We start from the raw sequence: 57,671 nt of genomic DNA on the forward strand, positions 1-57,671 counted from the left end.
ACGATGCGGAGATTCCTGCACGTCGCGGCTGCTGTGGAATGGCAGAGCGTTTTCACAACCCTGATCACAGGTTTCCTCAGTCGGCTTCGGCTCGCGAATGCCGCCCAAAAGTTCCTGAAGGCCTACACCGAACGCAAGGATGCGCACTACGTCCTGCGCGTCGCGCCCGTTCTGCCGCGCGCTACCGTGGGGCGAATGCGATCGCAGTAGATCGTAGACAGGCGTAGGATATCGTGCCGCCGCGACCGGGAGAGCGCCACCAACCTAGATTGGCCGGGTCGCCACCCCCGTCAATCGGGAGCGGTCTCCATTCCGTTCTTCACGTCCGAGATTGGCCCGAGCCCCTGAAAATCGCGCAGCTCTTTCACGTAGGTGGTTTGAAATCAAATGACAGGCTTGGTGCAGTAACTAGGCGGCCAGGCGGCGCTCCACTTCGGCCTCGTCTGGGTCAGTGCCTGAAGCTCTCTTCAGAAAGCGGGCCAGAGCAGCTTTTCGTGAATCTCGGTTCCAATGCGCAGGCAGTTTGCTTGAACTCAATGCCCCTTCACACTATCGCCTTGTGATCGAGCTGTCGATCTTCTACGGGATCCTCACCTCTAGCGACCCGACCGAGTTGCACCTTTGCCTCTCGGCGTGGACTCTCTGGCACCCAAGCTCCGTGAAGTCCAATTGTGTAGCGTCGTGAGCGACCTCTCGCTGGCGCAGGCTAAGGCTATCTCACGCAGCGCGAAGAAGGCCGTCAAATGGAAGGGCTGATCGAATGTGGACGCTGTGGGGACTGGCGGTCCACACCATCGCGGGTTTCTTTGACGCTCACGCCGCCGCGAGTACAGCGCATGAGCATCGGTTCGGCTTCATCGGCCAGACCATTACCGGTCTCGTCGAGGGCGTCCTGAGTGGGGCGCTGGGATCGCAGAGATCTAGTTGTTTGCCGATCCTCGCGATCACCTCCTTTGGAGGAAGCGCCGAAAAGACATCTGCCGAGTTCAACAGTTAGCGCTTAGTGGAATATCGGACGAAGTGCGAGCGATTCGGAATCCGTGCTACAACGTGATCGTGGGGTCTCGTAACGGCCGATTGGATGACACTGCGGGCCCATCACGATCTGTAACGAGGAACTATCCCCAAACGCATACCCGATGGATTCACCGTTGAAGTGCAACTGTTGATTTGAGTTGGGAGAATGCCTCCGCGGGTGTCTTGAAGTCCAGGCATTTGCGTGGGGTGTTATTGAGGCGCTGGGCATATCGTCTGAGATCGGCCGCTGTGAGGAGATTGAGGTCCGTCTTACGAGGCAGCCAGCGTCGCAAGCGGCCGATCGAGTTTTCCACGCCGCCTTTTTGCCAGGGGCTGTGAGGATCACAGAAGAAGGTCTGGACGCCGAGGAGATTATGAAGCCGATGGTGCTCGGCGAACTCGTTCCCATTGTCGAAGCTGATGGTTTGGCGCATCGCCGGTGGCAGTTTGCAAAGCTGGCGGGCGATGGCTCGAGCCGTGGGAATAGCTTTTCAATCCACGTGGCGGTGAACCAGGCTGAAGCGGCTTTGTCGTTCGTGGAGAACCATTAGCCCCTGGCCGGATCGGGAGAACATCATGAAGTCGGCCTCCCAATGGCCCGCCGTCTGGCGGCTGTCGACCTCAATGGGCCGTTCGGTAATCGAGCGCCGCTGTTCGATGAGGCTTGCGGAGCTGCCTCCCCGTCGCCGGCGACCTCGCATTTTTTTGTGACGTGGCAGCAGACGGTACCAGTAATCCTTCTGGGCCGTCCGATGATAGATGAAACGATAGATTGACTCATGGCTGATGATGACGCGACCATGCTTCAGCGCCAGTCGGCCCGCGATCTGCTCCGGCGAATGTTCCATCGCAAGGCTTTTGCCCACGCGTCTTCGCAGGTCTGGCTGGCGCGCCAGCTTGAAGCGACAATCCCACCGTCTCCGTCGCTCGGCTAATTGCTGGGCCCGGACCGGCTCGTACCCGCCGGCCCAAGCCTTCGTTGGCCTGGAATTGCGCTCAAGTTCCCGACTAATGGTGGAAGGCGACCTGCCCAGGGCCGCCGCAATTCGATTTTGAGATATACCGCCTGCATGCAGGCGGTATATCTCAACGCGCTCTTCAAGGCTGAGCTGGCCATAACATCGTCCCATCGCAACAACACCTTAACAGGTGTTGCACTTGCATCGTGAACCGAAGCCCCTTCCAAAATTGTGAGATTGCTAAGAGCCTGCTTCTAAACGAGATTCTTTCTTCAAGCGTGTTGATGCACAAAATGCCGACTCGCGATCCCACTCGGATATCCTCATGTCCGCTGTTGAGGGCTTTGCGGACGACATTTGCTCAACGTGAGTTCTTCGCCTTTTGTGAAGGGTTTCGGATGCCGGCCGCTTGATAGACGGCGCCGCGTATTCGGCGGCCGGCGTCCGAAAGCCTCCAAAGGAGGAAACCGCGCTGGGGGGACGTAGGACGATGCCGCGTGATCGAGCTAAGTCGTGTCAAACAACCTTCAGACGATCGATAGGGTCGTCTATGGGGATTTAATGTTTGGCGGCACTCGTACTTTCAAGGACTTGGCCGTAGTAAAAATACCACACCACACAATCTAAACGTGAGTTCTTCGATATTCGAATCTCATGAGCCAAACTGATCTCTATCGATCTGGAAAGCCTCCGGAGCTACTGAGCCGAAACTGTTTTGAGTTGCTCGTCAAGAGCATCACGGCATTTGTAACTCTGCTTGCGTCGAGATTCCTGGACTGGGTCCAACGAGCGCGATGGTGCACACAATCACGGTCGAGAATGCCGGGTTCGAGTTGGCTCTTGTGCAATGGGGGTGCTACGCCACGAACTTCCAGATCAGCAGATCCTCGATCATCCGATCATTGCCAACGGGCTAATTGCACCGCTCGTCACGATGACCTGTCGCCTATTGCTTCGCCGTGTCGCCCGCCGCGGCGTTCTACCGCGCGAGCGGTTTAGTCCATTGACCCTGGCTGTGTGAAAACGCTGACCGCTGGTATGATTCTCTCGTGATTCTGCGGGGGAATTGATGAGGCGCTTCGTTGAGGAGGCGGATCGAGGGCAATGGACGCTGTTGCCCGAATGCCTCGATGATTTCATTGATGAGAGCAACCCTGTTCGCGGGATCGACGTGTTTGTCGATGCGCTCGATTTGGCTGAGATGAGCTTCGAAGGGGTTGAGCCGGCGGCGACTGGTCGGCCGTCATACCACCCCGCGGTTCTCCTCAAGCTTTACATTTACGGCTATCTGAACCGGGTTCAGTCGAGCCGGCGGCTCGAACGAGAAGCCGGACGCAATGTCGAGGTCATGTGGCTGCTGGGTCGGCTCGCTCCTGATCACAAGACGATCGCGGACTTCCGCAAGGACAATGGCCTGGCGCTACGCAAGGTATGTGCGCGTTTCGTCGAACTCTGTCGTGAGATGGGGCCTTCTGGCGACGGCGAGCGTCGCCATCGATGGCAGCAAGTTCAAGGCCGTGAACAACCGGGACAAGAACTTCACACGGGCGAAGGTGGAACGGCGGCGCGCCCAGCTGGAGGAGAGCGTCGCGCGCTATCTGAGCCAACTTGATACCGCCGATCGACAGGAACCGACGGAGGCGCTGGCGGCGAAGGTAACAAGGCTTACCGAGAAGCTGACGAAGCTGAAGGAGGAGATGGGCAAGCTTGCCGTTTACGAGAAGCAGATGCTCGCTTCGCCCGACCAGCAGATCTCTCTGACCGATCCCGACAGCCGTTCGATGGCGACGAGCGGCCGTGGTTCCGGCGTCGTCGGCTACAATGTGCAGGTCGCCGTGGATACCAAGCACCATCTGATTGTGACGCATGAGGTCACGAACAGCGGCTCAGATCGGGCTCAACTGGCCAATATGGCCAAGCAGGCGAAGGCTGTTCTAAAGACCGAGACGCTCGAGGCCGTTGCCGATCGCGGCTACTTCAGCAGCCTGGAGATCCTCGCGTGCCACGAGGCCGGCATCACGGTAACTCTGCCCAAGCCGCAGACGTCGGGCGCCAAGTCAGATGGCCGCTTCGGCAAACAGGACTTTGTCTATTTGCCAGAGGAGGACGCCTATCGCTGTCCAGCTGGGGAGCAACTGCCATATCGCTTTACGAGCGAGGAAGACGGCAAGCGGCTACGGCGCTACTGGACCACAGCCTGTCAAGATTGTTCGCTTAAATCGCAGTGCACGACAGGGCCAGAGCGGCGGATTCCCCGATGGGAGCATGAGCATCTGCTCGAAGCTGTGCAGCAGCGCCTTGATGCAAATCCACAAGCCATGCGCCAGCGTCGAGAGACAGTCGAGCATCCGTTCGGCACGATGAAGGCCCGCATGGGGGCGACGCACTTCGTGACTAAAACGCTTCCAAAAGTAGCCGCTGAAATGGCACTCTCGGTCCTGGCCTATAATCTGACACGGGTCATGAACATCGTTGGGACCAAGCCGCTGATCGCTGCAATCGCAGCCTGAGACCCACTCGGGTTTTTGCTCCCAATACCGACGTCCCTCTCAAGCCGTTTTTACACGACCAAGACCCTTTGCGGACATATCGAAATCAAGACAGACCGAAACGGCCGAGACGAGAAGCACTGCGGCTCAGCTAGGGAAGTCCTTTTGTCATCGTGAAGGGATTGAACCCACGTTCCGCGAGGGCAGCCCACGAAGCTGCGCCAAGATGTGACAATCGGAAATAGTTTCGCGGCTTGGTCGGGTCGGTGTCCAACACGAACCCCGTCGGTAACGCGCGGACAATCGTGGCATAGAACCCACCATCGGGCGACCTCTGGGATTCGATGACAGCGATCAACGATTCTGCCCTCTCAGTCTTGCCGAGCAATTTCATCAAGAGAGCCATTTGGCCCGTACCTTCGGTCCACACACCGTCCCGGTCTTCACCGTAAGAAAAGCCTCCGCCGACACTCATTCGCTGTTCGGCGGTCGTCATTGCCGATGCAAATTTCCCGGCCGCTCCGTGAAGCGCTGTTAAAGGCCAGATCTGGGCATCCAGAGCCAAAATCGGATTATGCGTGACACCGTCTTCGGCGGTCCCTGCGGCGAAACAGGCGCGCCCCGGATCCCACATCGTATTTACAAAGTACTCGGCAACCGTTGCCTTATCGCGCCAGCGCGAATCGCCTGTACGGATCGCAAGAAGGCCAAACGCGGCGGCGAGGTCAGTATTATGTTCAGTCGATTTCCACGTCCGCACTTCCGGCGTTGGCTCGTGCCCAAACGTACCGCCCGTGAAACCGCCAGTGCCTCGCGCGTCGGCCCATTGCGCGACCCAGGTGCCAAGCCGTGCCGCACCATCACGGAACGGAGAGCCGGTGTTCACATCATCAATCGACAGCAACGCCAACATTGCCCATGCCATGTTACCGACATCGCTGCCCACCTGATATCGATCTTCTAACCACTTGTTCTGCGTATCGTCCCACCAACCCGGAAGTTTGGCGGAGCCACTGGCCACCACACCCGCGGCGTATGCGTTCCGGAGCCGCCCATCATGCCAGGTGCGGTCGTTATCGATGGCCCAAAGAATCGCCGAGCCAATTCGAGACGCTTTGTCTCGCTCGCCGCAACCGACCAATGCGATGGCGGCTACCGCGTTGTCATAGAGGTAGGCGGCGCCATGGAGAGGCCCCGATTCGACGGTCGGATAGCTGGGCAGGAACAACGGGCCTGATGGCGATGCCTTATCGATCAGACCAGCGAGGTATCCGCACGCCGAAGCTTCCGGTGTTGCTTGAGCTCGGAGTGGAGTGGCGACCACAATGATTGTGAAGGTCGTTACGATCCATACGAAGGTTTCTATTCGGGCCACTTGGCTGTTCTCCAGGGTGGACGATGATTCTATATACCCATCGGCGATGTCTGGAAGTGGCCCATCTCGGACTTCACTGTACGAGCTCCAAATGTCTGCTGTTGGGGGTGAAGCCGACTTGCGTTTGTGACGGCTAGTGATCAACAATCATTTTGCGAGGTCATCCGTGATGCAGCGTAATGATCACAAACCATCACGGCTTACAGTCCCCTGTCCACGTCCCCTGCTATTGAAGTGCATGCAGAAAACAACGTGTATTCAATGTGATGGTCGAAGTCGTAGCTTCATGCACAACAATCCCACTCGCAGCCCAACTGCACGCTAAATCACGGTTCATCATTCTTGTGCAGTGATCGAACATGATTCCTAAATGAGTCCGCCGGATTCTCCGAAGGCACCCTTCGAGAAGGATCGCGAGCCAATTCGCGCCCGAACTCGCGATTGATTGGAAGATTATTCCGCGACCGACGGCCGTAGAGTGACCGTTGCCCTCCGAAGGCAAGGTCACACGTTCAATCGTGTCGCACGCCATTACCATTGTTCCGCCTTCACCTCTTCGAGCCGGAGAAGTTTGCTCGAGCCTTGGCAAGGTTCGGGCTGACCATCGGCTACGGTGCCTCGATAGCATCGAGCTTCTCTCGGCGACTTGGCCATACCGTTGATGGCGAAGCTCCGGGCCAAGCCTGTCCGCACTGACAAGTGCCGTTTAATGTTATTCTGAAATGGCGTGGATACCCAGCTTGCGAAGTCCCGCTCGTAAATCAGCGTCTGAGTATGGCTTCGTTACGAAGGCGATGGCTTTCTCGTTTTTGAACTGTTCGCGCACACCCGCGGCCCCTTGGCCGGTAGCGAGCAGAACAGGCAAAGACCCATGAAGCGATCTTATCTCGCGCAGCAGCTCATCTCCCTTTTTATCGGGCAGGCCAAGGTCCAGGATAACGGCGTCGACGCCGCCTGGTACCAGCCGTAATTTGTTCATGGCCTCGGTGGCGGAGCCCGCCGTGTCGACCTGAAAGCCCGCGTCCTCCAGATATTCGCGCGCGAGCATTTGGATCAGCGGTTCGTCCTCCACCAGCAGAATGCGCCCGGGAGAACGTGCGGAGTCGATGATATCGCGTAGCTTCGTGGATAAGGTAGACTGCGAGAATGGCTTGGTAATTAATTCGACGCCTGCATCTAACCGGCCATCGTGAACAATCGCGTTCCGCGCATATCCAGTCGTGAACAACACTTTGAGGTCAGGCCTTCGCTTGCGCGCTTCATCGGCAAGTTGCCGGCCATTCATGCCGCCCGGCAGGCCCACATCCGTGAACAGAACGCATATCCCGGGATGCCTCTCGAGCGCCCGCAGGCCCGCCTGTCCATTCTCAGCTTCGATCACTTGATATTCCAGATCGCGCAGCGTCTCGCAGCTATACGTGCGCACATCTGCATCGTCCTCGACCACCAGAATCATTTCATGTCCCGGGCTGCCCGCAACAGAATCTTCGTCCTGCGCTTCTTCAGCCTCCCCCGTTCCATGCACGCGCGGCAGATAGAGCTTGATCGTTGTGCCCTCGCCAACCTCGCTATAGATTCTCACATGCCCCCGCGACTGCTTAGCAAAGCCATACACTTGCGAGAGTCCGAGCCCGGTCCCATGGCCGATGTCCTTGGTCGTAAAGAAGGGATCAAACGCGCGCGCAACCACGTCGGGCGGCATTCCGTGCCCGCTGTCAGTCACGGCCAGCATGACATATTGCCCGGGGAGCACTTCGACCTGTGACGACGTATATTTTTCGTCGAGATGGACGTTGGCGGTTTCGAGCGTCAGTTTGCCGCCCTCTGGCATGGCGTCACGCGCATTGACCGCGAGATTGACGATTGCGACTTCCAGTTGGTTGGGATCGACAAAGGCCTTCCATGTCCCGCCGCCCAGCACGGTCTCTACGGTGACCTGCTCGCCGAGCGTCCGGCGGAGCATGTCGGACATGCCGGAGACTAGACGGCCTAAATCGACCGGCTTCGGATCTAGGGGCTGCTGGCGTGAAAATGCCAGCAGGCGCTGGGTCAACGATTCAGCGCGTCTCGCCCCGCGCATCGCATGGTCGACAGATCGCCGCAGCCGGACAGGTTCGAGCGTCGAGGCGCTCAGATTCTTTTGCAGGGTTTCGAGGTTGCCAATAATGATCGTAAGCAGGTTGTTGAAGTCATGTGCCACCCCACCCGTCAGCTGGCCAATCCCCTCCATCTTCTGAGCCTGCCGCGATCTCTCCTCTGCCGCGCGCTTTTCCGTGAGATCGCGTGTGATCTTGGCAAAACCGACTAGCTCCCCGTTCGCGTCCCTGATCGCGTTTATGACGACGCCGGCCCAGAACTTGCTACCGTCCTTGCGTACCCGCCAGCCCTCGGCCTCGAATTTGCCGGTCTCAGCGGCAATGCCCAAGGCCCGCGTGGGGAAACCGCTGTTCCGGTCCACCTCGTCGTAGAAAGTTGAAAAATGCCGCCCCAGGATCTCCTCCCGAGTATAACCCTTGATCCGTTGAGCGCCCGGGTTCCAATTAATGACATGTCCGCCGGGATCGAGCATGTAGATGGCGTAGTCGGAGACGCCCTCGACGAGCAGCCGGAAGCGGCGCTCCGTATCCTCAAGCTTGGTGGAAGCCGCAGCGAGCTGCCGCGCCCGTTCCTCCACGCGCTCATGGAGCGCTTCATTCAGACGCTGAAGCTCTGTCTCAGCATTGCGGCGCGCCTCGATCTCACGTTGGCTGGTCTGATAAAGCCCCGCGTTGTCGATGGCAACGGCGGCCTGCGCGGCAAGCGCTTCGATCAACCTTTCCGCCCGCTCGGTAAAGACGTCCGGCTGGGCGTGTCCGAAGAATAAGCCTCCGAGAACCTCACCAGACCGCGAGACCACCGATACGGCAAGATAGCTTCTCACCGGCAGATGTCCCTTTGGCATGCCATGATACGGAGCGCTTTTCCCGTATCTCTGATCCCTCAGAATGTCGTCAGAACGCACGGTGCCGCGGCCACGAAACGTTGGTTCGAAAATAGCCGTGTTCCGGGGCATGGGAAACTTGGCGAAGGATTCGCGCGAGGCGCCGGAGAGCGTGTACAGCGTATACGACTCTCCGCTCTCGTTCAGCACATTGTAAAAAAACGCGCCGAATTCTGCATGGCTTAACTCAACACCCGCATCAGTCACCATCTGGACCAGGCGCTCCGTGTCGTGCTCGGCAGCAACCGCAACGCCCGTCGTATTGAGAACCTCCAGCGTACGCGCCTCCTCACGGACCTGGTTCACGCGCGCTTCAAGCGTCTCATTGAGCGCCAGTAGCCGTGCCTCGAGAGACTTCCGCTCCGTGATCTCATAAAACGCGCCGACGATGAGCGGGTCGCTCGCACTAGATGCGTCGCCCTTCCCGGCAATCCAATGCAGACTCCCATCCGCGTGCCTCAAGCGAAACTCGACATAGAACCGGCCGGTTTTGGCGGCACCCGCAAAGGCCTCCTGGACCTTCGGAATATCATCGATGAAGATCGACCGCTCCCAGGCGGAAAATGAGCCGTCTGCTGACCGGGGATCGATGCCGAAGAGAGCGGCTGTCTGCGCGGAGCAGTCAAATGCTGCGCTCCCAGGATCGTAACTGAAAACGCCAATGCCGCTCGCGGTTTCCGCGATCCGCAGACGCTCTGATGAGTCGAAATCGCGTGGCTGCATCTGGCCTTGCTCGTCCATCTGCGCCTCGATCTACCGTTTGCTCAGAATGGCCTTGGCCTCGACCATGGCTTTCATCTTGCCGAAGGCGATGTGTCTAGGCAGATGATTGAAGCCGCACGAGCTAGTAATAAGGGTCTGCTCGGGCGGGAGCCAGGAATAAGTGGCAATCCGTTCTGCCACCTGCTCGCCTGTTTCAATATTCGGCGACTGAACGTCAACGGCACCGACGGCGAGCTGCTGGTTGCCAAGCACGCTTTGAAAGTGATGCGTCATGTCGTGCTCGATGAGAAAGGCATCGCAATCGATCCGGCAGGCGAGATCAGCCTTGTACCGACCCGTGTCGAAATAGCGATGCCCGATCTGGCCGTCGTAGTCGGGACCGACCGCATAGTTTCCCTGGCAAATATGAACCGAGACGTGAACATCGGGCGGCAGATCTTCGATGACCGCGTTGATCACTTCAACCGCTGCCGCGACCTCTTCATCGCTCGAAGCGGTAAAGTACGGTTCGTCAATCTGGATGTGCTTGCAACCCGCTTCGGCAAGTCGCTTAAAATTCTGATGCAGAAGCTTGCCGAAATCGACCATCATCCTCGGCATGTCTCGGTAATATTCATCATAGGCGACAGCCGCGAGCAAGTGAGGGCCGGTCATCGTGACCTTGACGGGCTTGCGCGCATAGGAAGAGACCAACTCAAATTCATCGACTAGGCCGAGATCCACATTGTCCAGAATCGGCCCCCGGCAAATCGCGGCGGGATGAAAGACATTCGGATCATGAGAGGTGATCGGCTTGGGTTTCGTTTCGCCCTGAAACGAGGGAATCTTTTGCCAGAAGAAATTGAGCATCGCATTTGGGGGAGAGTGGCGATTATGGGTCCGGCGGTGCATCTCGCCGCCCGTCACGAGATCGATGCCCGCGATTTCCTGCTCAAGTATCGCCGCCTGGGTGGCCCTGAGCTGAGCATCTAAAAAATCGCCCGGCGCCAGTTGTCCCATGGACACCAGACGGTCCATCGCCTCGTACCAGCGAGGTACGCTATGCGCCCCCACTACCGTCGTCGTGTATTTATCGTATTGCGGCATTGAATCCATATCGGAAAAAGCGGTGACGCGCCAAAACTAAACGATCTTCCACCTCTGTCCAGTGGACCGCTCGAGGCTGGAAACAAGGGCGGAGTCAACATCAAGAAAGGCCTTTTGTTCCTAAGCTTGGTCGGGCGTTTCGGTACGGCGCATCCACGCGGGGATGGGCGCCTTGTTCGCCAGGCCGCAGCTCATATCGACGATTGGCTGGGTACGCCCGGATCGCAGCCGCCGACGGCAGTAAAAGATCTTGCCGGGGGGACGCGGAAAATAGGCGGACACTATCATACATTATTACAGGCTCTCACTGGAGAGCCTCCGCAAAGATGCGGCTGAAGCTGCGCTGATACGCGACCTCGCAACTGTACGACCGGGCGTACCGGCATTTCAATCAACTTGCCGACGACCCCCACTTGCAATGTAGACCCCGCCCGAGATCAGAAGCATTGCGATCCAGTCACCCTGTTGCCGGCCATTCGCCGAGAATCGCTACAGTCAAGATCGCAGTTATCGCGGGGGCGAGGGCCGCGAACGCTGAGCCGTTCGATGCACCAAGAAGGCTGATCGGGCGGCGGAGCCGTTCAGTGCAGCGACCGGACCGCGGCCTCATCAATGGCCGCCATCACGTCTGAAGTTGCCGATTGCTGGATCATGTGTCCCGCCCCGACAATCCGATGTAGGGAGCTCTGCTTGATCTCATTGTGCAGCCTAGCGGATTGCGCGTCGATATCGATTAGCCGATCACCCTCCCCTGCGATGATCACCGCCGGCATATCCAGTCCGCCGTAGCCTTTCGATGCCATAAGGGCAGCCGGCACCATCATCGAAGCCTCCGCGGCGGCGGCGCGCATTTGCGAGGGCCGAACGGCCATTTCCGTGGGAAAGGCTTCGAATTTCCTATCGACTTGGCTCGGTCCGAACATCTTGCGCAACGTGGCCGGCCACATCAGGCGCGCCGCGATTGGCGATACTGTGTAGCTGAGGATATCGCCGAGCCCCGGTAAAGCCGATGGCAAGGAGGTCGCTGCGTCTGCGCGGGCGGACGGGTAGTAGTATCCGGATGCGAGAACTAGTGCTTCCACGAACAAGGGATGTCTCGTGGCCAGCGCCACCGCGACCGCCGCTCCCCACGAATGGCCGAGAACGATGGCCCGCTCGACACCAAGGCGCTCCAGCGCCTTCCTGAACAAATCCGCCTGCGCCCCCGGGGTCCAGAGGACGTCCCGCGGACGGGAGCTATGTCCGAACCCTGGGCGATCGAACACAATCGTCCTGTAGGTTCGGGCCGCGAGATCGATCAAGCCGCTCGATTCGAAGTCTTGAATCATGCTGCCGTTGCCATGAAAAAGGACGAGCGATCGACCGCTACCGCGTTCCACATAGTGCAGTCGAACCCCGTCGACCTCGATGAACTGTCCCCTCGGCGGGTTATCGCGCTGCGCCTTTTTGGCAAGCTGCCGATTTATGAGGGCCGTTGCTGCCAGAAGCAGAGCTGCTGCAGCGGCAACCGTGAAGACGGGGTGCCGGCGCAACGAAGCCTTGCGCTCGAACTGGGACGGTCGTGACGGAATGCGGTTTCGGGTCGGGGCCATGCGCAACACCTCAGAATGGTCTGCACGATGCCCCAGAACAGTGAGAAATGTTGCAGGCGTCTAGAACGACGGCCGCCTAGCTTCGTTCCAGGTTGAGGACCATTCTTCATGGGTTTCCCCGAGCTCACTTATTGAGTTCCAGAGTCACAATAACGGTTTTGCCAAAGCATATGGCGCCAGCCAACAAGCATCTTGGCCGACGTCGTGAGCCCTGGCGGATGTCATCCGCAACAACCAATCCGCTATCATCGAGGAATGGGTCGCCTTTTGCGCGGACGGTTCACCCGTTGTGGGGATCTCGAAGCTCGTGCTCAAAGTGCACATTGTCGAGATTCTCAAATCCGTCGCCACGGCCTGAAGTGCCCGCCAACGTTCTCAATTCAACTTCCTGGCTCCTAACTGGTCCCGGATTTTCGGGCAAAACGCAAGGCCTTGATCTTTAGGAACAATAACTTGATGGCGCGCTTGCCAGCGTGGAGGATTGCACTCGGATGGCGCGCTCGAGCCCCGTCATATTGATCGTCGAGGACGAATTCCTACTGCGGATGGATTCCGCCGAGGTGCTCGAAGACGCCGGTTTTGAAGTCATTCCAGCGGTCAATGCCGACGAAGCCATCGCCATTCTATCAGCACGCTCCGACATCCATGTTGTCTTCACGGATATTCAGATGCCGGGTTCGATGGACGGGTTGAAGCTTGCCCGGTTCGTCCGCGACCGTTGGCCGCCGATCAAGATCGTGGCGACCTCCGGTCACGTACACATCGGCGACGACGATTTGCCAGCCGGCAGCGTGTTTCTGCCTAAGCCGTACCGTAGCGCCCAAGTCGTCGAGGTTCTGCGGGAACTGACCGGAACTACCTGATCGATCGCTCCGTCGGGTATCCGGCGCTCAATCGGGAAGAGCGTAGTTTCGCCTGCACCCGCGAGGCAAGCCAGCTAAACGGCGCAAGGGAACACAATTCATGTCGAAAGTGCTCGAACGAAACAACGTGCATATCCAAGGTGCCGGCGCAAAAGCGATGATGTTTGCCCATGGCTTCGGCTGCGACCAGAACATGTGGCGCTTCGTGGCTCCGCCGTTCGAAGCGGACTTCCGGACAGTCTTGTTCGACCACGTCGGTGCCGGGGGCTCGGATCTAGGCGCGTATGACAAGGTCAAATATTCGAGCCTTGAAGGCTATGCGGCCGACGTTGTGGAGATTGGTCGCGAGTTGAACTTTTCCGACGCCGTCTTCGTCGGCCATTCCGTGAGCAGCATGATCGGCGTGATGGCTGCCGAAAAGGCGCCCGGAATGTTCGGCAAGCTTGTGCTGATCGGCCCCTCGCCCCGCTATATTGATGACGCAGGATACACCGGTGGTTTCAGCGCAAAGCAGATCGAAGAGCTGCTGGAATTTCTGGAATCCAACCATATGGGCTGGTCCGCGCAGATGGCGCCGATGATCATGGGCAATCCGGATTGCCCCGAGTTGGGTCAGGAGCTGACCAACAGCTTCTGCCGAACCGATCCTAAAATCGCCAAGGCATTCGCTCGCGTGACCTTCACTTCGGACAACCGCGAAGACCTTGCGCGTGTTGCCGTGCCAACCCTCGTTCTTCAGTGCAGCGAGGACATTATCGCCAGCCAGGATGTTGGCGACTTCGTCAACCGCACCATCCCGAACAGCCGGATGATCGTTCTCAAGGCGACCGGGCACTGTCCAAACCTCAGCGCACCGGAAGAAGTGGTGTCCGCCATGCGAACCTTTGTGTGACCGGCATGATCTCGCTCGACTTCACCGACATGGTCGAGAACGCCCCTTGCGGTTACGTTTCGCTGTCGCCTGGCGGCCGGATGGAGTATGTGAATCGAACTCTGTCCGGCTGGAGCGGTTATGCCGCAGACCAGATGATCGGCAAGCCCTTCAACGGCTTTCTGACGATGGCTGGGCGCATCTACTATGAAACTCACATCGCGCCGCTCCTACGAATGCAGGGTTCGTTCGAGGAATTCGCCATCGACGTCGTCAAGGCGGACGGGCAGCCGCTCCAGATGATCGCTAACGCAACTGAGCGTCGGGACGCCGACGGCAAGCCTCTTTCGATCCGCCTAGCGCTCATTAGAGCAACTGATCGTCGCCGCTATGAACAGGAGCTTCTTCGAGCCCGCGAGGCAGCAAGAACGGGCGAAAGATCTGCCGAGGTCAATTTGCAGCGAGAGCACGATACGTCAGAGCTCCGAGAGCAGTTCATCGCGGTTCTCGGCCATGACCTGCGTAATCCGCTCGCTTCGATCAGTGCGGGGGTACGTATCCTCGACAGGACAGTCCAGACCGAGAAAGAGCGGCAGGTTATCGCCATGATGCAGACCACTGTCATGCGAATGGCAGGACTGATCGATGACGTGCTTGATTTGGCTCGTGGGCGGCTTGGCGGGGGTATTGGGCTGAACCTCGATTTCGGAAAGCCGCTGGAGCCGGTGCTCATGGGCGTCGTGGACGAACTAAGACTGGCCTCGCCAGGTCGGATCATACAGGCGGAATTCAATATCGAGCGGCCCGTGAACTGTGATGGCCAACGGCTTGGACAGATGCTGTCCAACCTCGTCGGGAACGCCATCACGCACGGATCTTCGAGCAAGCCCGTGATTGTTCACGCAGAAACAAGGGAGCGCGTATTCGAGCTCTGGGTCTCCAACGCCGGCCAGCCGATCCCACAAGCCGCGATGGACAAGCTGTTCGAGCCCTTTTTCCGCGGGAATGCTCATGCCAGCCGCCAGGGGCTCGGACTGGGGCTCTACATCGCTTCGCAGATTGCAAAAGCTCACGGCGGCGAATTGACCGTCAGCTCGACGAGTGAAGAAACCAAGTTCACGTTCACTATGCCGCTTTCGGCGGAGGCGTGAACTACTTCTCTCAGAGGAAGATATCCGTGTCAGAGGGATAGAGATTCCTGTTTCTGTTCAAGTCTGCAAATAAATCCCTGCCGCTCGCTGGCAATGTGGCTCCGGAGTCATTGCGGGCGGTGAGCCCTTAAGGGTGACAGTTCGTGGTTAACTACCCGCATTGTGGAGGACGAGGTTTCTTTTCCGGGAGCTTTCCTGCATAGTCCGGCATGGCAAAAATCAAAGTGAGCTTCAAACCGGTTCGCAAGTCTGAGGGCGATTGGACTATCGTCGCCGAGTATCCAGGCGCAGAGCATCGAGAAATCACGGGCTTTACGAACAAAGCCCAGATTGACGATTGGATGAATGGAGAGCGTCGGATCGCTTGGCTCCGATCACAGGGATACGCGATTTCACTTGATAACTTTCTTCCTCCTGCTATCGCGCTCGCCTGCCGCTTTGGGCTCACGCCGAAAGTCGGGCGACCACCTCTTCTATCCAGCTCCCCTCGACCAAAGCCGCCATTCTCGCAGATGGCGGAGGTTCTCTCGCGGCAAGTAGGCTGCTGAACGGTTGTGGCCTGTGAAGTACTTTCGCGGCCCGAGACCTCAAGTGTTGCTCTACCAAGAAGAGCTTTCTCAACTCGCTTTCAAGCTGGCAGCCGTTGAAGGTGGACCTTTGCGTTACAAGGCGATGCGGCGATGATAAACGGGTGCATCCTAGGCAAAGGGCGGTACCTCGACCAGCGTTCCGATCAAGCGCAACAATGCTTGCTGTTCGGGCCCCTTCCCGTCACGCAAGAACTCGCCCAACTCTACATGAGATAGCCGGCCGCCAGAGGGCGAATTGGGCTGGTGGATGATGAAAGCGTGACCGTTTGTCGGCTCGCGTGCGATGAACCATGCGTCGCCATTTGGGCTGCGATAGAGCTCCCGGCGGTCTGACATTTTTCCTCCTTGTTGCCTTCGGGCAGTGTAGGAGCCCGAACGGACGCCTGCGATCACTGAAAATACGAAAGCTGATCTTCCGTAACAACGCGCTCGATGTTCTTGGATTTGCACCTGATACGATACCTAACTCGTCCATCAGACTCGATGGGCATGTGCTGTACGATCGTGTACGTCATCTGCGGTTCAGTTGCGGCGCGTCCTTGCGGGCCTTGAGCTTGGTGGCGAACGTCCTCATTCAGCTTATAGGCATATGGCATTATTTTTCCTCATCGCTCACGACTGTATCTGACGCCCCTAGCGTCCAGGGCGGATTCCCTAGTCCTCAAGAATGGATTTTGTAGCCTCGAATATCTGTTCCGCTGTGCCCTTGATCGTGCCCTTCGCCCAGGCTTGAAACACGTTGACGTAGGCGTTCTTGTAAGCCGCTTCGTCTGCAGAAAAGTAGACTTCGTCTGTAGCCGTATCCAAGACGAGCGCTCCTGTATCGATGCAAATTTCCTCGATTAGTACCAGACGTTCTTCTTGCTCGGCCAAATGACGTTTTACGATGCTCATTGAATCTCCTGCTTGGTACCAGCGATGCCACGTTCCTGATGCACCCGCGCCTCGTGAACATGCCGATGTGGTCGGCAGAGCGTTGACCATCTTACCGGGACAGCCTGCAAACATCGCCCGGCTTGAGATTTAACTCCTCAAAAAGCCTTTGCTGCTCTTCCGTCATGGGTTGAACCACGAGTTCCGCGGTCCAGCCTTCGGGAACGGCTGCGAGTACCAGCGTCAGCGCCTGACTTGGCTTGGCAAACGCAACCCAAGTCTGCTTTGTGGCCCCGTCTGCCGACAAATCGTCCGCGGTTACGTCAACGATAGTAAACGAGTTGCCGAATGACTCTGCCATCAACGGCAATTCCTGCCATAGGCTGCGGTTCGATCCGCGAGGTGAAGTCATCCTTCAGATGAGGAATGTCGAACGGGGCCGGCAATCAACCTGTAGATGGGTACCCAGGCGGTGTTCCACGATTCCATGGTAGCGCCGCAAACCGAGCACTCGAAGCTGGCGATCTGCCGACTAGGGGCCATCGCCTCGATTCGGCTATAGACCGCGCTGCACCGACAACATCGGTGATCAGAATCGTGCATACCGATTTATGCACCTGAAAGACGAAACAAGCCACTCCGAAATGAATTTGCGCGATGAGCTTCGAGGCAGACCTCGGTTCAGCTTAATCGTAACTCAGCGACACAAGGGCCGATTGTCGAAGCGAAGCCACAGACGAGCCCGTTGATTTTTTTGCCCCATTCAATCAAAAACCCCGCTCCCGATGGCTCGGGCGCGGGGCAGGACCACAAGCTCTGCCAGTACATCCGTGGCTGGAGCGACAGGTCGGTCGTGCTGTTATTTAAGCAGCACGAAGATTTTCGGCAGCGGACTTACCGGTACGACGGTCTGCCACGACGTCATAAGACAGCGTCTGACCCTCGCTCAGAGTCCCCATACCGGCGCGTTCGACAGCGCTGATGTGAACGAAGACGTCGTTGCTACCATTCGTTGGCTGGATAAAGCCAAAGCCCTTTTGGGTGTTAAACCACTTCACTGTACCCGTGTTCATCAGGTTTTCCTTTCGCATGCGCGCAGGACCCGGCGCGCGGAGCTGCGGCCAGTATCCAATTAGTCGATGTTGGAGAATGTCTGAAACGTGCGCGCCGCAGGATCTGAGGCGAAAGCGGAACAGTTGTTCGGCCAGTATCGATGGCGAGACCATACACCAGCAGTTGAGAAAGTCAAGAATTACGAGAACCGGCCCGTCGCCTAACGCGCGTCGAACGCGCAAACGGAAGCCCTTCGGCCCCTATTCTATGCGCCGGCCGAGGCGGGCGCGCTTTGGCCTTGTTGGCGGCCTTGAGCTTGTCTCCTTTGGGGCCGCAAACGTCGCGTCCTCGCGTGTTAGTTTGACTCCAAGATACCCTGCTCTTTCGCCGCGGCGACAAGGACGCTGGTAAGCTCGGCCTCGTCTTGAGAAGCTCCGGGAGTCCGGAACCGCTCTGCTGGGCAAACACGGTTTTCAACCCAAGTGTCGATGAACTCGCGCGCCTTGCTCACCCTGCACTCTCCATCGCTGTCGGGCGCAAGTTGGGTTCACGTTGATATATTTCTGGAGCCAGGAACGCCGGTCTATGGGGAATGTTGCCTTAATGGCGGCGGAGGCTTCGCGAGGAGCACACAGCCACCGCGGCAGGAGCGGCGTAACGCCCGCCCTGATCGCGATTTTCCCCCCAATTGTGAGAGAATACTATGAACAGGTGCAAGCCGACCTATTTCCGCAATTCGTTGGATTTGAGAGACAAAGTGCAGGTCAAGATTCTGCGGAAGCGGCTCAAGCTATCGGATGAGCAGTTTACCAGCATTGTTCGCAAGTCTGGCACGGCAATCGCGGCCATCACCAAGGAAGCCTCAACTTTGAAGTAGGGAATAGCCCGCCCCCGAGCATAAAAAAATGAGCGTTTGCTTCGTAGTGGTTGTCGGCGCATTTCTGAAGCCGGGTCCTTGAGCCGACGAGCGCGCAAGACTGCTCCTCCCGAGCGCGAGCAGATCCGATAGATATCGCGGACAATCGACAACCTACCCGGCCGCCCGTGATTCTTGCCGATTTCTAAAAGCCGAAATCGCCATATGGACCAGGTGCAGTTTGCCTTTGACTGCGGGCGAAATCTCGAACGGGTACGCGTCGGCAAGACCCAGTGAGCGGTTGAGACGGTTGATCGTCAGTGCGAGCGGACTCCACAACTCCAAAAGTGCACCAAAATCGCTTTCGAGATAGGGATCGTTTAGCGTGTGCTGAGCACGCGCGTCCAAAGACAGCGGAAGTCCTGTCAGGGAATCGAGGGTCGAAACGATGTGTAAGAAGTGGGCGAAGGTTTCTGCCCAGTCTTCCCAGGGATGAGATGTCGCATACATGCTGATGTGACTTGTCGGATCGTCAGACCGATCATGACGGGCGTAATAGGCGGCAAGCGCAGCCTGGTAATTCTCGGTCTCATCGCCGAACACCAGCCGAAAGGGCGATCGGAAGCCTCCTTCGTGTATCAGGGCATTCCAGTAGAAGTGCCCTATTTCGTGTCGAAAATGACCAAGAAGGGTGCGATAGGGTTCGCGAAAGGAAACGCGCCTGATCTCGCGTTGCACATCGTCGGCCTCCGCAAGGTTGACCGTTATCAGGCCGGATTCGTGCCCCGTCAGGACTGGCCCATGCTCATCGGACAGAATCTCGAATGCCAGCTGAAATCCACCCGCGGACGCGATGGGCAGGCGGAGCCGTCGCAGGTCTTAGATCAGTCTGCGCTTTGCTTCCTCCACGCGCGTCCACAGCGACACATTTTGCCTATTCTGCGTGCTGGGAATGACCTGGGTCAGGGAGCAAGACAGGCAGTAGGGAGCCGATGCAACAGCGCGCCAATTGCAACCGATGATATTCCGGTTCGCGCATTCGAGGGCACTTTCCACGCCAACCATTGCCATGTTCTCAGGATCGAACATCAACGGCTGCGTGCAGCCATTGCATTCGGAAACCTCGAAAGCCGATAGCTGCCCACAATGAGGACACTTGAAATCTCTCATGATCGCGCACGGTCATTGAGGGCGCCGATCAATGCGCGCTGCTTCTTTAATGCGCGCTTCCTCAGAATGTCAGCGTCGGCTTCACTCACGGTGCGACGCGCGCCCTGATGAGACGCCCTGTCGGACATGGGCTGGGCCAGCCAGTCTTGCACCGGCTGAACCGACATGGGTTTGACTCTGGATCGCATTTTCATCCTTTAGAAAGCCCTCAGTTAGAAATGGGTTCCGGTCAGGTATTGGACGGTTGATCCGTCGCAAACGGGCATGCTGCTGGCGATCGTAGCTGCGATGTCATACCATTCGCGCCTGAGTGCTCGCGGCATTCGTCGGTCACGATGCGCAGACAGGTCATGCGACGTTCTCAATCGTCTCATTGGAGCCAGATCCCATGAAAATCCGCGTTGGCTTCGAGATGATCTACGACTTTCCGCAACCGACACCTCTGATTGCAGTTGTCGGCACCCACTTCACGCGGGCATCCGACATCGTCGTGCCCGATCATCTTGTCAGCGAGCCGTCAGTACCGATCACGCCCTATCGCGACGGTTTCGGAAATTGGTGTAGCCGTCTTGTTGCGCCCGCCGGCCGCATGCGCCTCACGGCGGACGGCATCGTACGAGACAGCGGTCTGGCCGACCTCATCGTACCATCAGCGCAGCAACATGCGGTGGAAGATCTTCCTCCGGACACCATCGTCTATTTGCTCGGCAGCCGGTATGTCGAGACCGACCGACTTACCGACGTGGCGTGGAAGTTGTTCGAGAAGACCGCTCTGGTTGGGCACGGGTCAAGGGCATCTGCGACTTCGTCCATAACCACATCGCTTTCGGCTACGAACACGCCCGCCCCACCAAGACTGCCTGGGAAGTGTTTAACGAAGGCAAAGGCGTATGCCGGGATTATGCACATCTGGCTATTGCGTTCTGCCGCTGCATGAACATCCCCGCGCGCTATTGTACGGGCTATCTCAGTGACATTGGCATGGCACCTCCATATGCCGCTGGGGATTTTGCCGGCTGGTTCGAAGCCTATATCGGCGGGCGCTGGTACACATTCGATCCCCGTAACAACGTTCCCCGGATCGGCCGCGTGCTAATCGCACAGGGCCGCGATGCCGCCGACGTTCCAATCACCCAGACATTCGGACCCAACACGTTACTCAGCTTCAAGGTTTGGACCGACGAACTCGTCTGTTGATCACCGCAGCGGCGAGTTGGGCAATGCAGCTGCCGCCTCGCCGCGGAACAGAATTCCTCACGGTCCAACGCGCAACAAGGAGAGGTCTGTTACTTGGATTCATTAGCTTCAAAGATCAGTGTGGACCCTGCTTCCCGGTCACGCCGAGAATGCAAGCGGCCGACGCTCTCATCAGCTCTCCCCCGACAGCCCGGCGAAATCGTCTAATAGCGCTGCCACCAGCGCGCGATGACGCGTATCCTCGGCAGGCCGACTTGCAGCATAGAGGTTGAGCAGATGACGTGCCTTCACAGCTGCCTCCGGCCAGGACGCGGCAGGAACGGTCATCATGCGGTTTTCGAGATCAGCCTCGCGAACACGCACCTCGCGGAGATTGGCCTCGACGTTAGCCAAGGCGCGGCGCAGGTCGATGGCCTTCTGCGCGGCCATGCCGCGGTGCTTGTCGAGATCGACCGGCAGGTCAGTCATGGACGATACTCGCGTCCGCAGCTTGTGCGTTCGCAAGATCGATCGAGCCGATCGACAACATCTCCGTCGTTCCGCAGCCGGTTTCGGCGGAAACGGTGATCATCGTCGCAATACGACGATAGGCTGAGAAGGTCAGCCCCTCGATCGTCTCTTCATCTGTGACGACCTGATAGGCGCCGGCCGGCAAGACGCGCTCGATGCCGCGGATGCGGAACGGATGTCTGAATGTGACGGTTTCTCGCCGCGAGCGGATGGTCATGCACGCTGCCTTTCGCAAGTGAAGCCCCAACCGATGCTGGCGGTCGCGACCATGCGCCGCTCGCACGGCAATAGCCAGCACTATTGTGACCTGCCCAAGACGAATGTCACAGCGGAGTCGGCACCCGTATGGCACTCAACGCTCGCTATTGATTCGGAGTGGGCGTAGGCTCGCTTGCATCACCGCATCTCTCAACGGCTTCGACCGGTGACTGAGGGTCACGTGTGCTCCCGCCGAAGATCTGGCAGGAGCGTTTGATGTCGCGTGCTCGCATCTCGGACTGGATCGAGCCGCCGGTGGTTGTTCCGCAGTTTCTACTCCTTCTTGTGTGTGCGGTCGCCATCTTCAATGGCTAGGGCAATACACGTGTTGTATCTGGTCAGTGGGACCAACGAATACGGCGGTTTCAATATCGACCGCGGCACTGCGAAGGTCGCGTTGCGCCTTGCGCGAAAATTGCTGCGCGAAGGCTACATGGACGTCAGAGTCTGCACCCTCCGCGGACGAGTGTTGCAGCCAAACGAACTCGACGAACTCGAACAATCAAAGGAGAACGCCATGGCGAAGGGCCAGCAACGGGGCAATCGCGAAGCCAAGAAGCCGAAGAAAGAAAAGGCGAAAGTGATCGCTGCGGCGCCGAGCCGGAAGGATCCCGCTGGGCAGCCGGATTTCGGGCCCGCAAAGAAGAAATAGCGGGGGACCTGACACCCAGCAGTGGAGTCGGAAGGGCTGTAATGGTCCTGACACACTTCGGAACATGGGGGGCCGGCAAACCCTCTCGAGGATTAAATAGAGAAGGACCTTCGCATGACAATGGCCCGAACAGGTACATGGACGGCTGCGCTTTTGCTTGCATCAATATTCGGCGCAGCATCAGCGGCTTTTGCGGCGGAGCCGAACTGCCGTTCAGTCGAAAGCACCGGAGCGCGCCTCTCCTGTTACGATGCAGCCTTTCCTCCAAAATCGAGGAAGCCATCCGCGAACAGTACCGACTCATCGTCGGTCGATAAGGATCCTTTCCTTGCGGAAGAAGCTCGCACCGCAGAGAAGCTAAAAAATATTTGCCGTGGTTGCTGAGTTTTACGGCTGCCGGTGCATTCCATAGCTCCAACTCAGGGAGTCAGTAGGATGACGCAAGAGGATGCTAAAGGCCGTCGCGTCGGCCGCCAGCGAAAGCGTGCTCTTCACTTGGCTGGCACTGCCATAGATGAAAGGGCTGACGCTTCCGCGAGCTCCAAGGTGCAATCGACGAGAAAGCAGCGTCTGCTCGAAGGCCCCGCGGAATTTCGAGCGGACCGCGTTGATCGTTCTGATAAGAGGTCCAGGCCCGACGAATAATTCAGGCAACTGCGAAACCCTGGACCAGTTTGCAGATCGTGCGAGGAAATAGACAAAGCGCTGGCTATGTCGCAGATAAAGGCGCACGTTCTCACCGCCACCGAACGGCCCGTAGCGTCTATCGGTGGTGTGGACGCAAGTAGCGCTCCCGCTCAACCTTACGGCGGAGCACCAAAGATGTCGGCCCGACGGATCCTGAAAAAATCATCGACATTCGAGTATCGTCTCGCGCAAGAGGCCGTTAATTTGCGCCAACAGGCCAGCGGGATGCCACCTGGCATCCGCCGCATGGAGCTCCTACGAAAGGCTAGGCAGTTCGATGCTTCCGCAGAGGTCAACAAGTGGCTGACCTCACCGGGTCTGCAGCCACCAATCTAAGCTTTTCGGCAAAGCGATGAACCCTAACGCGACGCCCGGACACTAATTCTCGTCGGGATTTACCCTCACCCTCCCGAGGCTGGGAAGCCGCCGCCTGCGCTTTATTTAAGCGGGCGGCGTATTTGCTGGTGCCTTGTCTCATCCTTCCAGTGTTCCAATTCAGACCGAGGGGCGGGGCCATCCGTGAAGCCCCTGTAGGAACGACTCTCTGCCACCGTAATTTGAAAGTTGGTCTGTGGCGATACCGGCCTAAGGTCCCGCCATCCACCCGGGACGGCCCATTGTCTGACGCGCGTTGGGCGATGGGCCGGTTCTCGCCAAGCGGCTGGTAGGGATCAGTGGGTCATGGCAGAGTCATTCGGCAATTCCCTTACGTTGGTTGAAGTGACTTCGGACGACGGAGCCGTGCCAACGAAGCAGACGTGGCCCGCCTTAGCCAAGCCAAGTCAGGCGCTGACGCTAGTTCTCGCGGCCGTTCCCGAAGGCTGGACGGCGGAAGTCGTACCAGTCGTTCTCTCCGAAAAGCAGCAAAGGGTGATCGAGCAACTCAAACTCGAACCTGGCGAGGTTTACAAGCTCGCTCCAAAGTAAAGCGCCCACTACGAGTTACCGTCCCGTTTTGTTCGCGGTCGTTTCACCCAATTCGTTGCAATGTCGTTGCGGCCTTCAGGGACGCGAACTAGAGGTGCCGAAGACCTGAGATCGGCCGGGGCTTGGTCGGAGGACGAAGCGGCGCATTTCCAAATGCCGACTTCCAAATGACAATCTCAGCTGAGCAAGGGTCCTGGATTGGCAGCAATGGGTTTATTTCATTCAGACGGGCCGCTCAGCCTGGCCCGAACCTATTTGCCGTCCTTTGCGAAAGATTTCGCGGCGTCCCTGATGGCCTGTACTGCGACCTTCGGGCCTTTCCAACCGATGATCTTCAGCTTCTTGTCCTCTAGCTCGTCAGTCGCGATGAAGAACTTCTCAAGTTCCTCCCGGATTGGCTTTGTCAGATCGTCAACGTCGCGCAATGCCTGCTCCGAGTGCGAGTTGCGGGGCACCGCAAGCAGGCGGTCGTTGCGCTCGGATTTCTTTTTACTCTTCTGTTCGATCTGAAGGACGCCAATAACGCGGCAGGTGACGACAAGTCCCGGAGAGGTTGCCGCGTCATGGATCACCATGATGTCGAGCGGGTCGCCGTCGTCTGCTTTGGTCGAGGGCACAAAGCCCCAGTCATGAGGATAGGTAAGCCCGTCAGCAGTGACTTGCTGAACGCGAAGCTTTCAAGCTTAGGGTCATAGGCGAACTTGGCACGGCTTCCGCGCGGCGTTTCCACAACAACATGGACCTCCCCATCTTCCGTAAAGGGCGGAAAGTTGAAAAAATTCGGCATGTCGCCTCTTTTAGGAAAAGCGCGAAGGAAGAGATGAGCGAGGAATTCCGTTCATCTTCACGAAAATGATCCCGCCGCACGCTGGTGCGAGAAGGGCACGCCATTCAAGGAACTCGGTCTCGACGATCCGAAATGGAGCGACGACGAGCTACCGACTTCATGATGGCGTATCCGATCCTGATCAATCGGCCTATCGTCGTCACACCGAACGGCGCGCGGCTACGCCGCGCTACGCTATAGCCGCAGGACAGACGCTGAGGCTCGACAATGCTTGCTCGGCGAGCTCCGAGCCAGCGGCAGTACTACATTTGGTACGACATGATCGATCGAGGTGCGGCTTAAGTGCTGCTGCTTCGCTTTTCGAAATGTCCCGGTCCAATCCATCATGGGTACAATGCAAAATCGATGCGCTAACATGCTGATTCTATTAGCACTTCGGACATCAATCGGTCTATTCGTTTTTTTGGGCGATAGCGGTTCAGATATTCATCGTCGATCTATTCCCTCATGTTTCCCAATCGGTTACTGGCTTACGTGATTGCCATGCTAAGCAGGCCCTTGGATCTTTCGGGTCTCCGGTACTGCGTGCGTCGCAGTACTGAGTGAGTTCGTGCAGTACCGCGCCAATCCCGTCCACCTTGTCCATCTATTTGCTTCGGCCCGAAAGTATCGTGCCGGTCTTCACACGCCTAGCACTGCAACGTCCCGGTCGTAGTTTTGGCGGCGATTGAGAAGGACGCTTGCCGATTTCTGTTCGCAGCGGATGCTTGCGTCTACAGAAAGGCGCGCTGAAAGCCTCAACCAACATTGGTGTGGTCGACGAACGAGCGTTGCCCTCCGAAGGCAAGGGTCACACGTTCGAATCGTGTCGGGTACGCCATTTTTTTGTTGTTTTCCAGCGCTGTATGCGTGCTTCGATAAAGACTTTGGGCCGCCGGCTCGTCCGGACGAGTAAGCAATCCGAAGACAAAGTCGCAGTTGAATGCCGATAACTTCGACCCGCCGAAAGCGCTCGTTACCTTAGCGCGGAGGATTTGCTCAGGCGTTAGGTTGTCACGTAGTTCTTTTCGTGAGCACGTCCGCGCGTGCCTGATCCGGGGCGAAGAGATCATCAGCACGTTGCACTTGCTACGCCGGTCTCGCTGACGGGGGTTGTCTCTTCTGTATCATCTGCAGCAAGTGGAGCAGCTGCCCTAGGGTGCACCGAACCATGCTGACACACTTCAAATCGAAGTTATTTGCCGGGTTCTGCTACTTCGCCGCCGTCGGCAGCGGTACCGGATTATCCGAAAGGGTACGCAGATAACTAATCAGATCGGCCCGTTCGCCCTCTCTCGGGATACCGGCAAAACTCATTGCAGTGCCGGGGATGTACCCTCTTGGACTGGCAAGAAACTTATTCAACTCCTCAAAGGTCCACGTGCCGCCCTTCGCCTTCATGGCCGCAGAGAAATTGAATCCGCGCCCCTCGCCCCGGTGATCGTTGACGATTCCGTAAAGATTTGGGCCAACGCGGTTGGGGCTACCCTTCTCGAAGGTGTGACAGGACGCGCATTTTCTGGCCGACTCAGCTCCCCTCTCGACCGAGGCGGTCTGCAGCAGCTTCTCGATTGGCTCAGAGGCTGCCGGCGCGGCTTCCTGGTCGCCACCATGCGCTTCTTCCTTCACCGCGATCTCATAGCCCGGCTTTGTCGGTATCGCGGGCGCGAAAATTGCGCTGGCGGCGAAGTTCGTCACCAACACAAGGATGCAAGTTCCCAGAATTGCACCGAGTATCTTGTTCAACTCGAAGGAATCCATTTTTAACTCCCCCTCTCCGCGCAGTTCGAGCGATACCGTCTTGTGCGAGCCGCCGACCAACATTTTTCCGCCGCCCGCGAGGCCGAGCGACACACGTCACTCACCCTCCCTGTTTGCCCCTGAGAACGCCACGGCTATCCAAAGCCGCCAACATCAAGGGAAAAATTGCGTTAGCTATCAGATCGCCCTCAGAACAAAGACTAGAGCGGTTCACGAATTTACTGAATCTGGAGGGATTCCGGTTCAGCGGCGAATATGATTCAAGATGCTGGCTGGATGGAGGCCAGCATCTATGGTCAGACCCCTTTCCGACGACCTGCGGAAGCGGGTGGTGGCGGCAGTATCGAAGGGCGAGAGTTGCCGCTCGGCGGCCGTGCGTTTTGGCGTCGCCGTCTCCTCGGTGGTGAAGTGGTCGCAGCGTTATCGGGCGACCGGCTCTGTTAAACCGGACAGAATGGGCAGACAACGCAAGTCGGTGCTGGACCCGCACGGCGACTTCATCAAGGAGCGGATCAGGCAGACCCCGCATTTGACGCTGCACGCGCTGAAGGACGAGCTGGCGACGCGCGGGGTCGCTGTGTCGCATAACGCGGTGTGGCTGTTCATGCGCCGCGAAGGGCTGCGGTTCAAAAAAAACCCTGTTCGCTCTTGAACAAGGCCGCCTTGATGTGGCCCGCCGGCGGCGACGCTGGCGATCGTGGCAGGCCGGCCTTGATCCTCGGCGCCTCGTCTTCATCGACGAGACCTGGATCAAGACCAACATGGCTCCGCTGCGCAGATGGGCACCGAAAGGAACCCGCCTTCGCGGCTTTGCACCACATGGCCACTGGCGCACCATGACCTTCCTCGGCGCACTGCGCTATGACCGCCTGGCGGCTCCCTGCCTGTTCGACGGGCCGATCAACGGGGAATGCTTCCGCGCCTATATCGAGCAGATCCTGCTGCCATCGCTGAAGCCTGGCGACGTCGTCATCATGGACAATCTCGGCAGCCTCAAGTCGACGGCGCTCCGCCGCGTCCTCAAGGCCGCCGGAGCCAGGCTTTGGTATCTGGCGCCGTACTCCCCTGACTTAAATCCGATCGAGCAGACCTTCGCCAAGATCAAGCACTGGATGCGCGCCGCCCAAAAACGCACTATCGACGAGATCAGCCGACACCTCGGCGAACTCATCCAAACCATCCAGCCAGACGAATGCAAAAACTACTTTGCCAACGCTGGATACGGTTCAATAAAAACGTGAAACGCTCTAGTGTCGCATCGCCCCCATCTCTGCCAGTATGCGCGGCAGAACGTCCTTCAACGAGCGGAAATCGTCGAACAGGTCCTTCTCCGGCACGACATCCGGGACGAGGTGGAGCGTCTTCAAGACGTCGAGCTGCGCCACTGGTAGCCCGACGATCAGGATGCGCTGGCCGGCGGCCTTCAGATCGATCAACGCATCCACAAGTGCATAGGCACCGGACTGGTCCATGAAGCGGACCCGGTCCATGCGCAGCACCAGGACCTTGCCGCCCTGTGCGCGCAGGGCGATGTCGGCGAAACCGCGGGCGAAGCCGAAGAACAGTGGACCCTCGATGTGCTTGACAAGGAGCCGGTCGTGGTCCGCCGCGGGCAGGCCAAGCTCGTCGGCCCAGGGCTCGTCTGCCATCGGACCGATGGTGGTCTGCTGTTCGGAGAGATCGGCGACGTTCTTCATGAAGACGAAAGAGGCCGCGATCAGGCCGGCAGCGACGGCGACGATCACACCGGAGAAAACCGTCAGCACCAGCACCAGGAGCATCAGCGCCGCATCAGCGCGCGGCACCTTTGTGATGTGGCCCAGGCCACGCCTGTCGATGCAACTCAGGCCGGCGGCGACGAGGATACCGGCCAGCACCGCCGTCGGGATGTATCGCACCACACCGGACAGGCCGAGCAACACCGCCAGCAGGAATAAGCCGTGAACGACCCCCGACAGACGTGTGCTGCCGCCGGCCTCGATATTGACGATGGTTCGGATGCTGGCGCCAGCGCCAGGCAGCCCTCCGACCAGCGCCGCGGCCATGTTGCCGACGCCCTGGCCGATCAGCTCGCGGTTGCTGGCGTGATGGGTCTTCGTGATGTTGTCAGCCAGCAAGGCGCTGAGGAGCGAATCGATGGCGCCGAGCAATGCGAGCTCCAGCGCCGTGGTCACGATGAAGCTGACCCGCGTGAAGTCGAATTCGGGCACGACAAAGGCCGGCAGCCCGGACGGGATGGCGCCAATGCGCGGCGCGTCCACGCCGAACAGGAGCGAGCCCGCGGTCACCAGCACCATGGCGACGACGGATGAAGGCACCGCCCGCGTGACGCGCGGCAGGAGATAGATGATCGCAAGCGTCGCCGCGGCCATCAGCGCGACAGGCCAGGCGAATCCGGCGGGCAGCGTGTGCAGCTTGGCGAGGATCTTTGCGGGATCCGAGGAAGGCGCCGCCATTCCGGCCATCGGGAAAATCTGCTGGATGAAGATCAGGACGCCGATGCCGCTCATGAATCCGGAGATCACCGGATACGGCACGTAGCGGATGTAGCTCCCGAGGCGCAGCAGTCCCATCAGCGCCTGCAGCGCCCCCGTCAGCAGAAAGACGGCGACGACGAAAGCAAGGTTCACCTGGCCGTTGGGAAGCATGCTCGCGGTGACCACGCCGGCCGAGACCAGGGTCATCGGCGCGGTGGGGCCGGACACAAGCACCGGCGTACCACCGAATAACGAGGCGAGTATCCCGAGCACGATCGCACCATAGAGACCGGCTTCCGGGCCAAGACCCGAGAGGGCGCCGAGCGCGAGGCATAACGGCAGGGCCACGACGCCCGCGGAAAGCCCGCCGAACAGGTCCCCTCGGCTCGGAATAAATTTGATAGCCATTATCGCCGATCCACCTGGAAGCTCTGGGCCCGTCTCAGTTGTCCGGCGAGTACGGCAGCGCAGATTTGTGCGCGCAGAGCCGCAACCGGCCGTCGGCGCAGCGGCGAAAAACGAAGGTCTTGTCCACCATGATCTCATCCCCGGATGAGCTCTGCGCATAAACATTGCCCATGGTGATGGCGATGTTGCCGTGAATCTGGATTCCGTTCTCCGCGGCGTTGTTGTCGTACCAGACCTTCACCCAGTGATTCAGCGCAAATCCCTTGTCCTCCGGGAAGTCGGGATCACCTGCGACGAAATAGGACAGCGCACCCTTCTTCGTGCTGCGGAACGCGTTCTTGCCGAAGGCGAGCGTCGGCTTGAAGAAGACAGTACCCTCCGCGTAATCGTACAGGTCATCGATCAGCGCGCTGGCGACGGCACGGAAGTCACCGCCTTCGGCGTGCACCGCGCCAATGCGTATCAGTGCGTCGCACCAGGCTTGCTGAACGGCGTTGACGTCGTCTTCGGTGATGGGGATCATGAGGGTGCTCCAATCCTTGGCTTCTTGGCCGGGAGACAAGTTTGCAAGCGGAGTAACTAAGATTAGCAGTCCGTCCGCCCGGTAGGAACCGATTTCGCGATACTGAGCAGCGAGCGACTCCGGCCCGTGAACTCATGCCCGACACCCTCTCCGCCCGGATCAGCGTCCCGCGTGATCGATGGCGTGGCCGGGCTTTCCGCCGAAACCGAACAGCAACAAGTACCCGGCAGGAACGAACAACAGCGTCAGCATCGACGCCACGGCAAGCCCAGACATCATCAACACTGCCATCGGCGTCCAAAGCGCTCCACCGAAGATCGCCATAGGCATCAACCCGAGAACGGTGGTCGCCGAGGTCAGAAGGATCGGACGCAACCGCTTTTTGGACGCCGCGACCACGGCCTCCTCCAGGTCCAGCGTCTCGCGCTCAATATCAATCTGGTCGATCAGCACGATCGCGTTGTTGATGATGATGCCCGCAAGGCTGATGATCCCGAGCGTTCCGAAGAACGACAGCGGCTGTTCGGTCGCCAGAAGCGCCCAGGGTATCCCGACGAAAATCAACGGGATCGTCACGAACGTCAGCAGCGTGCGACGGAATGAATTGAATTGCAGGATGATCGCAAACACCATGACCACCAGGGCAGCCGGAAGCCATTTGCTGAGTCTTTGATTGGTCTCGGCGCTTTTTTCGATCTCGCCGCCGATAACGACTTGGTAGCCGCCGCCGAGATCGAGCTTGTTCAGGCCGGGCTGGATAGAGGCCAGAAGCTCACCGGCCGTCAGCGTCGCGCTGCGGCCGGTGGCGATGACCGTCCTCTCCTGGTTCTTCCGGCGAATTCTCGAAAAGTCAAAACCCATGCGCAATGTCGCGACCTGGGCGAGCGGAATAAGGCTTCCATTGTGCGCGAAGGTGGCGCTGGTCAGCCCCTCGATGCTTCTGTGTGTCTCCGCGCCCGCCCGGAAGACGATCGGGATGGAGTTATCGCCCTCGCGATAGACCGAAACCGATGTTCCCGTGAAATATGTTCTCAACTGCTGGGTAATTTCTTCAGACGTCAACCCGAGCTGCCGGATGCGGTCCTGATTGACGTCGACAATGACCTTGATGACCTTGTTGCCCCAATCGTCATCATTATCTCGAATCCCTGGAGCGTTGCGGAATAGCGACCGCACCTGCGCGCTCAGCGCGAGAAGGCGATCTGCATCCGGCCCGGATATTTCCACGTCGACGATGCCAGCTTCCACCGCCCCCATCGCCAGCCGCTTGATCTTGAATCGCGCTTCGGGATGACTTTGGAATAGATACTTCCATCCACGATCCGCAGCGCGAACGGCACCTTGATAGTCCTTGGTGTTGACCAGAAAAAAGGCCGTGCCTGGGTCCGCCGGCACCGGCGTCAATGACAGATAGAACCGCGGCCCGCCATCGCCGACATAAAGGATGTGGCTCGCGATCTCCGGGTTTTCTTGCGGGTCCGCAAGCCACCGGGAAATCTTCAAGGCGCTGTTTTCGGCCTCCGATATGTCGGTGCCGTCAGGCATATTCATGTAGATCAGGAACTGGTTACGTTCGCTGAGCGGAAACATCTGCTTGGGGATCCGGCCGAACTGCATGACGGAAAGCACGACCAGCACACCGCAGATTCCCAACACGACCGGAGAGGCGCGAAGCACCACGCGCAGCACCGCGCCATAGGCCTTATGAAGGCCCGACTCGGGATTGCCTTCACTGCTAGTATGGATTCTCGCGCCCATGAACCAGACCGTCAGGGCAGGAAGAATATAAAGCGCGGCAATCCATGAGCCGCCCAGCGTGACCGCGACGACAGCACCGAGTGAAAAGCCGTATTCGCCCACCGCTCCCGGAAGCAGGAAGAGCGGAAGAAATGCGGCGACCGTCGTGACCGACGAGACCAGGAGTGGAAAAGCATATTGCTGCCCCGATGCCAGCGCGGCGTCCGTCGGCGGCATGCCCCGTCCGACACGACTAATGATGTCTTCGACGATGACGACACCATTGTCGACCAGGAGGCCAAGCGCAATGATGATTGCCGCGATCGAAACCTGCTCAAGCGCGATGCCGAGCACGCGCATCCCGATGAGCGAGAACATCACGGCAAAGGGAACGATCATCGCTGCGATCAATCCGACCCGCAGCCCGAGGAAGATGATGACGATGGCGCCGACGACGAGGAACGTCTGGGCCACGCTCGAGAGCGCCGAGTTGACTGCGGCGCTGACCTGTTCGGCCTGATAGGCCGCGAAATCGATTTCGTACCCGATCGGCAGCTTGTCCCGATAGTTGCGCGCAAAGGCGCGAAGTTTTTTCCCGAGTTGGGTGACGTCCTGATCCGGTTGCATCACGATGCTGAGCGCGACGGCGGGCCGACCATTGAAAAAGATCGGTTTTACCTTCGGCGAAACGTAGTCCCGGCGCACCGAGACGACGTCGGATAGCCGCACCAGATTCTCGGTTGTGCCAACCCGGGTCAACATGGTTTCGATGGCGCGCACATTTGGAAAATCGCCGGAAGCCTCCAGCAGGATTCGAGTGCCGTCGGCTACGATATTCCCGGCCGGCAGGATGACGTTCTGTGTCTGCAAATCCTTGACAAGGGTGGTCACCTGGGCGCCCACGGCCGCGAGCTTGCTGGTATCGATCTCAAGCCAGACCCGTTCGTCCTGAACCCCCAGCACTTCAACTTTGGCCACCCCGCGAACCAGATAGAGCTTCTTGCGGAAATCGTCCGCGACATCCTTCATCTCGCGCTGCGTAAAGCCCTCGGCCGTGATTGCAATTGTCGCAATCGCGACGTCGCCGAAGTCGCTGTTGACGAAGGGGCCGATGGTGTTGTCCGGCAGCTCGATCTTGACGTCGGTCATCTTGTCGCGCAGGCGCTGCCATGCCGCGTTGACGTCACCGACTTCGTCCTCGAGGTCGACGTAGACGATCAGCGATCCCTCGATCACCAGCGAGCGGATATCCTTGACCTCGGCAAGCTCCCTGATCTTTCTCTCGATCGGAACGGCGACCAGATTTTCCATGCGTTCGGGGGCCATCCCCGGAAACAGCGCGGACACCACCGCCGTTCGAATCACCACGACCGGATCTTCGCGTTTGGGGAAATCAGGATACAGCGCAAAACCAGCCGCCAGCAGGCCTATCATGATGGTGATAGTGAAGCGCGAGCGCGCCAGGCCGAACCGGGTCAGAAAATTCAAAAGCGCTACTCCTGGAGCGGAAGAAGCTTCACTTTCTCACCATCAGTCAAATAGGACACTCCGGCCGATGCCACGATGTCACCGACACCGAGTCCCTCCGTAACGACAAGGCGATTGTCGCGAATGCCGCCAACGGTGATTTGGCGCTTTTTGACCGTCGAGCCCGCCGCGTCATAGAGGAATACGGTCGCGACACCCCGCAGATCGTTGCCGCCCTCCGGAACAAGCACGGTAAGCGGCAGCAAGAAGCCGCTTGCGCTGCCACCGATCAGCGGCTCTTCTATCGTTACCTCGACCGACATACCGGCATTAAGGCCCGGCGCGCTGTTCTTGAGCCTGACCACGACGGGAAATGCCGACACTTGTTGGGCCTTCGAGCCCAGCTCCTTGATCTCCCCCTTGAGGGAAAGATCGGGCCTGTCGGCGACCTTGACTGCGACCGGCTGTCCAACCGTGAGCGTCTGGAACGTTCCTGACGGCACCAGGAAGTCCATCTCGAAGCTGTCGTCGCTATACAGCGTAACGATCGATTGACCTGCCGCCACCTGGGCAAACGATTTCACCTCGACGCCGGCAATTGTGCCGCTGAAGGGAGCCAGCAGCTTGCTGCGATCAAGATTGTGAGTTGCCAGATCCAGTTGACGTTGTGCCTGGTCGAGCTGCGCTTTGGCAGTCAGGAGTGCTGCGTTGGCGCGATCGAAGTTGGCTTGTGTCGTAACAGCTCTCTTCAGAAGCTGATCCTGGCGCTGAAATTCCGCATCGGCATTGTCCAACTGAGCCTGAGCCTGCCTTGCGCCGGCGCTCGCCTGGTCGACCTGTGTCTGCAGCGATCGCGGGTCGATCTCTGCCAACACGTCTCCCAATTGGACTTTTTGGCCAGCTTCCAGCGTTACGGCCCTGAGCTGTCCGGCGATTTCGAAGGACAGACGGCTGACATCGGCGGGCTGCAGGATGCTTGGGAAGTGGCGCAAACGGCTCTCCGCCGTCGTAGCGACCTTGTAGGCGCGAAGGCCGCGAACCGACTGCTCGGCAGACTCGCTCTGCTTTTCCGAGCAATTGCACAGGCCTAGAAGCAGGATCAGTCCCGTGGCTATCGCAAGCGCTTTCTGACCGGAGTTCACAACCAAGCTCCGCGCAAAGGACTTTTCATATCATAGCCGAATTATTTTGACCGTCCACTCGGCCCGCTTGGAAGACTAGCGGTTGACGCTGCCATCCATCAACGCTCTCCGCCCACCGCCGCCGTTGGCGGATCGCTCTGCCTTTTTGGCCGGGCGTCTTGGAGGACTTCATCCGCGCGAAGATGAAGATGGAGGCCGTTTGCGCGGGTCTCGCCTCCTGCTCGCGATCAGGATGCGAGCGCGAAGCGATCCAGGGCCGTGCCTTTCTCCCTCGTATCAGTCGGGCGGCAACGCTTGTTTGCGTGGTCACCCGGCTCGGGTTCAATGATCCCTGTGCCTGCCGCCGTTATGGGCAATAGTCCCAAAAGCCCTGGGTGCGGGACGGGTCGGTATAGTACCAGCACATGCCGGTCGCGGGCGCGGCGCCGGCCCAGGCAGCTGCGGTCGCAGCCGTCACAAAACCGATTGCTGCTCCGGCCGCAATCGCGCCTCCCCGGGGCCATCGATACCACCCTGGTCGAGTCCATCCGCCGCCTCGCACGACGGTTCTACCGCGAACCGCGGCGTTGCCGCGTGGTCCGACGACGGCCGTACGACCGCGATACACGCCGCCCCGCGGCCCAACCGCGGCGCCGCCGCGATGAACGACGGCCCCGCCACGCGGCCCAACGCCGCGCCGCCGCGCCGTCCTCCTGCGCGCGCTTCGATGATGTCGGAAGATTTTGCGGCGTATTCGCCGATGCCGGCGGGATTAAGCGGCGCCGCCAACACCGTTCCGCCAGACACGGTGGTAATCATCTGATCGCAAGAATGGAAGTTGCCGCCTTGGCTATTCGCAAGTCGTAACGCATCATCGCACCTCCCTAGTGTGGATTTTTAGATTTCTCCCAATGACGAGCCTGGCTCATGGTCCCTCCGACCGCAGGGCCGTCGCCGTGCAAACCTGCAATTTCAAGCATATCGTTGCGTATCCGGTGAGACCCTCTCTCCGATCAGGTCTTCCCGCAAGGGCACGACGGCGAGACGAATAAAGTTTAAGGCGGCCAGATTCGACCAACACTGACGAAGGCAATGACGCCTATTCGATTGCCCAGCCTGAGCCGCGACACAGCTTGGGAAGCTCGGGATTGAGCGCCGTATTGGCCTCCGGGTCAATCGCTCAATCTTACATTTTTCCAGATCGGCCGGTGGAAAGCTTTAAGGTGTGTTGATACGATCAAACTTAAGCGTTCAGACCCTACTAGCGGTGTCGATGCGCCCCGAAGTCTACAGACATTTGCGCGATCACCAGCGACCGAACCAGGCGAGACCGATGGACTGGCACCCTGTATTGATCGATCTCGCCCTTCAAGGCGGCGGCTCGCACGGCGCATTCATCTGGGGGTGCTCGACCGCTTTCTCGAGGAATACTGGTTTCATATCGCAGCAATCTCTGGCACGTGGGCGGGCGCCATGAATGCGGCGGTGCTCGCCGATGGGTGGGTACAGGGGCAGGCGGAAGGCGCGCGCCGAGCACTCGGTGAATACTGGGAGCGCGTCTCTCGCGCGGCGAGGTTCAGCCCCTGCAGCGCTCGCCATTTGACCGCATTGCGGGGCGATGGACGCTCGATTCGTCCCCGGCCTATCTCGCGCTCACGCCCGAACTCGCGATGGATTGAAAGTATTATTCAGCGTTTGACGGCTGTAGAGTCACCGTCGCCCTCCGAAGGCAAAGGTCACACGTTCGAATCGTGTCGGGTCGCCAGTTTTTCTCTATTTTACAGCGCGATATGCGCGCCCGAACCGAAATTGCAGTTCTGTCCAATTCGAGCGAGTAAGCAATCAGGAGAATTCGTCGCTGAGTTTAGCCAGTTGTTCGGGAGTTTGAAGCAAAGGCCTCTGGCCAATCTCAACGCCTGCGGATTGCTGCCCAGCGTCAGGTCCGCTTTTCCGAGTTAGAAACCTGGATGCGCCAGCAGCGAGCGTTACTCTCCACCAAGAACGATACCGCCAAGGCGATCAACTACCTTCTCAACCGCTGGACAGCGTTCACCCGCTTCCTCGACGACGGTCGTGGCTGCTTGTCAAACAACGCAACCGAACGTGCCTTGCGTCGCATCGCGATCGGAGACTTTTGCCGGCTCTGACGCTGGCGGTGATCGCACAGCCGCCATCTATACATCGAGACCTGCAAAATGAATGATGTTGATCCGCAACCTTGGCTAGCCGACGTGCTGTCGCGGCTTCCTGATCATCGCGCCAGCCAAGTCGCCGATCTGCTTCCGTGGACTTGGAAAGCCGCTCAACAATCCAAGACTGCATCTACTGCGCGATCTTGTAGAGGGTAAGAACGATAAGTTAGGCAACGAAGGCGAAGTGATTCTGTGGATTGGCCAAAACCACGCGGTCTACCGGCAAGGTCTTCTCGCCGCGGCAACGACTGGACCCGCCGCTTCAAAAGGATCGCCAACGACGCCTATCCGCCCAACGCGGGATCCGCGATCGACATGAAGAAACGCGATTGGACCTTTGTAACGCTGTGCCTCGCTAGAGCGATTTTTGCGGCCGTCGGGAGTATCAAGGTCGCAATGAGCTATAGGGCCCATCGTGCCGCATCGGACTTCAGCAGTTCGCATCGGCCCCGCTACCCCCTGGACATGGCGCGGCCTACCCGCTCTCGGGGGCGTTTCGGGTCGATTCCCTTCCACGCCTTGGCTTATTTTGTGGCATGTCCCGGATTTAGGGCGCACAATCACCATGTCACCGCCCGGTACCGTGGCAAACATCGGTGATGAGAACGCCGGTCGCGCTCCCGCCAATCCCGAAGGGATGGAGCAGCGCATGCATAGGCATCGTCGTATTCAACAATCTGAAACGCATCAAACTAGACCGGCACAAGCGGCTGTTCGCTTGCGCCAACAAGCGACGGGTACTCTGCCGCGCATCAAACGCGAGCGCCTTATCCGCAGAGCCCAACAAGCCGATACGGCCTCCCAGGTGGACGAGTGGCTTTCCTCGCCCCGGGGCTGAGCACACTAGGTTCAAGCGGGCCGCCGCGATGCTCCTAGAACGAAAAGCCCGGCCACGAGGGCCGGGCTGATCGGAAATATATTCGAAGATGGACAACCCATAGAACTAACGCGTATCGACCCAGCAGTCGATGCACAAAGCGACGATAAACGTCCGTAACACCACGGTGTCCTGAACAGGTGTGACCAGCGAGTGCTCCCGCCGCCGCCGCCACGACATCGACGGTGCCGAGAATGTTGATGATGGTTACAGCCAGCGAGCGCTTCGGTCCTGATCCTTGACTAAGCGAGTCAGGCGGAAAGGAACTGCCATGCATCGCAACCTCGATGTTTTCAAGGACGCCTTGTTTTGGGGTGCAATGGCTTTGGCGTGTCGCCAATCGTCTTGAGTGGCGCGCTTCTAGTGTGGCTACATCGATAGTCTCCGAATTGGAGCAGCCCGGCTCGGCTGCTGGCGATCTTCCGGTCGGTCCAGTCCTTCCGCGCCGCGTGAGCACCATCGCCGCGAGATTGGCGATGTGGTTCTGAACGCGGTAACCGTCGAACTTGTTTTCGTGAATCCATTGTTTGCCGAACGGCGCGCGGTCGATCAAAGAGCGCCAGAGAAACGACCTCAGAGCGGGTGGCATCTGAGGCCGCTTGACACCTACCGCTGGGCATTGAGCAAAATGTCGACCGGTCAATAGGCTAGGCTTTCGGAGATAAGATCACCGATTGCTGAGGACCAAGAACTCCAAAGATCGTTCGTTCCGTCGTAATCTGAAATATTTGAGTGCCCTAACTAAACTTGGCCACACCTCCCCACGCTCAAAAATTAGCGGCGACCAGATCGTAAGAACCTCTGCTTCCGCGAACGTAGACCTTGGCAGCGGCGGCGCATATTCGATCACGGTTGGAATCGAAAGCGTTCAGAAGACCCGACTCGTCAGGATGGGCATCCGGTTGGAGGCGCCTCAATGCGCCTTCGTCTATGAAAAACGATGCCTCTATCGCGCTATCGTGTCCCCAAAATCGCACGGCATGCCGCGTTCGATCATATGAACGACTGTGATTTGGAAACTCAATCATGTGGCTGTGACCGATCAGCTTGTCGGTGTACGAGGCGCCCTGCCCGTTTGCAGACCCGCACCGAGGCATATTCGACGGCCACAAGATCGGGCGTGGCGAAAGCACGCGCAGCGGGAGTGTGACTGAAGCGATCCGGTTGCGGTCAAGTATAAATGGCTACGCCGGAATCGGATTACAACCCTGCTCGATCCAGCCCGACAAATAAGTTTCAACCTCGTTATTCGGCGACGTGTCACTATATCTTCCATATCACCGCGCGCTTCCCCGGCTGTCATCGGTGACTGAGAGCATTGCGCTCCCGCCGCGACCAAAAGGCGGCCGATATGTTCAATCTCTACAAGTTCAGTGTTCGCGAGTGGCTGGTGCCCCCGGTATTGCTGCCGAGCTTTTTTTGGTGCTGATCGCCGCCGCGATGCTCATTCAATGGTAGTCCACTTCGGCGGGTCGAGACAATCGGCTCAGGCAGACAGCTCGTTCGCCTCGACGAAAGAACGCGGCCATCGTTGGTTAAGGAGTTGGACGCCAGAGCGGTGGCCGCCCTGGATGAAGCCCGCCGGGAGATCAGCGGAGGCGATGAATAAGGCAACTTGCAAAATGCCGCTGAAAGGCACGAGCATTTCTTCAGCAAGAGCGGCGCGCGCCGGCACAATGACGGCCGTTTAGCGCGACTTCCTTCCCGATCCACCGTTCACGCATCGTGATTGGCTCGCGTATTCAGGAAAAGAGCGCTCTGGCTTGGATCATATGTGCGCCGAGATGCTTGTCCCTGATCGACCGCCTGTCCGAGTCGATAGCCGTTCTCGTGGACGCCCATCCGATGGTGCTCGATCTTTCATGCGTTCCAGCCGTCGTACTCATCGTCGAGGACGAGATGATGCTCCGCATGCGCGCAGTCGAAATGGTGGAAGACGCCGGCTACACGCCGGTTGAAGCCCTGGATGCCGACGAAGCCATCGCGATCATGGAATCCAGGTCCGACATCGCGCTGATGTGCACCGACATCCAGATGCCCGGCAGCATGGACGGCCTGGGACTTGCACGTGCCGTGCATGAACGTTGGCCGTCGATCAAGATCATTGTGGTGTCGGGAAAATTGAACCCGTCGAACAGCGATCTGCCTGCCTGCAGCAAGTTTTTCGGCAAGCCACTCGACGCCAGGCAAATGATAGCCCAGATGCAGAGCATGATCGGCCAGACCTGACGACGGCAGCCTTCACGTCGATGCCGGCAACATCGTCTGATGGCGTCGTCAGACCCCCCGAAGATCGGTGCGGCAACCAACTCAGAGTGATACAATTGGGGATGACTGAAGACGATCTCCATACAGACCAGCGCGCCGGGAGCGGCGCAGAACCGCACCAGGACTTTCTGGCGGCGGAGAATGTCAGCCTGCGGCTTCTGCTTGCGCAGGCCGAGATCAATACCCGCAGTCTGCTTGCCAACGCCGGCATCAAGGCCCGGGAGCGCGAGGCGTCCGACAAGCTGCAGAGGCTGATCCTTGAAGAGCTGCACCACCGCATCAAGAACACGCTCGCGACCGTGGGAGCCATCGTCTCCCAGAGCCTGCGCACTTTGCAGGGAGCGGAACACGCGCAGCACACGATCGGAGGCCGGCTGCTGGCGCTCGGACGAGCGCACGATCTCCTTCTACAGGCAAGATGGACCAGCGCAGATCTTGGCACCGTCGTCCGCGGAGCCACCGAAGCCTTTGACAGTCCGGATGTGCCGAAATTCTCGATTTCGGGACCAGACATCCGGATGACGCCGGGTGCCGTCATCGCCGTCGCGATGACGCTTAACGAGCTTTGCACGAACACCACGAAGTTTGGCGCCCTGTCGGTCCCGGAGGGACACGTCGACATCGCCTGGGCGCTGGATCCACAGACACAGCGTTTGCACCTTGCATGGACCGAGAAAAACGGTCCGGCAGTGCACCCTCCAGAAAAGCGCAGCTTCGGCACGAGGCTGATAGAGACGCTGGGCAAGCAGCTCAAGGGCGACGTGCGGTTGACCTACGAGCCGACCGGCTTCGTATACGCATTCGATGTGCCGATCGCTTCTCTGACTTCGCCGGCGGCGTAAGTCCGTATTCAGATCGATTGACGGAGCCAGGGGATATTGCTGGTCCGGTAAACAACGGCCCCAGCAGGGGAAGAACTGGGGCCGTCATTCATCGGATACCGAGGGGGACGGCATCCGGTCACCTCTTACCAGGTTTGTCCCGTGAAATTGGTTCCAACGTCCATTCGAGAGCAACGGGGCGAGCGTGAACCTTGGCACACTCAGTGCAGACAGATAGCTACCGGAGGATTGCAATGTCCGGACTGACACAATGCCGCCAGGCATTATTCCGCGACGTTGTGCGTCCTAATTCCGGACTCTTGAGCCACCACAGCCGTCGGTAGCTGTGCCCCGAGCACGCGTGGCCGTCCAAGTCACCGGCTTTTTCGGCGCGCGCGATCGACCTCAGTCGAATGCGGATGGAAGCTCGCCCTTGCGAAAGATGACGGTTGGCTCGTCGTCATAGTCACCCATCTCGGGATCGCCGGTGGATGAGAAGGCAATGACGCCGAGCTTGCTTACCGCCAGTCTCTCTGCCGTCTGCAGTGCGCCCCTTGCCGTCTTGCAGGCGATCGGAGCATCGGCTTTCAGGAATCCTCCCCGGCCGGCGTTGAACGCCTGGACGAAGTAGCTTGTTTCGCGAGCCATGCGCGTCTCCTTGGACCTCTCTTTGGGGCGCTTCTTTGAGCGCGCAGGTCAAACCGTGCGATTTCGGATTCAGGACATCGACTGCAGCAGCGCAGAAATCTTGATGGTCGCGAAATTGGAGAAAGTGTCCGATACGGCGTACGGCAGAATGAGTTGATCGTTGTGGGTCATCGCCCCGCAGGTATAGACCACGTTGGGAACGTATCCTTCGCGTTCGCCTGGTTCGGGCCGCAACAATGGCTCGCTCGAACGCGCCAGCATCCTGGACGGGGCGCGCTTGTCGAGCAGCACGGCGCCAATCGAATATTTCCGGACCGGGCCGACACCGTGCGTCAACAGCAGCCAGCCTTCCTGCAGTTCGATCGGTGATCCGCAGTTGCCGATCTGCACAAACTCCCAGGGAAACTGCGGCTTCAGGATCGCCTGACCGCCTTCCCACCTGTACAAGTCGTCAGAATAGACCAGATAGAGGTTCTCGTTATCCTGTCGCGCGATCATAGCGTACTTGTCGTCGATCCTGCGCGGGAACAGCGCCATGCCCTTGTTGCGAGCGGCGGCACCATGCAGGGGTGACATGCGAAATGATAGGAAGTCACTTGTCTCGATCAATTCCGATCGGATCGCCGTGCCCTTGTAGGCGGTATAGGTTGCATAATAGGACGTCCGTCCGCCATCGCTGAATTCGACGAAGCGGGCGTCTTCGATGCCGTTGGACTGGGATTCCGTAACCGGAAAGATAACGCGTTCGCTGATATCCTGCTCCGGCCTGAAGATTACCTCAACTTCGTCGCCGATCGGTCCGGGTGCCCGATATCCGATCCTGGGACTCGAGGCGAGCCGGGCCGTCGGATCGACCGTAATGCTGCCGTCGGCCGCGATGGTGCCAGCGCGAAACGTCAGAGACGACACATGTCCTTCTCCGACGGCACGGAGGCTGAGAATGAAGCGCAGGCTGCCTGGCGGGGCTCCCGACTGGTCGGGGTGCGGAACGATGCTGGGATTGAACAGCGCCGATGCTTCGAACGAATACTCATGCAAGAAATAGGCGCCGATGAGCTGGCGCTGGACTTCGGAGAAAGTGCCGTGCGCCGTAAGCGCCTCTTCCATTTCGTCGGCCCGGAGTTCAAACGTCTTCAGGAGGTTGGGGTGCCGGCCCTGGAAGTTCTCCAGCACGTCCGCCAGTTGGCTCGCTGCTGTCTTCGCGTCGAGCGCAAGAACGCGCTCGACGATATGGTTGGCGCGCGTCTTGTCGGTCGGATTGAGATCGCGCGGTTCGGTCGCCGGCTTGAACGGGCGCACGATCACGCGCGCGGGATCGGGACGCAGATGAAGTGCCTGCCGATTCAGAAAAGTGGCTTGCAATGGAGTTCCTCTGTTCGCCCAAGTCATACCAGATCAGGTGCCGACGGCCCGAAGCGATACCGGGTTTTTTGGGTTGACATCAGCGCGCCCAAGCTGACGGATATCGGCAACCGCCAGAAGATAGGATACGACTGACTCGCCCCCGCAATTTTCATTGGCACGATCGGGGTGCAGACCGTCGCGGCAACTGCCTGTCTCGGAATCGACGAGCGCAATCGACAGATCGTTGCTGCCGAGAAACCAGCAGAACACCTTCGTCGCGAGCATCTTCCATTCTGCATCGCCGTCCGCGCGCCACGCGGTCAGGCACAGGCCGCAATCGTCGCTGTTGCCTCCAACGGCTGTTGATCGAACGCGCGAGGGGGTTTTCGCCGATCGCCGAACCCGGCGGTGCCGACCGGCCTGAAATGGCCCGTTGCCCCCTGTTGGGTCGTCAGCCAGCGCAGGGATCTTAGCCCGGCCTCGACATAGCTGGGTGTCTGCGTCGCCATACCTGTGGCGACCAAAGCCTGAGGCAAGCGCGCATTGTCGTAAGCGAGGCCCTCCTCGAACCACACCCAGTCCGGCGTCTCGACCGACAACAGACTGGACATCAGCTTGCCGGCAAGAAGATTACGGATTTCCCGGGCGTGAAGATCATCGGGAGCTGTCGCACAATAGGCGTCCAGACCAAGCAACGTGAAGGCCCATGCGCGAGGTGAACGAAACGCTGCCGCGGCAGGTAGTGCTTCGGCAAACAGGGTAGCGGCCCAGCGACGTCGTGACGCGCTGGCGTCCTTGCGCGCGCAACCGCCCAGGGCCCACAACGTTCGCCCGTGACTGTCCTCGGACCCCCTGTCCTCGAGCCAGGTCCGGTTGAAGCCCATGAAGTTACGAAATCGTCTGGTGTCGGGATTCCAGGCATGCTGCACGAAAGCTGCAAAGCAGCCCGTCAGAATTTCCGGAAGGGGCTGCTCGCCCGGTTCATTGAGTGCGCAAGCCAATAGCAACGCGCGGGCGTTGTCGTCCACGCAATAACCGTGCGCGCGATCGGGTACCGAATGCACGGCGTGCTGGAACAGGCCGGTATCGTCGCACATCGATAGAAAGTGCTCCAATCGCATGTCGGGCGCTCCCGCGGGGCTGAGCGGCGCGATCGCCTCAGGCGCGGCGCGCGCGATCACCTTCAGCCGGTGGCCCTGCCGCGCATGCTCGAAGGTGGTTATGTAACGCTCGGCGGTGCGCTCCCATGTCATCGACCGGCTGGTGGCATAGGCCCGCTTGCGCATCGCCTGCCGGCGGGGGGCGTCGGTGAGCAATTCAGCGATTTCGTGGCCGATCCCCGCTGCATCCCCAAAGGAAACGAGGATGCCGCGCCCATCGGCCAATAGCTCGCGCGCATGCCAATAGGGTGTCGAGACGACAGGTTTGCCGAGGCCAAAGCTGTAGGCCAGCGTACCCGACGTCATCTGCGCCTCGTTGAGGTAGGGCGTGACGTAAACATCGCACATTGAGATGAACTCGAGCAGCGTGGCCTGATCAACGAACTGATTGAGAAATACGACGTGATCTTCAACGCCGAGTTCGCGCACGCGGGCCGTCAGGCTTTCGCGATAGGCTTCACCTTGATCGCGAACCAGGTTGGGATGCGTCGCGCCGAGCACGACATAGACCGCATCCGGTCGTCGTTTCAGGATCGAAGGCATGGCGTCGATCATGACCTCGATGCCTTTGCTGGGCGACAACAGCCCGAACGTCAGAATGACGGAGCGGCCGCTGAATCCCAATCTTGCTTTTGCCGGGTCCGGCGCGACAAACGGAAAGTCGGGGATGCCATGGGCAATGACTTCGATCTTCTCGTGCGGCACCCGATAGACGCAATGCAGTAGCTCACGGCCCTTGTCGGCCATCACGACGACCTTCGCGGACGCCTCGACGATTCGCTCCGTTACCGTGCGCTGGATTGCGCTGGGGCTTGCCAGAACAGTGTGCAGTGTGGTGACAACCGGCATGGTTAGGCGCGTCAGCAATTCGAGGATGTGGGCGCCGGCGTCGCCGCCGAAAATCCCGAATTCGTGCTGCAGGCAGACGACGTCAAATCGACCGGCGTTCAGGGAAGCTGCGGCGCGGGCATACTCCTGAAGGTTGTCGTCCCTGATCTGCAGGACGACCGACGCGGGATAGTCATAGGTCTGATCGCGGTCGGTCATCGCCACGACGCAGGCCTGCAGGCTTGGTCCTGAATTCGAGATCGCGCGTAGCAGGTCGGTCGTGAATGTTGCAATGCCGCAGCGGCGAGGCAGCGAATTGCCGATCAGCGCAATCCTGCGGGGCGGCGTCACGTACGCGCCTTTGCGTGGGCGATCAGATCAGCGGGCGCGGCTGATTGAACGAGTGGGGTCGAAAGCTCGCAGAGCCTCTGTAAAAGCGAATCGATTGGCTGGGCCGCCGGATACGCAATCAGGGCGGTCAACCCATTGGGGCCAACCTCGATGCTGCTGCGACCACCGCCAACGAATACCACCTGCCCGATTGATACCGTGGCCAATCCGATCGCCGCATGGCCGTCGAGAACAAGAATCCACGTCTCCGGTTCCGCAACCAGTGCCCAGCTTGAAGCCTCCTGCAGGTCAACGCGCTCGAGCACGAAATGCCGGCTGGCTACGAGAACCGTCCGTTCATCCGTGAGCCGGGTCGGATTGGCTGGGGATGGAAGCGGCCACGCGTTGGCACCGGCGACCGCATTGTTGATGTGCAATTCACGGTGTCTGTCATAGTCAAACAGGCGGAACGTGGTGTCGCTGCGCTGCTGAATTTCGGCCAGCACGATGCCGGCACCGAGCGCGTGGATTGTGCCGGCAGGGATGAAGATGACATCGCCTTTCGCAACTGAACGCCATTGAACCAGTTCAACGATCGAGCGGTTCGAGATCGACGCCCGCAATTCCCGCGGCGTTACCCGGCGGTTCAAACCAATGCCGATCTGCGCGCCCGATTTCGCCGAGATGATGTACCATGCTTCGCTCTTGCCGTTCGGCATCCCCATCGCGCGCGCGAAGGTGTCGTCCGGATGGACCTGGATGGACAATGGCCCGCTTGTGAACAACAGCTTGAGCAGCAGCGCAGGGACAGGAGCGTTCTTGTCGGCTCGCTCGAACCACAGCTCGCCCACGGCGTCACCCGTGCCGTCGATGTCGCTCCATGGCTGGAGATCGCTGACGCCCCAGGGCTTGTGCATGGCCCGCACGGAAGCGCGTTCGATGGGCATGGTTGTCCTGACGCGTGACGCGCACGCCGGAGCGACGTGCCGTTGCTCGATCTCGTCGATTACGATTTGTGTGGCTAAGGCGTCGCGCCTCCGGACGCCTTCTTGCAGGAAGCCGGTGACGCTATTGGTCATATGGATACTCGGCACCCAATAGCAAGCTTTTCGCGATTCGCGGTCGCTATAGTAGAAACAGTGCTTACAGCCATTGCCTTGGCGATTTCTCTCGACATCGTGCAAGAAAGGGCGTCTGCTACAAAGATCACCGTCCACCCCTGGCTGCTATCGGTGACTGAGAGACCTGTACTCCCGCCACAGAGAGGGAGGTCAGTGTGTCCACCATCCCAAAATTCAAACTGCATGAGTGGATCGTCCCTCCAATAATGGTGCCGGTTTTCCTCGGTCTGATGATTGCCGGAGCGGTCATTATCCAGTGGTGATGCCGCGGCAGCGGATGTCCGGCGCGATGCGCCATTGAGGCGCCGCCGCGCCGTCGTGGTGGGCGAAGGCCGCGTTCCGCGAGGAGTCGTGGTGTGAACGTACGCCAACAAGAGGAGGACTCCATGTCGCTCACACAATTCCGCATCGATGACGGACCGCATGCCATGGACGGGTTGCGGCTTTTTGCCCGAGATGGAACTGAACCGGTCGAAGCGTTCATAGGCCGCAAGGTGATGGACGTCTGGGCCGAGTCGATTGAGCACCTTGGTGGAAGACAAAGTCTGTTCCGCAGTCAATACAACGCGCTTGGCAAGCTGAACCTTGCGGCGCTTGAGCGGATCGTGAGCGCGAAATACCAGCGCGGCGCCGCGGCCAACCGCCAACATCCCTTTGTCGAGGTTCTGGTCTCGGACATCACGGAAAGCGGCGAGGTTCTAAATCTAAGTGAACTCGTGCGCGAGCCTTTGCCGCCGGCATTTCATAGGCTGGCTTGAGATCTGCCCCGCGAACAGATGGCGGATGTTTCGTAAGAAGAAGGTCTTGTGACATGCCGCTCACACGAGTCGGATTTCGGCACTACGACTATGACCAGATGGTGGTTCGGAAGTGGCATGCGCAATTCAGCTCCGCTGCCATGGACGACCTGGATGGATCGACTGGAAGGCATCCATCACCACATCGCCGGTGCGTACCTTTTGCGGTACGCTCAAGAGCGGTCTTGGAGAGGGACAACGGCCGTCTGTCGAACGGTGAGCAAGTCAACCGCCTCGCAGCTTTGTCTTTGAAGCGTGGCGAGTCAGTTGATTTTGGTAGCTGTTGGCCGCGGCACTCGAAAGATGTTCATGCCTAAGCAAAAGCTTCGCGCGCACGAAGAAGTCTTTAAAGATCATGTCTCCGGTCAGTATGACGAAACCATGTTTCGTTTCAGAGTGCCGGGTGGCTGGATTTATACGCACACTATTATCCGGTTTGGTTCGGTCGATAAAAACTATGTAGCCGATACTTTCGTTCCTGACTCTACAGTGGACGTGGATCTTGCAATTCATCCCACGGATGATCCGCGACGCGATCTATGACTTGGTCGCGCGCAACCACTATCGCTGGTTCGGCCGTTGTGACGCTTGCATCCTGCCGAATTCGGATCGTTCGTGGCCATCGTGAGCCGCCCCGAGACTGCGGGACGGTGGCGCCTGGCGTCGGCCGGCATGGCGAAGGAAGCAGCGTTACTGCAATTCAACTCAGTCCCAGACGCAGGCGAGCAGTTAAAGGCACTTGGCCACGACGATCACCCCGAACGTGGGCAATCTGATCGGCTATTCCTATCGCAAGCCCGGCGACTACAAATTCTCGCAGGCCTGGTACGAGCGCGCGCTGAAAGCCGATCCGGACCATTTACTGACGTCAGTATTACGACCTGTGTGGCAAATTGAGCAGGGCAACCGCGATCAAACGCACGAAAATGCAGAAAGGCCGGGCATAGCTGCCGGGCCTTTCTTTTTCTTTTGAGCGCTGCACGGTTGGACTTAGAAATCCATACCACCCATGGCGCCCATGCCGCCACCCGCAGGTATGCCGGCGCCTGCGTTCTTCTTCGGCACCTCGGCCACCATGGCTTCGGTGGTGATCAGCAGCGCCGCAACGGAGGCCGCGTTCTGGATCGCTACGCGAACCACCTTGGTCGGATCGATGATGCCCTTGCCGACCAGGTTGCCGTACTCGCCGGTCTGCGAGTCGAAGCCGTAGGCGTACTGGTCCTTCTCGAGGATCTTGCCGACAATGACGGAGCCGTCTTCACCCGCATTCATTGCGATCTGGCGGGCCGGATAGGAAAGCGCCTTGCGCACGATCTCGACGCCGGTCTTCTGGTCGTCGTTCTTGGTGCGAAGCCCCTTGAGGTGCTGGGAGGCACGGAGCAGGGCGACGCCGCCGCCCGGCACGATGCCTTCCTCGACAGCCGCGCGGGTCGCATGCATCGCGTCATCCACGCGATCCTTGCGCTCCCTCACCTCGACTTCGGTCGCGCCGCCGACGCGGATCACTGCGACGCCACCCGCGAGCTTGGCCAGACGCTCCTGCAGCTTCTCGCGGTCGTAGTCCGAGGTGGTTTCCTCGATCTGCGCCTTGATCTGCTGCACGCGCGCCTCAATGTCGGCCTTCTTGCCGGCGCCGTTGACGATCGTGGTGTTTTCCTTGTCGATCATCACCTTCTTGGCGCGGCCAAGCATCTGCAGCGTGACGTTCTCGAGCTTGATGCCGAGATCTTCCGAGATCGCCTGGCCGCCGGTCAGAACCGCGATGTCCTGCAGCATGGCCTTGCGGCGATCACCGAACCCCGGTGCCTTGACGGCCGCGACCTTCAACCCGCCACGCAGGCGGTTGACGACGAGGGTGGCGAGCGCCTCGCCTTCGACGTCTTCAGCGACGATGACCAGCGGCTTGCCGGTCTGCACCACGGCCTCGAGCAGCGGCAGCAACTCGTTCAGCGAGGACAGCTTCTTCTCGTAGACGAGAATGTAGACATCATCCATTTCAACGCGCATCTTGTCGGCGTTGGTGACGAAGTAGGGCGAGATGTAGCCGCGATCGAACTGCATGCCTTCGACCACCTCGAGTTCGGTCTCCAGCGACTTGGCTTCCTCGACCGTGATGACCCCCTCGTTGCCGACCTTCTTCATGGCGTCGGAAAGGAACTTGCCGATTTCGGCGTCGCCGTTGGCGGAGATGGTGCCGACCTGGGCGATTTCCTCGTTCGAGGTGACCTTCTTGGAGTTCTTGACGAGGTCGGCGACCACGGCTTCCACCGCTAGGTCGATACCGCGCTTCAGGTCCATCGGGTTCATGCCGGCGGCAACCGACTTGGCGCCTTCACGGACGATCGCAGCCGCGAGCACGGTCGCGGTGGTGGTGCCGTCGCCGGCCGCGTCAGCGGACTTGGAGGCGACTTCGCGCACCATCTGCGCGCCCATGTTCTCGAACTTGTCCTCGAGCTCGATCTCCTTGGCGACGGTGACGCCGTCCTTGGTGATGCGGGGAGCGCCGAACGACTTCTCGAGTACGACGTTGCGGCCCTTGGGGCCGAGCGTCACCTTGACGGCGTTGTTGAGGATGTCGACGCCGCGCAGCATGCGGTCGCGGGCATCGACGCCGAATTTGACTTCTTTCGCTGACATAATGATCTCCGTTTTCAACTGGTCAGATCCCAAAGGCCGCGCAACTGTGCGGGTTCTTGAGGGATGAGATTTGAATGCGGGCCTCATCCTTCGAGACGCCGGCTACGCCGACTCCTCAGGATAGGGAAGTCTAGCTGGCGCTTACGCGGCCTTCTTCTTGGCGGCCGGGACGTCGGTGAGAACGCCCATGATATCGCTTTCCTTCATGATCAGCAGTTCCTGACCATCGAGCTTGACCTCGGTGCCGGACCACTTGCCGAACAGCACGCGGTCGCCAACCTTGAGATCGATCGGAATCAGCTTGCCGGCTTCGTCGCGGCCGCCTGGGCCGACCGCCGTGATTTCGCCCTGTGAGGGCTTTTCCTTGGCAGTGTCCGGAATGATGATGCCGCCAGTGGTCTTCTCTTCGGCTTCGATACGCTTGACCACAACGCCGTCGTGAAGCGGACGGAATTTCATGGCGGTCCTCCTGGGTTTGGTTTTTGTTTGAAATTGGCACTCAAGGTTGCCGAGTGCTAGTCACCTTGCACATATGCCTGCGTTGCGCAGGCACAAGGCCTCATGACCGGTCTCTACGTGACTTGCTTTGAATTTGGGAATGTTGCGAGGGTCCGCCCACCTCGCGCTCGCGCAAGATGCTGGCAACCACTTTTCGCTAGCTTTCCTACGCGGTACGCAGTCAGTGACTACTCAACACGTTGGCCCGCACGCCAGCCCATTTCCCAGAAGTCGGCCTCGAGACGGGTGGCTTCCTTAAAAATCGCGATCAGCTCTGCCTCGCGGGTCGGCGTGGCGTAGAGATCGGCAAGACCATCAAGGTGCGCCCGCGCTTTCGCCGCGACCTCTTGGTATGCTGCACCGGCATACTCGGCGATCCACACGCGATATGGGTTCGTTGCTGCGTGCGCATCGGGTCGCGAGGCGAGCCGCGTCGCGATCCTCGGCGCAGTCGGCTTCGAGGATGGCCTGATTGACGGCTTTCCGGTCTCGCACCACTTGCTCTCGTCAAATGGTTCTGGTCCCATCGCCCAACTCCGACTTAAGGTGGCCCGATGTATCGACCTGATCACTTTCGCGTCGACGATCTAACGCAAATGCACGCGTTGAGCCGCGAACGGCCGTTCGCGGCTCTTGTATCTATAGGGCCGGTCTAAGATAGAGAATCAATTTGCCGCCGACTTGGTTCGTCGATTAGGAGCGGCCGAGTGTTCGCCGTCTACAACCGACGCGGCGGAAGCGAACATCATGCCGTACAAAATCACTGATCCGTTCTGCAATTTAAGCACTGACAAGCGGCCGTCCGGGAAGTATCAGGTCGGCACGTTGTGAAGGGCGGCCGTAAACGTGAAAATCGCGATCTTGTCATCGATCGGACGATCGCGACTTTTCGAAGGAAGTGCCTTTGCGCTTTAGCGCTAAACAGACTTTCTGTTAGGGTCGCGACGCCGACCCTGGAAAATGAAACAGGAGAGTTCTGTCCATGATCGAGGGGATTAGCGCGGTCACACTGGGCACCCACGAAATGCCACGAGCAGTCCGATTCTACTGCGCGCTCGGGTTTGAGGTCCTGCATGGCGGGGAAGATTCGTCATTCACCAGCTTTCGAGCAGGAACGAGCTATCTCAACCTCATCACCCAACCTACCGAGCGGCGCTGGTCCTGGTGGGGGCGGGTAATCTTCTACGTTGCCGATGTTGACGCACTTTACGACCGTGCACTCGCAGCGGGATACCAGCCAGCTACCGTGCCCCTCGATGCCGAATGGGGTGAGCGTTTCTTCCACCTAATTGACCCCGATGGCCACGAACTCAGTTTCGCTCGGCTATTGCTCGCGGGTTCAGTCCAATAGCATCTCGAAGCAGCCTGCCATTCCAAGAGGCGCTCGGAGAGCGTATGGTGTTCCGACTATCCGCTGAACCTGGGAGGCAATCATGCAGTTCAGGACAATCGGACTACTGTTGCTCGGCGCGATGGCGTTTCCCGCCTCCGGGACCGCGCAAACCGCCCCCGCTCCACCGGCAATTACACGAACAGTGGTCGCCGCAACCAAACTGCCGACCGTCACGGACGTGCCGCTCCACTTTAAAGCGGTGAGCGTCACTCTTCAGCCGGACGAGAAGAGCGCCGTCTCGGCGGCCAACGGCATCCTCTACCAGATGTCAGGATCGACCGAGGTCGTGCTCGATGGCAAGACCAAAACGCTCAACGCCGGCGAGGGGCTGTTCGTCGCCGGCGGAAAGACCGCGACTCTGGCGGCGGGTAGCGCGGGGCCATCTACGTTCCTCCACTTTTTCCTTACTCCCGCTGTGGACCTGGGTCGGCCTGCCGAGACGGCACCTGCCGCGGTGAGAGAATTATATCGCACAGCAAATCCGATCGCCGACCTGAAGCCAGGCGGTTATGATCTCAATCTCACGCGAGTCACATTTCCGGCGAGGATGCCCTCCAACCCGCCACACCATCGGTCGGGCGCGGCTTTGTACTTTATCATTTCCGGCACCGGGGCGAACACGGTAGACGGCAAGACAGAAGCAAGGGGACCAGGCTCCTTGATCTACGAACCCTACGCCGTCGTGCATCAATGGGGAAACCCAGGCAACGAGCCGTTGGTGTTCTTGGCGTTCAACATCAATCCGGAAGGTGTGGCAGCCGTGCTTCCGGGCGCACCAGCAAACAATCAATAGCTAACGGCGGGCGGACCGCCGCATCAGAGGACCGCTCGATTCCACAATTTCCAGGAAGCGCTCGACATTGTTTAGGAAGTTACTGAGCTTGCCGAGACCGACAGCCATCACCCTGAGATCCAATTCGGCTGGAGTTATGCCACTGTCTCTCTGAGCACCGATAAACTCAAGGGACTGCCTGTGAAAGCATCATGGCGAGTGGTTACTTGATCGCCCCGGATAGGTCCCTCGACTTCAAGCAGTGAGAAGCTACGATATGAACTGGCGAAATTGAACCGTGGTGCCACGAACGGTCGCACCGTCACCGTGTTCGGCGGAACCGGCTTTCTCGGCCGCCGCATCGTTCGGCATCTGCGCTCTCGCGGATTTCCCGTTCGGATCGCGTCAAGGCACCCGGATCTGGGGGACAGACAGTTTGGCCCTGATGATCCGCAGCTTCAATCCATCCAGGCGGATATTCAAGACGAGCGGTCAGTCGCGGATGCGCTTGCCGGCGCCTACGGCGTTGTAAATGCGGTTAGCCTTTACGTTGAGCACGGACAGGAGACTTTTCATTCCGCTCACGTCGAGTCTGCCCAACGGGTAGCGGCTCAAGCACACCGTGCCGGAGTCGATCGGCTCATTCATATTTCAGGAATCGGCGCCGACGCCGCTTCGCCATCCCGCTACATCCGAAAGCGCGGCGAAGGCGAACTGGCAGTCCGGGCCGCGTTCGTCGAGGCACTTTTCATCCGCCCGGCGGTGATGTTCGGACCGGACGACGCGTTTCTCAATACCATCCTCACACTCCTCCGCCGGCTTCCAATCTATCCGATGTTCGGCCGCGGCGCGACCAGATTGCAGCCGGCCTATGTGGAGGATGTTGCGGAGGCGATTGGTCAGATCATGCAGCGAGCGGAGACACCTTCAACGATCTTCGAGTTAGGCGGCCCTCGTGTCTACTCTTACGAGGAGTTTCTTAGAGTGGTGGCGCACCAAGCTGGACTTGCGCCTCGACTGATTCCAATCCCGTTTGCCGTTTGGCATGCACTCGCTTGGGCCTCCGAAATACTCCCGAGTCCACTCCTCACGCGCAATCAAGTAGAACTGATGCAAATCGACACCGTGTCATCGCCGGAGGTGCCTGGATTTGTTGAACTTGGGATTACGCCGCACTCGGTCGAGGCAATACTCCAGAAGATGCTGCCGAATTCCGGATGAAAGAGGCTCCTCGGTTAATCCGCTTCAACGGTTGACAGTCAATAACTCGCTCCACAACACCAGCCTCTCGATGATACGCTAGGCGAGTTTTCGTGCCCGGCATCAGACGGGGGTGATCTTTCAATCCTGGGCCTCCGCGGCGGCTAGGACGAGACCGCGGAACACGATCGTTCGTCTTGCTGCCGGAAGTGTCCGGACAACAAGGACGACAGACATGTCCGACCGAATGTTCCTGACGCTCAACGAGGTTATCGAACGCTACCGCGGCCAGGTCAGCGAGGGCACCTTACGCAACTGGCGCTCCATGAGAGTTGGACCATCGTTCCTAAAAATCGGCAAGACCGTTCTCTATCCCCTTGAGGAACTCGATCGTTGGGAAAGCCGGAACCTCATCGTCTGCTGACGCTCCAGACTACTCCTTATGGAAGAGGCGAGTGAGTAACCGTGCCATCGTCGATCACACGAAACAAACGCACCGGATCTGAGTTGCGACGACAACGGTTGCGACAAGGTTGATATCGATTCGGAATCCGTGATTTGGTGGGATCGTCGATTGCTGACAAGAACTCCGTGTGCTTGCCAAGGCTTATCACGATTGAGCATGATGCACCTACCCCCGACCAATACCCCAGTGATTTTGGATCATATCGGAAACTGTTGTTTTCTAACGAGATTTCACTTTGAGTTTGCTGGTGCACAACCACCCTTCCGGCGACCCGACGCCCTCGCAGGCCGACATCCAGATGACGAAAGCGATCATCGACATCGCCAAGCCACTCGGCATCTCCGTGCATGACCACATTATCGTCGGCAAGAACGGGCATGCGAGCTTGAAGGGGATGCGGCTGATTTGAATCCATGCTGGTTTCAGCGCCCCGGTTTGCCCTGACGGTCAGCTACGTCGACCAATACGTACCGCCGGCTTACCTCCTACTGGTACTTTTCCTCGAGGTCGGCCCCTCGGCACGGCCGATCCAGCCGAGAAGAAACTGGGAGAGAGATTCCAATGAGAGCAAGAACCGAAATCACAGCAGACCTTCAACGACTGGGCGTCCAACCGGGAGATCTCGTGATGGTCCATGCCTCGTTGAAGGCCATCGGTAGTGTCGAGGGCGGCGCGGCCACCGTCGTCGACGCTCTTCTCGACGCCGTCGGGCCGACGGGTACCGTAATGGGCTATGCCTCATGGGACCGATCACCGTACGAGGAAACATTGAACGGCGCTCAGATGGACGAAGAACTCCGTCGCACCTGGCCTCCGTTTGACCCTGCAACCTCTGGAACATATGCGGGCTTCGGCCTGCTCAATCAGTTCCTTGTCCAGACCCCCGGTGCGCGACGTAGCGCACATCCGGACGCATCGATGGTCGCTATAGGTCCTCTCGCAGAAACTTTGACAAAGTCTCATCACCTTGGTCAGGCGTTGGGAAAAGGCTCGCCCCTCGAACGTTTCGTCGAGCTGGGCGGAAAAGTTCTTCTGCTAGGCGCTCCGCTGAACTCAGTCACCGCACTGCACTATGCCGAGGCTATTGCCGATATTCCTGGTAAACGCCGCGTGACCTATGAGATGCCGCTACTTGGCCCCGATGGTCAAACCGTCTGGGAGTGGGCCGAGGATTTCGACTCGAACGGCATCCTCGATCGCTTCACGGTCGACGGAGAGCCTGACGCGGTCGAAACGATCGCGCATGCATACGCTGCCCTCGATCGGCACCGGATTGACCGAGTAGGAGACGCATCCTGCTACCTGTTCGACGCGCAGGACATCGTTTCCTTTGGCGTGACCTATCTTGAGCGCCGTTTTGGCCGGACGTCGTCGCCCTTGGATGATCCCCGAAGCGACTAGCCTTTCAAACGACATTTGCAGCATAGGCCATGATCAATGATCATTCTGACCAAATCTGCTCTAGCACATGATCCGAGAGGAGCAACGACATGGAATGGACATCCGACCAGGACCGGATCGACTGGAATGCGCTGTCGGAGCTCTATCGGATCGCTCCGCTGGGCGACAAGAAACCGGAGGAGCTGAAGCGCGCGTTCGGAAACAGCATGTACAAATGCTTCGCGTTCGACGACGGCATCCTGGCCGGCGCAGGACGCGCCGTCGCTGATGGTGTCGATTGCTCCTACATTTGCGACATTGCGGTCCATCCGCATTTTCAGGGGCGAGGCCTCGGCAAGGAGATCGCGACGCGATTGCGGGATCTGTCGCGCGGCCACAGGAAGATCATCCTGTACGCCAATCCCGGGACTGAGGGACTTTACGAAAAACTCGGCTTCCGGCGCATGCTCACGGCGATGGCCATCTTCAGCAGCGAGGACGCCGCGATCAAGAAGGGCTTGATCGCGGCCTCGGCTTAGAGCGTGGTGCCATTGGTTGAGTCGGCAGCCGGTTCACTTTGCATTTCCCGCTTGTCTCGCTTACGGCCCAGCGCCGGCGACGAACAGCACGTCGACCCAGTAGTTATTGGCGCCGAAGGTATTTGTCGGGAAGCTGCTGCTGGTGCCGTAGACATAGACACCATTGCCTCCGCTGCTCGCGCTGGCCGGCGCCGTAAGTGCGCCGTTGACATGGTCGGCGGCGAAATAGTTGGAGTCCGCCGAGTAAAAGCCGTTACAGTGATAAGAAGCGACGTAGATCGTGTTGGCGGTCAAAGCCACCGGTGTAGCGAGATTGACAGTTTGCCAGCCGCCGGGGGTCTCGTTGGTGGATGTCGCGCTGGCTAGCAGGGTCCCGGTCTCAGTCCATAGGTTGATGATATGCGGACCAGTGTTCTGCGGCCCTTTGTAAAAGAGAATTGCAAAGACGAGGCCGCCGGTCGACGTCTCGAACTTGACCCCGAGTTCGACCGCGCTGGAATCGTTGACCGTGATGTTTGCCGGGCTGGTCGTGGCGGTGAAGAGGCTGATGGCAGCGGATGGGATAACAGTCAGTGAGACGGTTGCCGAGGCGGTCCCTCCGTGGCCGTTGGTGATTGTGTATGTGAAGCTCGCCGCTCCGAGGTAACCGCTGGTCGGCGTGAAATTGACCACCTGCGTCGTTGCATTGTAGCTGACCGTTCCGTTGATCGGGGCGCCGACGCTCGAGATCGACAGGGCAAAGCCGTTGGGATCGGAGTCATTGGCCAGAATCGTAGCGGCCGGAATGGCAAGGACTGTATTCTGGAGCGTTGTAAATCCGCTGTCGTTGTTCGCAACGGGAGGTAGGTTTCCGCTGCCACTCGGGTTGAAGAGGACATCGACCCAATAGTTGCTTGCGTCGAAACTGCTGGTTGGGAAGCTGCCGCTGGCGCCGTAGGAGAAGACTCCATTGCCGTTACTGCCGGCGCTGTTGGGGGCCGTGAGCGGCCCACTGGTATGGTCAGTGGCGAAGTAGTTCCCGTCCACAGAATAGAAGCCGTTGGTGTGATAGGAAGCGACATAGATCGTATTGGCGGTCAAGGTCACCGGTGTGGTCAGACCCACGGTCTGCCAACCACTCGCGGTTTCGTTGCTGGATGTTGCGCTGGCCAGCAGGGTACCCGACGAGGTCCACAGATTGACGACATGCGTGCCTGTGTTTTGCGGACCCTTGTAGAAAAGAATTCCGAGGACCTGGCCCGCAACGGATGTCTCGAACTTGACCCCGAGTTCGACCGGGTTGGCGTCGCTGACTGTGATCGTTGCCGGTGTCGTCGATGGACCGAACAGGCTGACGGTGCCGGCACTCACGGTCAGCGATACGGTCGCGGAGGCGGTGCCGCCATGGCCGTTGGTGATTGTATAAATGAAACTGGCTGTCCCAAGGTAACCGGTCGTCGGCGTGAAGCTAACGACTTGCGTTGTTGCATCGTAGCTTACAGTTCCATTGACCGGGCTGCCGACGCCTGAGATGGATAGTGTGTAGCCATTTGGATCCGTATCATTAGCCAGGATCGAGGCGGCCGGAATGGACAGGATCGAGTTCGGAGGGGTGATAAAGCCTCCGACGTCATTCGCGATGGGTGGAAGATTCCCGGTTCCACCAGCGCGGTTGAATACCAGATCGACCCAGTAATTGCCTTTCAGATTTGAGCTCGCGGGAAAAATGCTCGTCGATCCATAGGCAAATACACCATTGGCGCCGGCGGCCGGTGCGCGCAGCGGACCCGCGCTCCGCGTATTGAGAAAGTAGTTCAAGTCCGCAGAATAGAGGCCCGTAGCGGTGTGGTACGACGCAACGTATGTCGCGCCTGCATTGACAGTGACCGGAGTCGGAAAATTGACCTGCTGCCAGCCGTTTGACGTTTCGCCGGAGAAGGCCGCGGTTGCAAGCAACGTTCCGTCAGCGCTCCAGAAATTGCCGACGTGCGGGCCGGTGTTGAGCGGCTCCTTGTAGAAACGGATACCGCTGACAGTGCCGGCAGCGCTGATCTGCACTCGGATACCAAGCTCTATTGCCAGGGGATCGTTGGCGAGTACCACGAACGGCGCATCAGTAGGCGTGAAAAGGCTCACGACCGCTCCAGGTATAACGCTTACGGTTACACCGGCGGCGGGTGTCTCCATATTGAGGCTGTCGTCGACAGCCCGGGACTTGATGG

At 59.1% G+C, this 57,671-nt stretch carries 45 protein-coding genes and 11 pseudogenes (1 of these 56 cut by a window edge); 26 read left to right on the forward strand and 30 right to left on the reverse strand.

The window, feature by feature from the left end; translation table 11 throughout:
* Positions 1–550 precede the first annotated feature (550 nt).
* Positions 551–697: pseudogene (locus ACZIRK_RS05335) on the reverse strand (integrase); the annotation flags it as partial.
* A gap of 63 nt (positions 698–760) precedes the next feature.
* Here ACZIRK_RS05335 and ACZIRK_RS05340 point away from each other — a divergent pair.
* Positions 761–997 (forward strand): hypothetical protein, encoded by a 237-nt coding sequence (locus tag ACZIRK_RS05340; RefSeq protein ID WP_130229660.1) that lies wholly within the window; start codon positions 761–763, stop codon positions 995–997.
* Between the two features lie 148 nt (positions 998–1,145).
* Here the strand turns inward: ACZIRK_RS05340 and ACZIRK_RS05345 are convergent.
* A pseudogene (locus ACZIRK_RS05345) lies at positions 1,146–2,147 on the reverse strand (IS30 family transposase).
* Positions 2,148–3,045: 898 nt separating this feature from the next.
* On the opposite strand from ACZIRK_RS05345, the pseudogene ACZIRK_RS05350 reads away from it, so the two are divergent.
* Positions 3,046–4,486 (forward strand): annotated as a pseudogene (locus ACZIRK_RS05350) (IS1182 family transposase).
* 130 nt (positions 4,487–4,616) lie between these two features.
* On the opposite strand, the gene ACZIRK_RS05355 reads toward ACZIRK_RS05350, so the two are convergent.
* The 4 genes from ACZIRK_RS05355 to ACZIRK_RS05370 form a co-directional block, all read right to left on the reverse strand.
* Positions 4,617–5,840, reverse strand: coding sequence for a hypothetical protein (locus tag ACZIRK_RS05355; RefSeq protein WP_245475023.1), 1,224 nt, complete (start codon positions 5,838–5,840; stop codon positions 4,617–4,619).
* Between the two features lie 712 nt (positions 5,841–6,552).
* A complete protein-coding gene (locus tag ACZIRK_RS05360; RefSeq protein WP_130229271.1) occupies positions 6,553–9,561 on the reverse strand; it encodes a hybrid sensor histidine kinase/response regulator in 3,009 nt (1,002 codons plus the stop codon).
* Between the two features lie 12 nt (positions 9,562–9,573).
* Positions 9,574–10,629, reverse strand: coding sequence for a uroporphyrinogen decarboxylase/cobalamine-independent methonine synthase family protein (locus tag ACZIRK_RS05365; RefSeq protein ID WP_165435505.1), 1,056 nt, complete (start codon positions 10,627–10,629; stop codon positions 9,574–9,576).
* 581 nt (positions 10,630–11,210) lie between these two features.
* Positions 11,211–12,221: an alpha/beta fold hydrolase gene (locus ACZIRK_RS05370; RefSeq protein WP_165435504.1), complete on the reverse strand. Its 1,011-nt coding sequence runs from the start codon at positions 12,219–12,221 to the stop codon at positions 11,211–11,213.
* Between the two features lie 491 nt (positions 12,222–12,712).
* On the opposite strand from ACZIRK_RS05370, the gene ACZIRK_RS05375 reads away from it, so the two are divergent.
* The 3 genes from ACZIRK_RS05375 to ACZIRK_RS05385 all read left to right on the forward strand — a co-directional run bounded on the left by ACZIRK_RS05375 (position 12,713) and on the right by ACZIRK_RS05385 (position 15,106).
* Entirely contained in the window at positions 12,713–13,084 is a 372-nt protein-coding gene (locus ACZIRK_RS05375) for a response regulator (RefSeq protein ID WP_130229269.1), read from the forward strand.
* A 100-nt stretch (positions 13,085–13,184) separates the two neighbouring features.
* A complete protein-coding gene (locus ACZIRK_RS05380; RefSeq protein WP_130229268.1) occupies positions 13,185–13,976 on the forward strand; it encodes an alpha/beta fold hydrolase in 792 nt (263 codons plus the stop codon).
* A 5-nt stretch (positions 13,977–13,981) separates the two neighbouring features.
* Complete coding sequence (locus ACZIRK_RS05385; protein ID WP_130229273.1) at positions 13,982–15,106, forward strand: PAS domain-containing sensor histidine kinase; 1,125 nt, start codon at positions 13,982–13,984, stop codon at positions 15,104–15,106.
* A gap of 698 nt (positions 15,107–15,804) precedes the next feature.
* Here the strand turns inward: ACZIRK_RS05385 and ACZIRK_RS05390 are convergent.
* The 4 genes from ACZIRK_RS05390 to ACZIRK_RS05405 all read right to left on the reverse strand — a co-directional run bounded on the left by ACZIRK_RS05390 (position 15,805) and on the right by ACZIRK_RS05405 (position 17,642).
* Positions 15,805–16,032, reverse strand: a complete 228-nt coding sequence (locus ACZIRK_RS05390; RefSeq protein ID WP_130229267.1) for a hypothetical protein — start codon at positions 16,030–16,032, stop codon at positions 15,805–15,807.
* A gap of 318 nt (positions 16,033–16,350) precedes the next feature.
* Positions 16,351–16,590, reverse strand: a complete 240-nt coding sequence (locus tag ACZIRK_RS05395) for a hypothetical protein (RefSeq protein ID WP_463327049.1) — start codon at positions 16,588–16,590, stop codon at positions 16,351–16,353.
* A 91-nt stretch (positions 16,591–16,681) separates the two neighbouring features.
* A complete protein-coding gene (locus tag ACZIRK_RS05400; RefSeq protein ID WP_130229264.1) occupies positions 16,682–16,930 on the reverse strand; it encodes a hypothetical protein in 249 nt (82 codons plus the stop codon).
* A 502-nt stretch (positions 16,931–17,432) separates the two neighbouring features.
* A complete protein-coding gene (locus ACZIRK_RS05405; RefSeq protein WP_092226167.1) occupies positions 17,433–17,642 on the reverse strand; it encodes a cold-shock protein in 210 nt (69 codons plus the stop codon).
* Positions 17,643–18,325: 683 nt separating this feature from the next.
* Here ACZIRK_RS05405 and ACZIRK_RS05410 point away from each other — a divergent pair.
* Positions 18,326–18,499: a DUF3606 domain-containing protein gene (locus ACZIRK_RS05410; RefSeq protein WP_130229263.1), complete on the forward strand. Its 174-nt coding sequence runs from the start codon at positions 18,326–18,328 to the stop codon at positions 18,497–18,499.
* A gap of 153 nt (positions 18,500–18,652) precedes the next feature.
* On the opposite strand, the gene ACZIRK_RS05415 is transcribed toward ACZIRK_RS05410, so the two are convergent.
* Both ACZIRK_RS05415 and ACZIRK_RS05420 read right to left on the reverse strand, forming a co-directional pair.
* Entirely contained in the window at positions 18,653–19,354 is a 702-nt protein-coding gene (locus tag ACZIRK_RS05415; RefSeq protein WP_463327069.1) for a putative zinc-binding metallopeptidase, read from the reverse strand.
* 3 nt (positions 19,355–19,357) lie between these two features.
* Positions 19,358–19,648, reverse strand: coding sequence for a zinc-ribbon domain-containing protein (locus ACZIRK_RS05420; RefSeq protein WP_245475022.1), 291 nt, complete (start codon positions 19,646–19,648; stop codon positions 19,358–19,360).
* Between the two features lie 388 nt (positions 19,649–20,036).
* Between ACZIRK_RS05420 and ACZIRK_RS05425 the strand changes: the two are divergent.
* Positions 20,037–20,845 (forward strand): annotated as a pseudogene (locus ACZIRK_RS05425) (transglutaminase-like domain-containing protein).
* Between the two features lie 171 nt (positions 20,846–21,016).
* Here ACZIRK_RS05425 and ACZIRK_RS05430 read toward each other — a convergent pair.
* Both ACZIRK_RS05430 and ACZIRK_RS05435 read right to left on the reverse strand, forming a co-directional pair.
* Entirely contained in the window at positions 21,017–21,313 is a 297-nt protein-coding gene (locus ACZIRK_RS05430) for a hypothetical protein (protein WP_130229262.1), read from the reverse strand.
* Positions 21,306–21,572: a hypothetical protein gene (locus ACZIRK_RS05435; protein ID WP_130229261.1), complete on the reverse strand. Its 267-nt coding sequence runs from the start codon at positions 21,570–21,572 to the stop codon at positions 21,306–21,308. The genes ACZIRK_RS05430 and ACZIRK_RS05435 overlap by 8 nt, the downstream gene beginning before the upstream one ends.
* A gap of 366 nt (positions 21,573–21,938) precedes the next feature.
* Between ACZIRK_RS05435 and ACZIRK_RS05440 the strand changes: the two genes are divergently transcribed.
* Together ACZIRK_RS05440 and ACZIRK_RS05445 are read left to right on the forward strand one after the other, a co-directional pair.
* Positions 21,939–22,265 (forward strand): hypothetical protein, encoded by a 327-nt coding sequence (locus ACZIRK_RS05440; RefSeq protein ID WP_130229260.1) that lies wholly within the window; start codon positions 21,939–21,941, stop codon positions 22,263–22,265.
* Between the two features lie 1,368 nt (positions 22,266–23,633).
* Positions 23,634–23,879: a hypothetical protein gene (locus ACZIRK_RS05445; protein ID WP_130229258.1), complete on the forward strand. Its 246-nt coding sequence runs from the start codon at positions 23,634–23,636 to the stop codon at positions 23,877–23,879.
* 251 nt (positions 23,880–24,130) lie between these two features.
* Here the strand turns inward: ACZIRK_RS05445 and ACZIRK_RS05450 are convergent, their stop codons facing one another.
* Positions 24,131–24,496 (reverse strand): inorganic diphosphatase, encoded by a 366-nt coding sequence (locus tag ACZIRK_RS05450; protein WP_463327050.1) that lies wholly within the window; start codon positions 24,494–24,496, stop codon positions 24,131–24,133.
* Positions 24,497–24,754: 258 nt separating this feature from the next.
* On the opposite strand from ACZIRK_RS05450, the pseudogene ACZIRK_RS05455 reads away from it, so the two are divergent.
* Positions 24,755–24,906 (forward strand): annotated as a pseudogene (locus ACZIRK_RS05455) (ArsC/Spx/MgsR family protein); the annotation flags it as partial.
* Positions 24,907–25,917: 1,011 nt separating this feature from the next.
* Here ACZIRK_RS05455 and ACZIRK_RS05460 read toward each other — a convergent pair.
* Positions 25,918–26,466, reverse strand: a complete 549-nt coding sequence (locus ACZIRK_RS05460) for a c-type cytochrome (RefSeq protein WP_130231814.1) — start codon at positions 26,464–26,466, stop codon at positions 25,918–25,920.
* A 292-nt stretch (positions 26,467–26,758) separates the two neighbouring features.
* Here ACZIRK_RS05460 and ACZIRK_RS05465 point away from each other — a divergent pair.
* Positions 26,759–27,707, forward strand: a protein-coding gene (locus tag ACZIRK_RS05465) for an IS630 family transposase (RefSeq protein ID WP_130227910.1) whose coding sequence is annotated in 2 segments (ribosomal slippage) — positions 26,759–27,094 and positions 27,096–27,707 — 948 coding nt in all. Because the reading frame shifts where the segments join, the coding sequence is not laid out codon by codon here.
* A gap of 6 nt (positions 27,708–27,713) precedes the next feature.
* Here the strand turns inward: ACZIRK_RS05465 and ACZIRK_RS05470 are convergent.
* The 5 genes from ACZIRK_RS05470 to ACZIRK_RS05490 all read right to left on the reverse strand — a co-directional run bounded on the left by ACZIRK_RS05470 (position 27,714) and on the right by ACZIRK_RS05490 (position 35,018).
* Positions 27,714–29,351, reverse strand: coding sequence for a SulP family inorganic anion transporter (locus ACZIRK_RS05470; protein ID WP_130227909.1), 1,638 nt, complete (start codon positions 29,349–29,351; stop codon positions 27,714–27,716).
* Positions 29,352–29,385: 34 nt separating this feature from the next.
* Entirely contained in the window at positions 29,386–29,874 is a 489-nt protein-coding gene (locus ACZIRK_RS05475) for a hypothetical protein (RefSeq protein WP_130227908.1), read from the reverse strand.
* Positions 29,875–30,033: 159 nt separating this feature from the next.
* Complete coding sequence (locus ACZIRK_RS05480) at positions 30,034–33,099, reverse strand: efflux RND transporter permease subunit (protein ID WP_463327051.1); 3,066 nt, start codon at positions 33,097–33,099, stop codon at positions 30,034–30,036.
* A gap of 5 nt (positions 33,100–33,104) precedes the next feature.
* A complete protein-coding gene (locus ACZIRK_RS05485; RefSeq protein WP_463327052.1) occupies positions 33,105–34,220 on the reverse strand; it encodes an efflux RND transporter periplasmic adaptor subunit in 1,116 nt (371 codons plus the stop codon).
* A 453-nt stretch (positions 34,221–34,673) separates the two neighbouring features.
* Positions 34,674–35,018 (reverse strand): hypothetical protein, encoded by a 345-nt coding sequence (locus tag ACZIRK_RS05490; RefSeq protein ID WP_165435369.1) that lies wholly within the window; start codon positions 35,016–35,018, stop codon positions 34,674–34,676.
* A 514-nt stretch (positions 35,019–35,532) separates the two neighbouring features.
* On the opposite strand from ACZIRK_RS05490, the pseudogene ACZIRK_RS05495 reads away from it, so the two are divergent.
* Together ACZIRK_RS05495 and ACZIRK_RS05500 are read left to right on the forward strand one after the other, a co-directional pair.
* Positions 35,533–35,848, forward strand: a pseudogene (locus ACZIRK_RS05495) (patatin-like phospholipase family protein); the annotation flags it as partial.
* 231 nt (positions 35,849–36,079) lie between these two features.
* A pseudogene (locus ACZIRK_RS05500) lies at positions 36,080–36,547 on the forward strand (IS66 family transposase); the annotation flags it as partial.
* 1,488 nt (positions 36,548–38,035) lie between these two features.
* Here ACZIRK_RS05500 and ACZIRK_RS05505 read toward each other — a convergent pair.
* Entirely contained in the window at positions 38,036–38,365 is a 330-nt protein-coding gene (locus ACZIRK_RS05505; RefSeq protein WP_463327053.1) for a DUF1488 family protein, read from the reverse strand.
* A gap of 748 nt (positions 38,366–39,113) precedes the next feature.
* Here ACZIRK_RS05505 and ACZIRK_RS05510 point away from each other — a divergent pair.
* Both ACZIRK_RS05510 and ACZIRK_RS05515 read left to right on the forward strand, forming a co-directional pair.
* Positions 39,114–39,497, forward strand: a complete 384-nt coding sequence (locus tag ACZIRK_RS05510; RefSeq protein WP_130227915.1) for a response regulator — start codon at positions 39,114–39,116, stop codon at positions 39,495–39,497.
* Between the two features lie 101 nt (positions 39,498–39,598).
* Positions 39,599–40,378, forward strand: a complete 780-nt coding sequence (locus tag ACZIRK_RS05515) for a sensor histidine kinase (RefSeq protein ID WP_130227914.1) — start codon at positions 39,599–39,601, stop codon at positions 40,376–40,378.
* A gap of 384 nt (positions 40,379–40,762) precedes the next feature.
* Here ACZIRK_RS05515 and ACZIRK_RS05520 read toward each other — a convergent pair whose 3' ends face one another.
* The 4 genes and pseudogenes from ACZIRK_RS05520 to ACZIRK_RS05535 form a co-directional block, all read right to left on the reverse strand.
* Positions 40,763–41,005: a hypothetical protein gene (locus tag ACZIRK_RS05520; protein ID WP_130227902.1), complete on the reverse strand. Its 243-nt coding sequence runs from the start codon at positions 41,003–41,005 to the stop codon at positions 40,763–40,765.
* Between the two features lie 69 nt (positions 41,006–41,074).
* Positions 41,075–42,367, reverse strand: a complete 1,293-nt coding sequence (locus ACZIRK_RS05525) for a glycoside hydrolase family 130 protein (protein ID WP_463327054.1) — start codon at positions 42,365–42,367, stop codon at positions 41,075–41,077.
* 33 nt (positions 42,368–42,400) lie between these two features.
* A pseudogene (locus ACZIRK_RS05530) lies at positions 42,401–44,688 on the reverse strand (glycosyltransferase family 4 protein).
* Positions 44,685–45,746 (reverse strand): class I mannose-6-phosphate isomerase, encoded by a 1,062-nt coding sequence (locus ACZIRK_RS05535; protein WP_463327055.1) that lies wholly within the window; start codon positions 45,744–45,746, stop codon positions 44,685–44,687. The pseudogene ACZIRK_RS05530 and the gene ACZIRK_RS05535 overlap by 4 nt, the downstream one beginning before the upstream one ends.
* A gap of 428 nt (positions 45,747–46,174) precedes the next feature.
* On the opposite strand from ACZIRK_RS05535, the gene ACZIRK_RS05540 reads away from it, so the two are divergent.
* From ACZIRK_RS05540 to ACZIRK_RS05550, 3 genes are all read left to right on the forward strand, one after another.
* The gene (locus ACZIRK_RS05540; protein ID WP_130227899.1) at positions 46,175–46,546 is read left to right on the forward strand and encodes a signal transduction histidine kinase; all 372 of its coding nucleotides are present in this window, start codon (positions 46,175–46,177) and stop codon (positions 46,544–46,546) included.
* Positions 46,547–46,894: 348 nt separating this feature from the next.
* Positions 46,895–47,128 carry a hypothetical protein gene (locus ACZIRK_RS05545; protein ID WP_130227898.1) on the forward strand — a complete coding sequence of 78 codons (234 nt, stop codon included), beginning with the start codon at positions 46,895–46,897 and terminating at the stop codon, positions 47,126–47,128.
* A 196-nt stretch (positions 47,129–47,324) separates the two neighbouring features.
* Positions 47,325–47,558, forward strand: coding sequence for a hypothetical protein (locus ACZIRK_RS05550; RefSeq protein WP_463327056.1), 234 nt, complete (start codon positions 47,325–47,327; stop codon positions 47,556–47,558).
* A gap of 17 nt (positions 47,559–47,575) precedes the next feature.
* Here the strand turns inward: ACZIRK_RS05550 and groL are convergent, their stop codons facing one another.
* From groL to ACZIRK_RS05565, 3 genes and pseudogenes are all read right to left on the reverse strand, one after another.
* Complete coding sequence (gene groL, locus ACZIRK_RS05555; RefSeq protein WP_130227897.1) at positions 47,576–49,222, reverse strand: chaperonin GroEL; 1,647 nt, start codon at positions 49,220–49,222, stop codon at positions 47,576–47,578.
* A gap of 141 nt (positions 49,223–49,363) precedes the next feature.
* On the reverse strand, positions 49,364–49,681 hold the full coding sequence (locus ACZIRK_RS05560; protein WP_130227896.1) for a co-chaperone GroES: 318 nt from the start codon (positions 49,679–49,681) through the stop codon (positions 49,364–49,366).
* Between the two features lie 227 nt (positions 49,682–49,908).
* A pseudogene (locus ACZIRK_RS05565) lies at positions 49,909–50,160 on the reverse strand (thiaminase II/PqqC family protein); the annotation flags it as partial.
* 542 nt (positions 50,161–50,702) lie between these two features.
* On the opposite strand from ACZIRK_RS05565, the gene ACZIRK_RS05570 reads away from it, so the two are divergent.
* The 8 genes and pseudogenes from ACZIRK_RS05570 (at position 50,703) to ACZIRK_RS05605 (ending at position 55,470) form a co-directional block, all read left to right on the forward strand.
* Positions 50,703–51,071: a VOC family protein gene (locus ACZIRK_RS05570; protein ID WP_130227895.1), complete on the forward strand. Its 369-nt coding sequence runs from the start codon at positions 50,703–50,705 to the stop codon at positions 51,069–51,071.
* Between the two features lie 82 nt (positions 51,072–51,153).
* Positions 51,154–51,906 (forward strand): cupin domain-containing protein, encoded by a 753-nt coding sequence (locus tag ACZIRK_RS05575; RefSeq protein WP_130227894.1) that lies wholly within the window; start codon positions 51,154–51,156, stop codon positions 51,904–51,906.
* Positions 51,907–51,996: 90 nt separating this feature from the next.
* A pseudogene (locus ACZIRK_RS05580) lies at positions 51,997–52,116 on the forward strand (4a-hydroxytetrahydrobiopterin dehydratase family protein); the annotation flags it as partial.
* A gap of 60 nt (positions 52,117–52,176) precedes the next feature.
* Positions 52,177–53,106, forward strand: coding sequence for a complex I NDUFA9 subunit family protein (locus ACZIRK_RS05585; protein ID WP_245474886.1), 930 nt, complete (start codon positions 52,177–52,179; stop codon positions 53,104–53,106).
* A 214-nt stretch (positions 53,107–53,320) separates the two neighbouring features.
* Positions 53,321–53,509, forward strand: a complete 189-nt coding sequence (locus ACZIRK_RS05590; protein ID WP_130227893.1) for a MerR family transcriptional regulator — start codon at positions 53,321–53,323, stop codon at positions 53,507–53,509.
* Between the two features lie 274 nt (positions 53,510–53,783).
* Positions 53,784–53,960 (forward strand): annotated as a pseudogene (locus tag ACZIRK_RS05595) (JAB domain-containing protein); the annotation flags it as partial.
* Between the two features lie 152 nt (positions 53,961–54,112).
* A complete protein-coding gene (gene aac(3) / locus ACZIRK_RS05600) occupies positions 54,113–54,952 on the forward strand; it encodes an aminoglycoside 3-N-acetyltransferase (protein ID WP_130225280.1) in 840 nt (279 codons plus the stop codon).
* An 89-nt stretch (positions 54,953–55,041) separates the two neighbouring features.
* Positions 55,042–55,470, forward strand: coding sequence for a GNAT family N-acetyltransferase (locus ACZIRK_RS05605; protein WP_130225279.1), 429 nt, complete (start codon positions 55,042–55,044; stop codon positions 55,468–55,470).
* A gap of 60 nt (positions 55,471–55,530) precedes the next feature.
* Here the strand turns inward: ACZIRK_RS05605 and ACZIRK_RS05610 are convergent, their stop codons facing one another.
* On the reverse strand, positions 55,531–57,671 hold the 3' portion of the coding sequence (locus tag ACZIRK_RS05610; protein ID WP_463327057.1) for a DUF4082 domain-containing protein. The gene runs 1,726 nt beyond the window's last position; only the last 2,141 of its 3,867 coding nucleotides appear in the window; its start codon lies beyond the right edge, outside the window; the stop codon is at positions 55,531–55,533.

Source organism: Bradyrhizobium sp. Leo114, assembly GCF_055229415.2.

What these genes read in the sequence shown, in the direction of transcription:
- ACZIRK_RS05340 (WP_130229660.1), top strand. Translation starts at nt 761, where the DNA reads ATGTGGACGCTGTGGGGACTGGCGGTCCACACCATCGCGGGTTTCTTT.
- ACZIRK_RS05375 (WP_130229269.1), top strand. Translation starts at nt 12,713, where the DNA reads ATGGCGCGCTCGAGCCCCGTCATATTGATCGTCGAGGACGAATTCCTA.
- ACZIRK_RS05395 (WP_463327049.1), bottom strand. Translation starts at nt 16,590, where the DNA reads ATGAGCATCGTAAAACGTCATTTGGCCGAGCAAGAAGAACGTCTGGTA.
- ACZIRK_RS05460 (WP_130231814.1), bottom strand. Translation starts at nt 26,466, where the DNA reads ATGGATTCCTTCGAGTTGAACAAGATACTCGGTGCAATTCTGGGAACT.
- ACZIRK_RS05470 (WP_130227909.1), bottom strand. Translation starts at nt 29,351, where the DNA reads ATGGCTATCAAATTTATTCCGAGCCGAGGGGACCTGTTCGGCGGGCTT.
- ACZIRK_RS05520 (WP_130227902.1), bottom strand. Translation starts at nt 41,005, where the DNA reads ATGGCTCGCGAAACAAGCTACTTCGTCCAGGCGTTCAACGCCGGCCGG.
- ACZIRK_RS05575 (WP_130227894.1), top strand. Translation starts at nt 51,154, where the DNA reads ATGCAGTTCAGGACAATCGGACTACTGTTGCTCGGCGCGATGGCGTTT.
- ACZIRK_RS05475 (WP_130227908.1), bottom strand. Translation starts at nt 29,874, where the DNA reads ATGATCCCCATCACCGAAGACGACGTCAACGCCGTTCAGCAAGCCTGG.
- ACZIRK_RS05405 (WP_092226167.1), bottom strand. Translation starts at nt 17,642, where the DNA reads ATGAACACGGGTACAGTGAAGTGGTTTAACACCCAAAAGGGCTTTGGC.
- ACZIRK_RS05590 (WP_130227893.1), top strand. Translation starts at nt 53,321, where the DNA reads ATGTCCGACCGAATGTTCCTGACGCTCAACGAGGTTATCGAACGCTAC.
- ACZIRK_RS05390 (WP_130229267.1), bottom strand. Translation starts at nt 16,032, where the DNA reads ATGTCAGACCGCCGGGAGCTCTATCGCAGCCCAAATGGCGACGCATGG.
- ACZIRK_RS05535 (WP_463327055.1), bottom strand. Translation starts at nt 45,746, where the DNA reads ATGACCAATAGCGTCACCGGCTTCCTGCAAGAAGGCGTCCGGAGGCGC.
- ACZIRK_RS05370 (WP_165435504.1), bottom strand. Translation starts at nt 12,221, where the DNA reads ATGGCCCCGACCCGAAACCGCATTCCGTCACGACCGTCCCAGTTCGAG.
- ACZIRK_RS05515 (WP_130227914.1), top strand. Translation starts at nt 39,599, where the DNA reads ATGACTGAAGACGATCTCCATACAGACCAGCGCGCCGGGAGCGGCGCA.
- ACZIRK_RS05430 (WP_130229262.1), bottom strand. Translation starts at nt 21,313, where the DNA reads ATGACTGACCTGCCGGTCGATCTCGACAAGCACCGCGGCATGGCCGCG.
- ACZIRK_RS05560 (WP_130227896.1), bottom strand. Translation starts at nt 49,681, where the DNA reads ATGAAATTCCGTCCGCTTCACGACGGCGTTGTGGTCAAGCGTATCGAA.
- ACZIRK_RS05435 (WP_130229261.1), bottom strand. Translation starts at nt 21,572, where the DNA reads ATGACCATCCGCTCGCGGCGAGAAACCGTCACATTCAGACATCCGTTC.
- ACZIRK_RS05365 (WP_165435505.1), bottom strand. Translation starts at nt 10,629, where the DNA reads ATGCCGCAATACGATAAATACACGACGACGGTAGTGGGGGCGCATAGC.
- ACZIRK_RS05400 (WP_130229264.1), bottom strand. Translation starts at nt 16,930, where the DNA reads ATGGCAGAGTCATTCGGCAACTCGTTTACTATCGTTGACGTAACCGCG.
- ACZIRK_RS05420 (WP_245475022.1), bottom strand. Translation starts at nt 19,648, where the DNA reads ATGAGAGATTTCAAGTGTCCTCATTGTGGGCAGCTATCGGCTTTCGAG.
- groL (WP_130227897.1), bottom strand. Translation starts at nt 49,222, where the DNA reads ATGTCAGCGAAAGAAGTCAAATTCGGCGTCGATGCCCGCGACCGCATG.
- ACZIRK_RS05360 (WP_130229271.1), bottom strand. Translation starts at nt 9,561, where the DNA reads ATGGACGAGCAAGGCCAGATGCAGCCACGCGATTTCGACTCATCAGAG.
- ACZIRK_RS05490 (WP_165435369.1), bottom strand. Translation starts at nt 35,018, where the DNA reads ATGATTACCACCGTGTCTGGCGGAACGGTGTTGGCGGCGCCGCTTAAT.
- ACZIRK_RS05445 (WP_130229258.1), top strand. Translation starts at nt 23,634, where the DNA reads ATGGCAGAGTCATTCGGCAATTCCCTTACGTTGGTTGAAGTGACTTCG.
- ACZIRK_RS05505 (WP_463327053.1), bottom strand. Translation starts at nt 38,365, where the DNA reads ATGCCTCGGTGCGGGTCTGCAAACGGGCAGGGCGCCTCGTACACCGAC.
- ACZIRK_RS05570 (WP_130227895.1), top strand. Translation starts at nt 50,703, where the DNA reads ATGATCGAGGGGATTAGCGCGGTCACACTGGGCACCCACGAAATGCCA.
- ACZIRK_RS05380 (WP_130229268.1), top strand. Translation starts at nt 13,185, where the DNA reads ATGTCGAAAGTGCTCGAACGAAACAACGTGCATATCCAAGGTGCCGGC.
- ACZIRK_RS05385 (WP_130229273.1), top strand. Translation starts at nt 13,982, where the DNA reads ATGATCTCGCTCGACTTCACCGACATGGTCGAGAACGCCCCTTGCGGT.
- ACZIRK_RS05540 (WP_130227899.1), top strand. Translation starts at nt 46,175, where the DNA reads ATGTCGCTCACACAATTCCGCATCGATGACGGACCGCATGCCATGGAC.
- ACZIRK_RS05605 (WP_130225279.1), top strand. Translation starts at nt 55,042, where the DNA reads ATGGAATGGACATCCGACCAGGACCGGATCGACTGGAATGCGCTGTCG.
- ACZIRK_RS05510 (WP_130227915.1), top strand. Translation starts at nt 39,114, where the DNA reads ATGGTGCTCGATCTTTCATGCGTTCCAGCCGTCGTACTCATCGTCGAG.
- ACZIRK_RS05545 (WP_130227898.1), top strand. Translation starts at nt 46,895, where the DNA reads ATGCCTAAGCAAAAGCTTCGCGCGCACGAAGAAGTCTTTAAAGATCAT.
- ACZIRK_RS05410 (WP_130229263.1), top strand. Translation starts at nt 18,326, where the DNA reads ATGAACAGGTGCAAGCCGACCTATTTCCGCAATTCGTTGGATTTGAGA.